Below are 54,187 nucleotides of genomic sequence, written 5' to 3'. Positions count from 1 at the left end.
GTCCGCTCCTCCCCGGCGACCACCAGTCCACGCTCCACGGCGAACGGTCCGACGCCCGCCAGGATGTTCCCGCAGTTCTGACGGCCCATCACCTCCGGCTTGTCGAGCGCGACTTGGAGGAAGAGGTAGTCGACGTCGGCCCGTGGGTCGCGGGAGGGGGACACCACGGCGACCTTGCTGGTGAGCGGATGGGCGCCTCCCAGGCCGTCGATCTGCCGCTCGTCGGGGCTGCCCATGACCCGCAGCAGCAGGTCGTCCCGGGCGGCCGGGTCGGCGGGCAGATCGTCGGCCAGGAAGTAGGCGCCCTTGGAGGTGCCGCCGCGCATCAGCAGGCAGGGCACCTCCTCGGGTCCGGCGGTCACGGCCGGTCCCCCTCGCGTGCGTACTCCTCGTACGACCGGTAGGTGACCCCCAGCTTCTTCAGGGTCTCCCGCAACCCGTAGCGGTCCAGGCCGAGTTCACCGTCCAGGAAGGCGGCGCGCGAGCGGGCCTCCTTGGCCTCGCGGGCCTCGGACGCCTCGGCCGTGGCGCGGGCGCGCTCGCGCGGGACGACCACGACACCGTCGTCGTCGGCCAGGATCACGTCACCCGCGTGGATCACCTGGCCGTCGATCGCGACCGGCACATTGACCGAGCCGCCGGTGGCCTTGACGGTGCCCTGCGCGGAGACGGCCCGCGACCAGGCCGGGAAGCCCATCTCGCGCAGCTCCTGGGTGTCGCGGATGCCGGCGTTGATGATCAGACCGCGCACCCCGCGCCGCTGGAGCGCGGTGGCGAACAGCTCGCCGAACATGCCGTCGGTGGACGGGGAGGTGGTGGTGACGACCAGGACGTCGCCCTCGCCGCACTGTTCGACGGCGGCATGGATCATGAGGTTGTCGCCGGGCCAGCTCAGCACGGTGACGGCGGTACCGGCGATCCGTACGCCCTGCTGGATGGGCCGAACTCCCGGCCCGAGCAGACCGGTTCGGCCCATCGCCTCGCTCACCGTGGCCACGCCGAAAACGGCCAGCGCGTCGACGTCCTTCAGGTCCGCCTTCGGGGGGTCGGTGACGATGACGCCGCTCACGCCAGCTCCTTCGCGATCTGCGGGTAGGGACGCATGTACGCCTCCGCCATGGTGCGGTGGGCCAGGCCGAGGTTGGGGCCCGCGTTGCGCTTGAGCTGGACGCCGCGGCGGACGGCGAGATCGGTGTAGTAGTCCCACAGGTGCTGTTGGGCGGCGAGGCACTCCATGGCCTTGCGCTTGGTCTCCCACACCTCGGTGATGTCGAGCAGGACCTCGGGCCGGAAGCCGCTCATCTCCGGCTGGTGCGGCTCGAAGTAGAAGACGGGCGGGGCGCCGATGATCTCCCCCTCGCCCGGGTAGCCGATGGCCTGGGCGAGGACACGGGCCTCGAGAGCCATGCGGTTGGCGGCCGGGTGGTCGCCGTTGTACGGGTCCTCGACCGGGTGGGTCAGCACGATGTCGGGCTGGGTCTCCCGGTGGACGGCGACGAGCCGGTCGGTCAACTCGGCTGTGGCCACCAGGGGATAGTCGCCGGCGTCGAAGAAGCGGACCTCGGCACCGAGGGTGGCGGCGGCGCGCTCGGCCTCGTCCCGGCGTATCGCCTTGATCTCCTCCAGCTTCTTGCCCTCGCGCCACGCCTTGGCCGACTCACCCCGCTCGCCGAAGGTCAGGCACGCGACGGTGACCTTCTCGCCGCGCGAGGCGGCCAGGGCGATGGCACCGCCGGCGCGCCACACGAAGTCCCCGGCGTGCGCGGTGATGACGAGAGTGGAACGTGGGGTGGCGGCGGGCGCGTTGGCCTGGGTCATGGCTCGGGTCTCCTTGGTGAGAGGTGAGCGCCCGCCTCACTGAGCCTCAGTCGCGCAGCGCCTCGATCACGCTGGTGAGGTGGGCACGGACGGCCGTCTCGGCCGCCTGCGGGTCCCTGGCCCGGATCGCCTCGATCATGGCCAGGTGCTCGTTCAGGGACTGCTGCGGACGCCCCGGGCGCAGCGCCAGCTGGAAGCGGTGGCGGACCAGTTGGGCGTTGAGCCGTTCCAGCAGTTCCAGGGCCGTCTGCTGGCCCGAGACCTCCCGGATCCGGGTGTGCAGGGCGTGGTTCAGGTCGGAGTAGGTCACCGGCTCGCCGTCGGCCACGGCCTTGGTCATGGCCGTGCCCAGTTCCGTCAGTTCGGCCAGTTGCTCGTCACTGGCCGCGACAGCCGCCTTCGCCGCACACAGTCCTTCCAGGACCATGCGGCACTCGGTGATGGCGACCGCCTCCTCGACGGTCACCACCCGCACCCGCGAGCCGCGGTTGCGGATCCGCTCGACCAGGCCCTGGGACTCCAGGTCGATGAGTGCCGCTCGGATGCTGGCCCGTGTCACACCGAACTGCTCGGCGAGCTCGTTCTCCACCAGCCGCTGCGCCGGTGCCATCTCGCCGTGCAGGATCGCCTGCCGCAGCTGCGCGAGCGCATGCTGCCTGGCCTGCTCCCCGGTGCTCGGACGGGCTTCGTTCGGCATCGCTGCCCTCCCTGAGTGAGTGCCTCACGAACCTAAATCCAGCCAAACGAAATTGTCAACAATTTTGTTGGCCAGCGCTCGGTGCGCACCCGGCCCCAGCTCGGGCCGCCCTAGTGGATGATCGCGTTCGCCACCACCACGACCACCCCGAGCAGCGCGTCCGCCATCCCGACGAGAACGGCCCTGAACCAGGACCGTCGCGACCACCGCGCCGTCACCACGCCCAGCGTGAACAGCATCGCGATGTTGATCAGGAACGCCGGACCCTCCACCCCGCCCGCCGGCCACCACCCCCATGCGGCGCCCGCCAGTACCAAGGCCGTCGGCATCATGGCCGCGACCAGCGGCCACTCGTGGACGAGGGTGCGCAGGGCCTCCCAGCGGCGGTGCGGTCCGCGCTCGGCGATGACATGGGCGTAGCCGTGCGCGAGGGCGGAGGCGAACGCGGTCACCAGCACCCACAGCGCGTCCTCGCCGCGGTCGGCGCGGGAGGTGTGGCCGTACTCGCCGAGCGCGGCGACCAGGGAACTGGCCAGGACGGCGCCGTAGACCCCGCCGAACAGCAGGTCCTCGCGGGTGTCGCGGCGACGCGGCTCGGCAACGGCCGCCGTGGTGTCGGACATGAGCGGCTCTCCTCGCGGGCACCCGGGACGGTCCCTCAACGATCACCCGGGCCCGGCGGCGCCGCCAGTTCACGCCGGTGGCGCGGTGGTCCCCCGGATCTCCAGCGTGGGCGTGGTCAGGTGGACGCGGCCCTCGCCGCCGGGTGCCCGCAGGCGGTCGAGGAGACAGCGGGCGGCACGGCGGCCGACCTCGTGGCCGGCGTTGTCGACGGTGGTCAGCCACAGGTGGCGCAGCCGCGAGACGCTCGTGTTGTCGTAGCCGACCACGGACAGGTCGCGCGGGACGCGCAGGCCGAGTTCCTCGGCCGCGGACAGGGCGCCCACGCAGGCGATGTCGTTGACGGCGAACACGGCGGTGGGTCGGTCGGGGCGGCCGAGCAGCCGTACGGTGCTGCGGTAGCCGCCCTCCTCGGTCATGTCGCCGGACTCGACCGACGCCAGGTCCGCCAGGCCGTGCGCCCGCATCGTCGCCTCGAAGCTGCGCCGGCGCAGTTCCCCGACGGCTCCGTAGCCGGCGAGGTACGCGATGCGGCGGTGACCGAGCCCGATGAGGTGCTCGGTGACCAGGCGCGCGCCCCGCTCGTCGTCGCCCGCGACGACGTCCACACCGGGCGGCACCGGCTCGCGGGCCCCCGCGACGACCACCGGGATGCGGGCGGCCACGGCGCCGAGCGCGGCCGGGTCGGGCAGGGTGCCGACCACGACCAGGCCGTCGGCCTGGAGGTCGAGGAACGGGCCGGTGAGGTCGTGGCCGGTACGGCGGTTGAGGCGGGCGTCGGCGAGCAGCATGTGCAGTCCTGCCGCGTGCAGCAGCGAGTTCAGGCCGTCGAGCAGATCGACGAACCAGGGGTTGCGCAGGTCGTGCAGGAGCACACCGACGGTCCGGGTGCGCTGCTCGCTGAGACTGCGGGCGGCCGCGTTGGGCCGGTAACCCAGCTCACGCGCGGCCCGCAGGACGGCCTCGCGCTTCTCGGCGCGCACCTGGTCGGAGCCGCGCAGCACCAGGGAGACCAGTGACTTGGACACTCCGGCCCGTTCTGCCACGTCACGGATCGTCGGCGGTCTCATGCCTTGGACCGTTCCATGAGCCTGGGCGCGTTGTCAAAGGGTTGACACCTCGTGGAACACGCCTTCAGGGTGGCCTGGACAGAAGATGGACCGGTCCAAAGAGGGGCTGTCATGGTGGATGTGCTGGGTGTCGCCGTCGTCGGGTTCGGCTGGATGGGCCGGGTGCACACCCAGGCGTACGCGCGCGTGCCGCACCATTTCCCGCAGCTGACCCTGCGGCCGGAGCTGGTGGCGGTCGCCGAGGAGGTGCCCGGCCGGGCGGAGGAGGCCGCCGGGCACTACGGGTTCGCCTCGGCGACCCGCGACTGGCGCGAGGTCGCCGCCGACCCGCGCGTGCGGGCCGTCAGCATCACCGCCCCGAACTTCCTGCACCGGGAGATCGGCGTCGCGATGGCAGAGGCGGGCAAGCACATCTGGATCGAGAAGCCGGTCGGTCTCGGCGTCGGCGACGCCTGCGCGGTGGCCGACGCCGTCGCCGCGGCGGGCGTGCAGGGGGCGGTCGGCTTCAACTACCGCAACGCCCCGGCCGTCGAGGTGGCCCGCGAGCTGATCGCCTCCGGTGAGATCGGCACGGTCACGCACGCGCGCGTGCGCCTCTTCAGTGACTACGCGGCCCACCCCGACGGCGCCCTGACCTGGCGGTACGAGCGGGAGCGCGGCGGCAGCGGGGTCCTTGGCGACCTGGCCTCGCACGGCGCCGACCTGGCCCGCTTCCTGCTCGGCGACATCACCTCCCTCATCGCCGACACCGCGATCTTCGTACCCGAGCGGGCCCGTCCCACCGGCGCCACCGCCGGGCACACTCTCGCCACCGGCGGCGACCTCGGGCCCGTGGAGAACGAGGACTACGTCAACTGTCTGCTGCGGTTCGCCTCCGGCGCCCGGGGTGTCCTGGAGGCCTGCCGGGTCTCCGTCGGCGAGCAGAACAACTACGGCTTCGAGGTCCACGGCACCAGGGGCGCCGTCTTCTGGGACTTCCGCCGCATGAACGAGCTGGGTGTCAGCCGCGGCACGACCTACCAGGACCAGCCCGTCAGCACGGTGTACGTCGGCCCGGGCGCGGGCGAGTACGGCGCCTTCCAGCCGGGCGCGGCCAACAGCATGGGCTATGACGACCTGAAGGTGGTCGAGGCCTACCGCTTCCTGCGCTCGATCGCCGAGGACACCCCGCACGGGGCGACGCTCGCGGACGCGGTGCACAGCGCGACCGTGCTGGAGGCGATGTCGCGCTCCGCGGAGGACGGATCCTGGGTGGAGGTGCACCCGTAGGGGTGGTGGCAGGACCACCCCCGATCCGGCTCCCAGGCCCCGCGACGGGGCGCGCCGGGGACGGCAGGCTTCAAGGGCCGGCGAAAGCGAGCCAAGCCGCCGGCGCCCCATCCGCCTCGTCGAGAACTCGGGGGAACACCCATGTCCGAAGCCGCCGCCCGGCGCCTGACCGGCCTCGCCGCCGTCGTCGCCGCCGTCGCCCTCGTCGTCCAGGTACCGCTGTACTTCATCTATTCGGGCCCGCCGCCGGACGGCAACGTCCTGTCCCGGCTGCTGATCGGGATCGTGGCGCTGGCGTCCCTCGTCGTGTTCGTGACGGCGTTCCGGGAACTGGTCAGGCGCGTGGCCCCCGCCCACGAATGGATCGGCTCGATCGCCTTCGCCACGGGGCTCGTCTACGCCACGGTCACGCTGGTCTCGATGGGGCTGGAGGCGGGTGCGGTGATCGCCGTCGACCACCCGATCGACCCGACGATCGACGTCAGCGGCACCTACATCCTCTACGGGTCGATCTCGCGCCTCATGCTGGCGCTCTTCCTGACCGCGCTCGGCCAGGCCGTCGCCCGGACCGGGCTGCTGCCGCGCTGGACCGGCCGCTCGGCCCACGTCCTGGCGGTCGTCAACCTCGCGTTCGTGCCGTCCCTGTTCTTCGGCAACGACCCCGCGTTCTTCTACGCGGCGAACGGCTGGGGCACGACCGCGCTGATGGGCGCCGTCCTCAGCTACTGGCTGCTGGCCCTGGGCGTCTCGGCGTACCGCAGCGCGACCCGTGTCGCCCCGGCGGTCGCCGCCCCGGCACCGCGGCGCTGAGCGACCGAAGAGCGCCCGGGAGCACCCGTGCCCTGGGCGGCGGCCCGCGTCAGCCGGCCGCCGCCCGGGGCGGCATGTTGTACGGCGTCACCACCTGGATCGCCGACGGCAGGGTCGGCCCGGCGGGCGGCAGGGCGCCGTGTTCCCGCATCAGGAGGTGGCAGGCCTCGCGCAGGTCGTGCCGGAGGTCGTGGTGGAGCACGGCGGACAGCCGGTGCTCGCGCAGCAGGCTCGTGTTGTCCTGGTCGAGGTCGTGCGCGACGAACACGTCGCACGCGCGGCCGAGGTCGGCGAAGGCGCGCAGGGTGGCGATGTTGCCGCCGCCGATCGAGTACACGGCGCGGATGTCCGGGTCGCGTTCGAGGGCGGCGCGGACGAGGTCGTACTGGGTGGCGTCCAGGCCCTGCCCCTCGGCGATCTCGACCAGCGAGCGCTCCGGGTGACGAGCGCGCATGACGCTGCGGAAGCCCATCTCCCGCTCCTCCTCGTTGCGGAAGAAACCGCTGCTGAGGCTGGTGAGCACATGGCCGGGCCGGTCCCCCAGCCACTGGCCCATGAGGTACGCGGCAGTCGCGCCCGCCGCCCGGTCGTCGATGCCCACGTAGGCGAGCCGCGCGCTCGCGGGCAGGTCCGTCACCAGGGTGACGACGGGGATGCCGGCGGCGACCAGCCGGCCGACGGCGGCGGTGACCTCGGGGACGTCCGGTGCCTTGAGGATCACGCCCTGGGAGCCGCGCCGCGCCACCCGGTCCAGGGTGGCGATCAGCTCCCGCACCGGCCCGGTCTCACGGAAGTGGAAGCGGGAGCGCAGCACGGCCGGGTGCAGGGCGGGCAGTTCGGCCTCCAGGGCGGCGCGCACGGCCGAGGTGAACCGCTGCGGGGCGTGCATCACGATGTCGACCATGAAGGTGCGGCCGACGAGCCGGACCTGGGTGCGCTGCCGGTCCAGGTCGGCGATGGCCCGGTGCACCTCCTGCGCGGTGCTGTCGCGCACCCCGCCCCGCCCGTTGAGGACCCGGTCGACGGTCGCCTCGCTGAGCCCCGCCTGACGTGCGATCTCGCGGATCGGGAAGGGGTGACCCACGGCAGGCTCCTTGAGGGGTTTTTGACGGCTCACTGCTGGTTGTTCGAGGGGTTTGTACTGACAAGAATGGCAGAGCGACGTCGCTCCGCGGACTGGCCTGCGCCTGATCTGTGCCTGATCCGCGACTGACCTGCGACTGAAAGGACCACACGCACGATGGGACTTCTCGACGACAAGGTCGTCCTCGTCAACGGCGGCAGTCAGGGTGTCGGCGCGGCCGTCGCGCGGGCCGCGGTCCGTGAGGGGGCACTGGTGGCCGTCACCGGGCGCCGCCCCGAGCCCGGGGAGGCCCTCGTGGCCGAGCTCGCCGGGCTGGCTGAGATGTCAGGGGCCGGCGGCAAGGCGCTCTTCGTACGGGCCGACCTCGCGGACGCCGAGCAGGCGAAGTCCTCCGTGGCCCGGGTGGTGGAGACCTTCGGCCGGATCGACTGCCTGGTGAACTCCGCGGGGCTCACCTCCCGGGGCACCCTGCTGGACACCACGCCCGAGCTGTTCGACGCGCATGTGGCGATCAACCTCAAGGGCCCGTTCTTCGCCATGCAGGCGGCGGTCGCGGACATGGTGGCGCGGGGCGCGCCCGGCACGATCGTCAACATCATCACGTCCTCGGCGCACGGTGGGCAGCCGTTCCTCGCGCCGTACGTCGCCGCGAAGGCCGGACTGATCGGCCTGACCCGCAACGCCGCGCACGCCCACCGCTGGGACCGCGTCCGCATCAACGGCCTGAACATCGGCTGGACGGCGACCGAGGGTGAGGACGCGACGCAGAAGACCTTCCACGCGGCCGACGACGACTGGCGCGAGCAGGCGGCGGCCCAGCTGCCGATGGGCAAGCTCGGCCAGCCGGACGAGATCGCCGACTTCGTGGTCTTCCTGCTGTCCGACCGGTCCGGAGTGGTCACCGGCTCGGTGATCGACTGGGACCAGAACGTCCTCGGCGGCCTCGACTAGTCCCCTCCGCACCTGCACGACAAGCACGACCCGCACGACCCGCACCCAAGGAGCGACAGCCCCCATGCGTATCGGAATCCTCGGCCTCGGCCGCATCGGCGCCTTCCACGCCGAGACCCTCTCCGGACTCGACGCCGTCGAGTCGCTCGTCGTCGCCGACCCCTTCGCGCAGGCCGCCAAGGCCGCCGCCGAGCGGTTCGGCGCCGAGGTCGCCGACTCCCCCGAGGCGGTCCTGGCCGCCGGGGTGGACGGCGTGGTGATCGCCGCCGCGACCGACGCCCACCCGGGGCTGATCCTCGCCGCCGTCGAGGCCGGCGTCCCCGTCTTCTGCGAGAAGCCCGTCGCCAAGGCCATGAGCGAGGGCGTCGAGGTGCTGAAGGCCGTCGAGGGCAAGGACGTGCCGATCCAGATCGGCTACAACCGCCGCTTCGACACCGGCTTCGTCGCCGCCCGCGCGGCCGTGCGGAACGGCGAGCTGGGTACGCTGCACACCGTACGGTCGACCACGCTGGACCCGGCGCCGCCGCCCGCCGCCTACGTCGCCGCCTCCGGGGGCATCTTCCGGGACTGTTCGGTGCACGACTTCGACATCATCCGCTGGGTGACGGGCCGCGAGGTGACCGAGGTGTACGCCGTCGGCGGCAACCGGGGCGCCGACTACATCAAGGAGGCGGGTGACGCCGACACCACCGGCGCGATCCTCACCCTCGACGACGGCACGATCGCGGTAGTCTCCAACTCCCGGCACAACGCCCGGGGTTACGACGTCCGCATGGAGATCCACGGCTTCCAGGACTCGATCGCGGTCGGGCTGGAGGACAAGCTGCCGCTCCGGTCGGTGGAGCCCGGTGTGACCTTCCCGGCCGGCACCCCGCACGACTTCTTCATGGACCGCTTCACCGCCGCCTACCGCGCCGAACTCGCCGCGTTCACCGAGGTCGTGGCCGGCACCCGGCCCTCGCCCTGCACGATCGCGGACGCCCTGGAGGCGGGCTGGATCGCGGAGGCGTGCACCCTGTCGCTGCACGAGCACCGCCCGGTGACGATCGCCGAGGTGCGCGCCGCCTGACCAGGAACGCCTGAGGGCGGGCCCCGTCGGGGCCCGCCCTCAGGCGTTGAACGGCTGCGAGGAGCCCGTACCGTCAGGCCCCGCAGGACCGCAGGAACTTGCGGGTGCGCACCGCGATGGGCAGCGGCCTGTCCGGCTCGCACGGGTACATGTCCTGCTCGACGATCGCGAACAGCTCCACACCGAGCTTCTGCGCCGCGACCAGAACCGGCTCCAACTCCGGTACACCGGACGGGGGTTCGCACATCACCCCGCGCTGGACCGCCGGCCCGAACGGCACCCCGTCCGCCACCACGTCGGCGAGGATCTCCGGGTCGACCTGCTTGAGGTGGAGGTAACCGATGCGTTCGCCGTACGTCTCGATCAGCTTGACGCTGTCGCCGCCGCAGTAGGCGTAGTGGCCGGTGTCGAGGCAGAGGTTGACCAGTTCGGAGTCGGTCGAGTCGAGGAACCGTTCGACGTGGTCCTCGGTGTCGAGGTGCGTGTCGGCGTGCGGGTGGACGACGATGTCCAGGCCGTACGCCTCCTTCACCTCGTGCCCGAGCCGCTCCATGCCCTTGGTGAGATGCGTCCACTGCTCGAGCGTCAGCTCCGCGGGCTCGAGGATCTCGGCGGTCTTGTCGTCGCGCCAGAAGGACGGGATGACCACCAGGTGCTGCGCGCCCATCGCCTGCGTGAGCGCGGCGACCTGGCCGACGTGCTCCCAGGTGGCGTCCCAGACCGACGGGCCGCGGTGCAGGCCGGTGAAGACCGTGCCCGCCGAGACCTTCAGGTTCCGCTTGTTCACCTCGTCGGTGAGGCGGGCCGGGTCGGTCGGGAGGTAGCCGTAGGGGCCCAGCTCGATCCAGGAGTAGCCCGCTTCGGCGACCTCGTCCAGGAAGCGTTCCCAGGGCACCTGCCGGGGGTCGTCGGGGAACCAGACGCCCCAGGAGTCGGGGGCGGAGCCGACCCGGATCCGGTCGAGGGGGTTCACCATGTCGACGTTCGCCATGTCAGGGCGCCCCTTCCCCGCTCTTCGTCACGGGTGCGGTGAGGTCCTGCTCCTCGGGGAGCTCCTCGACGTCGACTCCGCGGACCTGGCTCAGCTCGTGTTTGAGTGCGGCGAGTTCGGTGCCCCCGGCCATGTGGTTGGTGAGTTCTTCGAGGCTGACCTGGTCGCGGGAGGCGGAGAGTTCCATGGTGCCCAGGCGCAGCACGCTGAAGTGGTCGCCGACCATGTAGGCGTGGTGGGGGTTGTGGGTGATGAAGATGACGCCGAGGCCGCGTTCGCGGGCGGCGGCGATGTACTTCAGCACCACGCCGGACTGCTTGACGCCGAGAGCGGCGGTGGGCTCGTCCAGGATGAGGACGCGGGCGCCGAAGTAGACGGCGCGGGCGATGGCGACGCACTGGCGCTGGCCGCCGGAGAGGGTGCCGATGGGCTGTTCGAGGTCGTCGAGGACGATGCCCATCTCGCGCAGTTCGTGGTCGGCCGTCTTCTTCATCTTCTCGATGTCCAGGCGGCGTACGGGCCAGGGGCCCTTGGTCATCTCCGAGCCGAGGAAGAAGTTGCGCCACACCGGCATCAGGGGGACGGTCGCCAGGTCCTGGTAGACGGTGGCGATGCCCTTGTCGAGGGCTTCGCGCGGGGTGGAGAAGCGTACGGGTTCGCCGTCGACGAGGAACTCGCCCTCGGTGTGCTGGTGCAGCCCCGAGATGATCTTGATGAGGGTGGACTTGCCGGCGCCGTTGTCACCCAGCACACAGGTGACCCGGTTGGGGTGGACCCTCAGGTCCACGCCGTGCAGGGCACGGATGTTGCCGTAGGACTTGCCGGCGTTGCGCAGTTCGACGATCGCCCCGTCCGCCCTGCCGGGGACGGCGTCCGCGATGATGGCCCCGTGCGTGCCGGTTCCGTTGGTGGATGTCATGGGGTCACCTCCGGGTCGCCGTACGGCTGACCCACAGATTGATCAGGACGGCGCCGAGCAGCATCACGCCGAGGAAGGCCTTGAACCAGTCCGGGTTCCAGCCGGCGTAGACGATGCCCTGCTGCACCATGCCGAACATGAAGGCACCGAAGACCGGGCCGATCGCGCTGCCGGCGCCGCCGGTCAGCAGACAGCCGCCGATGACGGCCGCGGAGATGTAGATGAGCTCCTGGCCGACACCCTCGCCGGACTGCACCGTGTTGAAGGTGAAGAGCTGGTGCATGCCGACGAACCAGGCGCCGAAGCCGACCAGCATGAACAGCGAGATCTTGGTGAAGGTCACCGGGACACCGACGGCCCGCGCGCTCTCCTTGTTGCCGCCGACGGCGAAGATCCAGTTGCCGTACTTGGTGCGCAGCAGGACCCAGGTGGCGATCGCGGCGAAGACCAGCCAGTACACGATGGTGATCTTGACGTTGACGCCGCCGATGTGGAAGGACGAGGCGAAGATCTTCTTGGCCTGGCCGAAGCCGTCCATGTCGCTGATGTCGTCGGTGGCCACGTTCTCGGTGACCAGCTTGGTCACGGCGAGGTTCACGCCCTGGAGGATCAGGAAGGTGCCCAGGGTGATCAGGAAGCTGGGCAGGCCGGTCTTGACCACCATCCAGCCGTTGAAGAAGCCGATCGCCAGCGACACGAGGAGTGCGACGATCACGCCCACCCAGACGTTCAGGGTCAGCTGGTAGCTCAGCATGCTCGCGGTGAGCGCCGAGCTGATGACCGCGACGCCGGCCGAGAGGTCGAACTCGCCGCCGATCATCAGCAGCGCGACCGGCAGGGCCATGATCCCGATGGTCGACGACTGGTAGAGGATGTTCGCCATCGAGTCGCCGTCGCGCACCGGCGGTGCCGCGACGAGGAAGAACACGTACACCGCGACGGCACCGAGGAAGACGCCCACCTCGGGCCGGGCGAGCACCCGCAGCGCCAGGGGCCGCCGCGTGGTCCGTCCGTCCGACTCCTTGGGGCCGGAGGCCGGCGGTGGGGTCACCGCCGGCGCAGCCTGCTGGGTCATACCGATCACCGAGTGCCCTTCGCGGCGAACGAGGCGACGGCGTCGACGTTGGACTTGTCGACGAAGGCCGGACCGGTCAGCACCGGAGCCTCACCGCCGCCCATGTAGTTGCCGTTGTTCTTGTACAGCCAGAGGGAGTCGATCGCCAGGTAGCCCTGGAGGTAGGGCTGCTGGTCGACGGCGAACTGGATGGAGCCCTTGTCGATGGCGCTCGTCAGTTCCTTGTTCAGGTCGAAGGTCGCGACCTTGGCCTTGCTGCCCGACTCGTCGACCGACTGCGTGGCGGTCAGCGCGAACGGGGCACCGAGGGTCACGACGTAGTCGATGGCGGAGTCCTGCTTGAGCTTGGCGGTGATCGTCGACTTCACCGACGGCATGTCGGTGCCGTTGACGTAGAGGGTCTCCGTGGTGCCGGAGAAGGTCTTCTTCACACCGTCGCAGCGCTGGGTGAGGCCGATGTTGCCCTGCTCCTGGATGACACAGACGGCCTTCTTGGCGCCGGCCTCGTTGAGCCGCTTGCCGAGCGCCTCGCCCGCGACGGTCTCGTCCTGGCCGAAGAACTCCATCAGACCGAGCTTCTTCCAGTCGCTCACACCGGAGTTGAGACCGACGACGGGTATGTTCGCCGACTTCGCCTTGCTCACGACGTCCTTGAGGGCGTCGGGCTTGGCGAGGGTGACGGCTATGCCGTCGACCTTCTGGTCGATCGCGTTCTGGACCAGGTTGGCCTGGTTGCCGGCGTTCGGGTCGGCGGAGTAGATCAGCTTGACGTTGTCCTTGGCCGCGGCGGCCTCGGCGCCCTTGCGGACGATGTCCCAGAACGTGTCTCCGGGCGACTGGTGGGTGACCAGGGCGACCGTCATCCGGGGCGTGGTGGCCTTGCCCGCGGAAGCGTTGCCGCCTCCCTCCTCGGACTTCTTGCCGCCAGAGCTGCTGGAGCAGCCTGCGAGGGTCAGTGCTGCCACAGCGGCCACGGCCACCACGGGGGCCAGTCTGCGGGATCGGGAGTGCGAAGAGCGGTCCATCTTTCCTGCACCTCACTGTGCGACGGGGGAAAGGGAAGGGAGGGTGATGATCACTGGGATCGATGCGGTGTCCGGATGTCCCGAACAAGGCAGTTGCGCTGGGACGGGATCCAACTCCCCCGGCGTGCCAGTGTCAATACTTTGTTAAGACATCCTTGCACATTCAGGTCCGAATGTAAGTACAAAGTATTGACAGTGACACCCTTCGCGACCTACACCTGGGAGACCCAAAAGCCCCGGACCCAGCTCGACGAGGAGCGTCGCCCATGGCCGAGTCAGCCCGTTCCCTCGATCTGATCACGATGGGGCGCACCGGAGTCGATCTCTGCCCCCACCAGTCTGTCCTACCACCGACCCGGGTGGCGAGCCCCGAGAAGATCTTCGACGGTTCCGCCACAAACGTGGCGGCCGCCGCCGCTCGCCTGGGCCGCAGCACCGCCGTGCTCACCTGCGCCGGCGACACCGGCGAGCTGGACTACTTCGCGATCCGCGCGGCCCGCGTCCTGTGGATCACCGGCACCGCGCTGAGCGAGGAGCCGGGCCGCTCCGCCACCCTCGCCGCCCTCAAGGCACGCGACCGGGCGGGCACCACCGTGTTCGACCTGGACTGGCGGCCCGAACTCTGGCCGGACCCCGAGGAGGCCCGCCCCTACTACGCGGAGGCACTGCGGCACGCCACCGTCGCGGTCGGCACCCTCGACGAGTGCGAGGTCGCCACCGGTCTGCGCGAACCACGCGCCTGCGCCGAGCAGTTGCTGGCCACGGGCGCCGAGCTGGCCGTCGTCAAGCGGGGAGCCGAGGGCGTGCTCGCGGTCCACCGCGACGGCACGTTCGTCGAAGCCCCGGCGGTGGGCGTCGAGGCGGTCGACGGCCGTGGCGCGGGCGAGGCGTTCGGCGGCTTTCTCGTGCACGGGCTGCTGTCCGGCTGGGAGCTGAAGAAGACGCTGCGGCACGCGGGCGCGGCCGCCGCCCTCGTCGCCTCCCGGCCCGCCGCCTCCCGCGCGATGCCCACCGAGTCCGAGGTCGAGGCCCTCCTCGCCCGCGGCTGACCGGCCCCCGCCCCCCGCACCCACACTCCGAGAGGCATCCCATGAGCCGGCCGACCATCCGCCTGACCGTCGCCCAGGCGCTGGTGCGCTTCCTGTCCGTCCAGTACACCGAGCGGGACGGCGAGCGGCACCGGCTGATCGCCGGGACCTGGGGCATCTTCGGCCACGGCAACGTCGCCGGGATCGGCCAGGCACTCGTCGAGTACGCGGACGTCATGCCGTACCACCAGGGCCGCAACGAGCAGGCGATGGTGCACGCGGCCGTCGGCCACGCCCGGCACCTGGACCGCCTGTCCGCGCAGGCGGTCACCACGTCCATCGGGCCCGGCGCCACCAACCTCGTCACCGGCGCCGCCCTCGCGACGGTCAACCGCCTCCCGGTGCTGCTCCTGCCCGGCGACTACTTCGCCACGCGCCCCGCCGACCCGCTGCTCCAGCAGCTGGAGCACCCGACGGAGGCCGACGTGTCGGTCAACGACACCCTGCGCCCGGTGTCGAGGTACTTCGACCGGATCAACCGCCCCGAGGCGCTGATCCCGGCCGCCCTCCAGGCCATGCGGGTCCTCGCCGACCCCGCCGAGACCGGCGCCGTCACCCTCGCGCTGCCGCAGGACGTGCAGGCCGAGGCGTACGACTGGCCGGAGGAGTTCTTCGCCGAGCGCGTGTGGCGCGTACGGCGGCCCGTCCCGGACCCGGTCGAGCTCGCCGAGGCCGTCCGGGCGATCCGCGCCGCCCGGCGCCCGTTGCTCGTCGCGGGCGGCGGGGTCCACCACAGCCGCGCCGAGGAGGCGCTGCGGGCGTTCGTCGACGCCACCGGCGTCCCCGTGGCCGTCACCCAGGCCGGCAAGGGCGCCCTGCGCCACGACCACCCGGCCGACCTGGGCGGCATCGGCCACACCGGCACGGCCGTCGCCGACGACCTCGCCCGCACCGCCGACCTGGTCGTCGGCGTCGGCACCCGCTACTCGGACTTCACCACCGCCTCCGGCACGCTCTTCCAGCATCCGGACGTGCGCTTCCTCAACCTGAACATCACCGGGTTCGACGCGCACAAGCTGGCCGCGCGCACGCTGGTCTGCGACGCGAGGGCAGGGCTCGAAAAGCTGCTGGAAGCGCTGGACGGCCACCGTGTCGACCCCGCCTACGAGGCCGAGTACCGGGCCGGCAAGGAGCGCTGGGAGCAGATCGTGGGGGCCGCGTACCGCGCCGACGACGAGCACGCCGTGCCCACCCAGACCCAGCTGCTCGGCGCCCTCGACGCCGTCGTGGGCGAGGACGACGTGATCATCAACGCGGCCGGCTCGCTCCCCGGCGACCTGCACAAACTGTGGCGGGCCCGCTCGCCGCGCCAGTACCACCTGGAGTACGGCTACTCCTGCATGGGCTACGAGATCCCCGCCGCGATCGGCGTCCAGCAGGCCGCGCCCGGCACGCCGGTGTGGGCGCTGGTCGGTGACGGCACGTACCTGATGATGCCGACCGAGATCGTCACCGCCGTCCAGGAGGGCCTGCCGATCAACCTGGTCCTGGTCCAGAACCACGGCTACGCGTCCATCGGCGGTCTGTCGGAGTCGGTGGGCGGCGAGCGTTTCGGCACCGCCTACCGCCACCGCGCCGCTGACGGCACCTTCACCGGCGCCCCGCTCCCCGTCGACCTCGCCGCCAACGCGGCCAGCCTCGGCATGGAGGTGCTGCGCGCCAAGACCGTGGGCGAGCTGCGCGCGGCACTGACGGCGGCCCGCGCCTCCGACCGGCCGACCTGCGTGTACGTCGAGACGGATGTCGATGGCCCCACGCCCACCGCTCCTCCCGCCGAGGCCTGGTGGGACGTACCGGTCGCGGAGACCGCCTCCCGCGCGGCCGCCGTCGAGGCCCGCGAGAGATACGACCACGAGGTCGCCGGCCGCCGCAGGCACCTGTGACCGCAGTGCCCCGACGACCCCGAGGAGGTGTCCCCGTGGCGGCAGGCGACCGTTCCCGTGCCGTGACAGGTTCCGCGCTGGACTCCGTGCCCTTCGCCCTGGACCGGGGCAGTCCGGTGCCGCTGTACTACCAGCTCGCCCAGCAGCTGGAGTCGGCGATCGAACACGGCGCCCTCGCCCCGGGCAACCTCCTGGGCAACGAGATCGACCTCTCGGTACGGCTCGGCCTGTCCAGGCCCACGGTCCGCCAGGCGATCCAGAACCTGGTCGACAAGGGCCTGCTGGTCCGCCGCCGCGGGGTGGGCACGCAGGTGGTGCACAGCCAGGTCAAACGCCCCCTGGAGCTCAGCAGCCTCTTCGACGACCTGGCGGCGGCCGGGCAAGGGCCCACCACGCACGTGCTGCGCAACGAGACCGGGTCGGCCACCGCCGAGGTGGCCGCCGCCCTCGGTATCGCGGAGGGCGCCGAGGTCGTCGTCCTGGAGCGGTTGCGGCGCACGCACGGCCAGCCGGTGGCGTTCCTGAGCAACCACCTGCCGGCCGCCCTCCTCGACCTGCCAACCGACCGGCTGGAGTCGACCGGGCTCTACGCGATGCTGCGTTCCGCCGGCATCAGCCTGCACAGCGCCCGCCAGACCATCGGAGCCCGCAGCGCGAACGCCGAGGAGGCGGCCCTCCTCGACGAGACGGAGGGCTCGGCACTGCTCACCATGCAGCGCACGGCGTACGACGACACCGGGCGGGCGGTGGAGTACGGGCAGCACGTCTACCGGGCCTCGCGGTACGCGTTCGACTTCCAGCTGCTGGTGCGGACCTGATGTCGGCCGGCCACCCTCAGGACGCCGGGCGCACCCTGAGCATCGCGCTGAACGGAGTGTCCGGGCGTTCCTGGCGTTCGCCGTCCACGACGATGTCGACGACCTCGTTGTAGAAGGCGAGCCGCCCCTGGATGGCGGTGGTCGCGGGCAGCGGGTCCGGGTAGCTCCACACGACGTTGGGCGGGACGTCCACCCCGCCGCGCCAGGACCAGTACTGGGCGGTGCCCTTGTACGGGCAGCCGGTGCTGTGGTCGGTGGGTTCGAACAGGTCGAGGCGGACGTCCTCGCGGGGAATGTAGTAGCGGGTGGGCAGGGACGTCTCGAACAGCAGCACGGGGCGGTGCGTGTCGGCGACGACCGTGCCGTCTATCTCCACCCGCACGTGCCGGGTGCTCGGCAGCGCGTCGACCCGCTTGTACGGGTCCCGGGGGTGGATGAAGATCTCCTCCTCTTCCTCGTACCAGTGGTCGAGGGACCTGCGCCGGAACCACTCGAAGGCGATGTGACCGGCCAGGTCGTCGGCGGGGAACGTCCAGGCCGCGTTCCGCACGGTCTCGCCGTCGGCCTCGAGGTCGTAGAAGACGGTGGAGCCGGTGTGGGTGCCGGGCCTGGGCTGCCTCGCCGGGCGCAGCAGGTCCGTGCGGACGTCCTCGCGGGGGAAGGCGTACTGCGGTACGGGCAGGGCCGGCTCCCACACGAGGAGCGGGTGCCTGCTGTCGACGACGGTGACGTCGCCCTTGCGTCCTCGCACCCAGCGGTCGCTGGGTTCCCACAGGAGGCCCTCCGGGGTGGTGCGCAGGGATCGGGCGGCGGGGTGTGCGGTCATGGCCGGTGCTCCTTCCGGGGCGACGGGAGAACCGTGCGGACACGCCCCAGGGCACGGGCGCTCCTCGTTACTCCTCCACCCTGCCACTCCCCCGCCTCCCGTGCCCCGGCACCGGCCTCGTCAGGCCCGTCGGCTCAGTGCGCCGCGTCCAGCCGGGTGCGCTGATCCTCCGTCAGTTCCACATCGACGGCGGCCAGGTTCTCCTCCAGCTGCGCCACCGACGACGCCCCGACCAGCGGGACGAGGGGCAGGTCGCCGCCCAGCTGCCAGGCGAGGACCACCTGATTGACCGTCGCGCCGGTCTCGCGGGCCACCTGACGCAGCGCGGCGAGCCGGACCGGGGTGCCAGGGTGGTCGTAGTCGGACGGCAGCGGCTTGCCGGCGTACGCGCCCTTGAGCAGCGGCGAGTAGGCGACCAGGGTCAGCCCCGGTTCGGCGCGCAGATAGCTCAGCAGTTCCGCGCCCGCCTCGCCGAGGCTGCCGTCCGGGAAGAGATCGCTGGGCACGTCGGTACGGGGGCGCAGGTGGCTGTGCTGGTACTGGAGCACCTCGTAGCCGGGCAGGCCGGCCGCCGCCGCGAGGGCGCGGGCCCGCTCCACGCGCCAGACGGCGTGGTTGCTGACGCCGAGCAGACCGACCGTGCCCTCCTCCACCAGGGCGGCGAAGCCCTCGACGGTCTCCTGGAGGGAGACGGTGCGGTCCTCGATGTGCGCGTACAGCACGTCCAGCTTCTCCACGCCGAGGCGCTCGCGACTGCGCTCGGCCGCCTCGCGGATCACCTTCGCCGACAGTCCCTCGGGGTTGTCGGCGAAGCTGGTGCCGGGGGCCAGGGGCCGGGCGCCGAGCTTGGTGGCGATGACGATCTCGTCGCCGATCCCGCGGCTGCGCCGCCACCGGCCGAGCAGTTCCTCGCTCTGCCCGCCCTGCCCGCCGTCCACCCAGAACGCGTAGTTGTCGGACGTGTCGATGAAGGTGCCGCCCGCCTCCACGTAGCGGTCGAGGACGGCGAACGAGGTCTTCTCGTCGGTCTGCGAGCCGAACAGCATCGCGCCGAGCGCGAGCACGCTCACCTCGCGGCGGGTCGCCGGATCGGTGCCGATGGTGCGGTACTTCATGGTGGGTCCTCCCCTTCGGGCCGGTCTTCCCGGCTCGATGGGGAGTCTTCAGCTTGAAGTGCGCACGAAGTCAAGAACCCACGCGGGCACGGTCGCCGCGCGGCGGGCCGACACGGGGCCCGCCTTCAGAACCGCCGCCCGTACAGCACCGGCCGTCCCGTGCAGGCGTCGAGGAGGACACGGTCGCCGAGCGGCCGCTTCAGTGTCACCGTCACCTCCTCGCCGATCGCCTCAGCGGTGCAGAGGCCGTCATCGGTGCCGACGATCGAGGCGGACAGCACCACACTGCCGGCCGTCTCCAGCAGGTGCACGGCGGGGCCGTCGTCGCAGGCCCCGTGCTCGGCCATGACCGTGACCGACCGGCCGCCCTTCCCGGCCACCCGGACCAGCCCGTGCAGCGGCCACAGTTCGAGGTCGTGGGTCTCCGCGACCGGCCGGATCGGCGACCGGGGCGCCTTCGACGGGCTCAGGGCGACCCGCTTGAGCGGGGTGTCGTAGCCCTCCAGGGTGAACAGCCACGCCGGGACGGTGGCCGGGCCCCGGTTGGTCGCCACGGTCGTCTCGCCGAGTTTCGCGCCGGTCACGGTGAGGTGCGGCCCGTCGTTGCGGCCGCGGGCCACGCTCTCGTACGCCTTCCGCGCCCCCATCAGCGGCAGCGTCAGCGACCCTCCTGTCTCCCACCGCACCTGCCCGTTCTTGCGCGGGGTGGCGGGCAGGGAGCCGCGCAGGACGAAGTTCTGTGTCGCGTACGCCGTCTTGTCGGCCTTGCTGCGGAAGGCGTTCTCGGGCAGTTGGACCGCGTCCCCCATCGGGAAGTAGCCCTTGCGCCACGCCTCGGCGGCCTCGGAGCCGTCCCAGGCGTCGGCGACCTGGCGGGCGCGTGCCGCCGCTTTCGGGTCCTGCTCGACGGCCCGATCCCGGGCGTTGTGGCCGTCGGCGGTCTTCTTCTCACTGCCGCAACCGGTGCCCGCGGCGAACAGGGCGACGGCGACGATCAACTGGACGGTGCGGGCGAGGTACGTGCGCATGGGTCCCCCAGGGACGGGCGTGACACGGGCTCGGTGCCGTGCCGCTCCTGTGACGCACGAACCCCGCCCGGCGTTCGAACGAACACGGCGTCCGCCGCGTCGTAGGTCAGCACGCCCGTGACCACGACGAGAGGGAGGCAGCAGCCGATGATGGGGAACAAGTGCGCGACCGGGCGCCGACGAGCGGTGCGGATGGTGCTCGCCGGGGCCGTCGTGGCGTCCGCCGCCGCCTGCGCCGTCCTGGACGGCGGTGGTGAGAGCGCGGGGTCCTGCGCCTATCGCATGATCTACGAGGGCCGCACCTACGGCGACGTGGCCAACGTCGACTACGAGATCGGGGAGAAGCTCGGCACCGTCACGTCGCCGCCCTGCGACGACACCCCGAACGACGACGACGGCGCCTCCGTCCAGTCCTCGACCGCCTACGCCGTGCGGGGCCTCGACCCGTCCGTCGCCATAGCCGTGGGGAACACACCCGACGACACGCTCTTCCTCGTCGCCGACTCCGGCCGGACGCTGCCTCCCGAGGTCCGGGAACTGATCGACGGCTCCTGACATTCGGAAAGGCCGACGAGGCATGATCTCGTCACGCACGCCCACGCGAGAGAAAGGCACACCATGCCCGAGCCGCAGCCCTCCCGGCCGCTCGTCCACCGGGAGACCCGGGACACCGTGGCGGTGCTCCGCCTGGACGACCCCGACCGCCGCAACGTGCTGTCGCCGCGCATGGTGCGGGACCTGGTCGACGCCGTCGAGGCGTGCGAGCGGGACGACACGGTGAGCGCGATCGTGCTCACGGGCGCGGGCCCGGCCTTCTGCGCGGGCGCGGAGCTGGACAACCTGCTGGCCGCCGCGGAGGGCGAGGAACACCGGCTGCGGGAGGTGTACGCCGGTTTCCTGGCGGTCGCCTCGTGCCGGCTGCCGACGATCGCCGCGGTCAACGGCCCGGCGGTCGGGGCCGGTTTCAATCTCGCGCTCGCCTGCGACATCCGGCTCGCCGCCGAAGAGGCCCTGTTCGACTGCCGGTTCGCCCGGCTCGGGCTGCACCCGGGCGGCGGCCACACCTGGATGCTCACCCGCGCGGTGGGCCACCAGCGGGCCACCGCCATGCTGCTGCTCTCCCAGCCCGTCAGGGGACCGGAGGCCGCCGACACCGGGCTGGCCCTGCGCTGTGTGCCCGGCACCGACCTGGTCGAGGAGGCGGTCGCCCTCGCCGCACGAGCCGCCAGCACCGACCCGGCCCTGCTGCGCACGATCAAGCAGACCCTGCTGGAGAGCGGCGCCGAACCCGACGTCACCCGGGTGATCGACACGGAGTTCGAACGCCAGGTGCGCTCGCTGCACCAGCCGGCGTTCAGGGAGGCGATCGAAAGGGCCCGCGGCCGACGCTGACGCCGTACGTCTCTACTCCGGCGGCGTCGGCGTGTCGTGCGTGCGGTACATCGCCTGGACGTCCAGCTCCAGTTGCACCGTCGGGCCGACCACCGCGATGCCGCGCGCCAGCATCGTGCGCCAGTTGAGGGTGTAGTCCTCGCGGTGCAGCTCCGCCTTGGCCAGGGCCGCACAGCGCAGCTCCTCGCCGTAACCGCCGTTGACCGTGCCCAGGTACGTCGTGTCCAGCGACACCGACCGGCTCACCCCGTGCATGGTCAGACTGCCCAGCAGCGTCCACTTGCTGCCGCCCCGGTAGGCGAACCGGTTGCCAACGAAGTCGATATACGGGAAGCGGTCGACGTCGAGGAAGTCGGCGGAACGCAGGTGTGTGTCCCGGGTGTTGTTGCCCGTGTTGATGCTCGACGCGTCGATGCGCACGTGGACGCGGGACTGGGACATGTCCTGGGCGACCTGGAGGCCGCCCTCGAAGCGTTCGAAGCGGCCGTGCACATGGGCCATGCCGACGTGCTTGGCGATGAAGCGGATGGCCGTGTGGGGCGGGTCGAAGAGCCAGGTGCCGGGGACCGGGAGTTCGAGCGCCCGGGCCGACTGGAGCCACACGCGTTCCTGGGCCGGCCCGGTGTCAGCGTGGACCTCCACGCTCTCGCGGTGCGGTTCGAGCCCCTCGGCCGCGATCAGCACGCTGTAGTTCCCCGGCGGCAGCACGGCCGTGAAGAAGCCGTACGGGTCCGTGGCGCCACGTGCCGCGACCTGGTGGCTGCGCAGCTCCGTCACCGTCACGTCGGCCCCGCCCATGGGCTGGTTCACGGGGTCCAGGACCTCGCGGACGATCACGCCCGCTCCGGCCGGGACCGGGAACGTGGGGCCCGCGGCGCCTCCGGTGGCACGCTGGAGTCGCCGCCGGAGCAGTCCGAGGGGCATGGGGTTCACCTTTCCTTGGTACTTCTGGTGGTTCTGGTGGTTCCAGCGCGTCGCCGGAGGGGTTCATTACGTCACCGGAGGCCGACCGCCCTCGTACGCCGCGCGCAGCACGGCCCGTACGCCCTCCGCGGTGACCTCCCGCGGGTTGGGGTACGCCTGCCCGGTCGCCGCGTCCGCAGCCACGGCCAGGTCAGCTTCCTTCAGGCCCAGTTCCGCCAGCGAGCGGGGCGCACCCAGGCGGCCGGACAGCTCCCACAGGGCGTACGGGGCGTCGTCGGTGTCCAGGGCCCGGCCGAGCGCGGTGAGGGCCGCGGGCGCGGCGGGCGCGTTGTGGGCGAGGACGTACGGCAGGACGACCGTGTGGGTCTCGGCGTGCGGCAGGCCGAAGGTGCCGCCGAGGACGTGGCACAGCTTGTGGTGCAGGCCCATGGTGGTCGCGCCGAGCGCGGCACCGCAGAGCCAGGCCCCGTAGAGCGCGCCGCTGCGGGCGTCCACGTCCCGGGGATCGGCCGCGAGACCGGGCAGGGCACCCGCCATGGCGCGTACGCCCTCCTCGGCCGTCAGTGCCAGCAGCGGCGAGGCGTCCGGCGCGTACAGGGCCTCGGCCGCGTGCGCGACGGCGTTGATGCCGCTGGTCACGGACAGGGCGACCGGCAGCGACAGGGTGAGCTCGGGGTCGTAGACGACGCTGCGCGGCAGGACCGAGGGGTCGCGGCCGGTGCGCTTGGCCCCGTGCTCGGTGAGGCCCCAGACGGGGGTCATCTCCGAACCGGCGTACGTCGTCGGCACGGCGACCAGCGGAAGACCGGTGCGCAGCGCGATCGCCTTGCCGAGGCCGATCGCGGAGCCGCCGCCGACGGCCACACAGCCGTCGGCGCCCGCGGCCCGCGCCACCTCGACGGCCCGGTCGGCGACCTCGACCGGCACATGCATACGAGCCTCGGCGTGCAGGCCGGCGCAGGCGTCGCCCAGCGCCGTCGCGACGGCCCGGGCCGTCTCCGCGCCCCGCGGCCCGCAGACCACCAACAGCCGTCGCAGGCCGAGCCGTTCGGCCTCGCCCGGCACGGCGGTGACGGATGCCCCGGGCCGCAGGACGACCCGCATGGGCGGGGACTCGTGCACGAACTCCCTCACGGCCGCTCCGGGTTCAGTACGAGGTCGAAGCGCCCGTGCCGGAACGGGGTCGGGACGCCGAACTCCCGTGCCAGGGCCGGATCGTCGGTCTCGGCGAAGTCCTGCACGAGGCTCTCCTTGACCGCGAACACCGCGTCGGAGTCGAGGTGGTCGCTGCCCGCCACGAAGATGTGCGTGGTGACCGGCACATGCCCTTCGGCCGAGGCGATGAAGTGGATGTGGGCGGGCCGGTAGGGGTGTCGGCCGGTCGCCCGGAGGAGGTCCCCGACGGGGCCGTCCGTGGGGATCGGGTACGGGCTCGGCACACAGGTGCGGAACCAGAAGCGGCCCTCGGCGTCGGCCGTGAACAGGCCCCGCCCGTTGCCCGGCGGCTGGACCTGCGGCTGCTGCACGTCGTAGTACCCCTCGGCGTTCGCCTGCCAGACGTCCAGGACGGCGCCGGGCAGCGGGGTGCCGTCCCGGGACAGCACGCGCCCGCTGATCACGCACGGCTCGCCGCCGCCGACCAGGTCGATGTTCGCGCCGAGCGCGCGGACCGGGGACTCGGTCATGTGGAAGGGGCCGAGCACCGTCGACTCCGTCACACCACCCTTGCCGTCGCTGTTGATGGTCTCCACGAGCATCGAGACACCGAGCACGTCGGACAGCAGGACGAACTCCTGCCGGGTGTCCGTGCAGGTCTGCCCGGTCGCCGTCAGGAAGTCGACGGCTCTCTCCCACTCCGCCATGGTCGGCTCGGTCTCCCGGACGAAGGCGTGGAGGTGGCGGGTGAGGGCGGTGAGCAGCTCGCGCAGCCGGGGGTCGGCCGTGCCGTCGAGGCTGTCGACGACCGCGTCGGTGACGCGGGTGGTGAATTCGGTGCTCATGTCCGGGGGTCCTTCCCGTCAGCCATGTCCGAGGATCCGTCGCAGCGCGCCGGTCAGCAAGCGCTCCGCGTCCTCGCCGGAGGCGGCCGCCGTGGCGTGCCGGAAGGCGACGTACCCGTCCGGCCTGACCAGCAGGGCGCCCCCGTCGGCCACCTCGCTGAGCCGCGCCCAGTCGCCGTAGGGGTCCTCGTACTCCTGGCCGGGTCCGATGACGACGGCGGCGATCTCCACGTCCTGGGCGGCGGCCGCCCGCAGCCAGTCCGCCCCGCCGATGCCGGTCACCAGGGTGAAGCGGCCCCGTCCGACGGTGTCGAGCGTGGACAGGGTGCGCGTGCCCGAGGTGATCCAGGCGTGCGGGAGCTTGGCGCCGGGGCGGGAGGTGGGCTGGTGGTACAGCTCGGGGTCGCGGTCGAAACCGGGGTCGGGGGTGCCGTCGGGGACGATGGCGGCAGAGCTTTCGGCGGAATAACGCTGGTTGAGGTCGACGCCGTGCGCGTTGAACTCGTACACCTTGAACGCGATCGCCTCGCGCAGCCTCGCCCGCTGCTTCTGTGCCGCCTCGGTGTCCTCCTTGCGGGCGGCGATGTTGGCCCACAGCTGCTCGGGGGTCTGCGGGGAGAGCCCGTCGAGCGCCTCGAAGATCGGGGCGGTCTCGCCGATGGACTTGTTGGCGCGGGTGACGATCTGCCTGCCGATCGGGGCGCGCTCGGCGGTGTAGGAGTCCAGCAGTTTCGGGGAGGCCGTGCCGTCGAGGACGAGCTTGAGCTTCCAGGCCAGGTTGTGGGCGTCCTGGATGGATGTGTTGGAGCCGAGTCCGTTGGACGGCGGGTGGCGGTGGGTGGCGTCCCCGGCGCAGAACACGCGGCCGCTCGCGTACGTCTCGGCGTACATCTCGTTGACGGTCCAGGCCGAGGACGACTTGATGGTCACCGGGATCTCGTCGTCGCCGACCAGTTGGCGGACGATCGACTCGGCGTACTCGGTGGTCAGGTCGGGGGCGCCCGCGGTGACGTCGTATCCCCAGACGATCAGCCACTCGTTCCAGGGCCGGACGCAGCGGACCAGTCCGGCGCCGATGCCGCCCACCGTCGCGCCGGGCGCCAGCACCCAGTACAGGGTGGAGGGGCGATGGGCGGTGTACCTGCTCAGATCCGCGTCGAAGACGATGTTGATGCTGCCGGCCACGCCCATCTGGCCGCCCATCGGCAGCCCCGCGTCCTCGGCGACCTGCGAGCGGCCGCCGTCGGCGCCGATGAGGTACTTGGCGCGGATGGTGTACGTGTCGCCGCGCAGCCGGTCCTCGACGGTGACGGTCACACCGTCGGTGTCCTGGACGAAGGACTTGTAGACCGTGCTGAAGCGCAGGTTGGTGCCGCGCGCGACCGCCGCGTCGACGAGCACGGGCTCCATGAGGTGCTGGGGCATGTCGCACATGCGGGTGGGGCTGGCGAGTTCGTGCGCGGCCTGCACGAGCGGGTCGTTGCCCCAGGAGCGGACCCGCCCCAGTTCCTCACCCGCGAGGCTGGTGCAGAACGTCGTGTTGCCCATCAGGTGCTGCGGGGTGGCCTTCGCGACGACCTCGTCCTCGACGCCGAGGTCGCGCAGCACCTCCATGGTGCGCTGGTTGGTGATGTGCGCCCGGGGCGTGTCGGCGAGGCTCGCGTAGCGGGTGACGACGATGTTCGGTACGCCGTACGTGCTCAGGGCGAGCGCGGCGGAGGCGCCCGCGGGGCCGCTGCCCACGATCAGTACGTCGGTCACGACATCGGGCTCGACGGTGTGCACGGGAGACGCTCCAGGGAATGAGGACAGGGCACCGGCCGTCCAAGATCATGGAGGGCGGTGCGGGAGCGTGGGTGTCTCAATTCGAGACAGTGGGCGGGGCGCCCATGGGGCCCATTGGTTACTTGTTCAACCTCGCACGGTACGGTAAGCGAGCCGTGACCACCACAGAGCAACCGACAGCGGAGCATCCTTCCGCCCGCCCCGCGCTCGCCTCCCTGCGCAGGGCCCGGGAGCTGTTCCTGCTGGGGCGCCAACTGCCGGACGACGTACCGGAGGACGTCGTCGCGGCATGGAAGCGTGCCCGCTTCTTCGGCGTACGGCACGACGAGACCGATCCACCGGAGCCCTGTGCGCGGCCGGCCGAGTCCGCCCTGCTGACCGCGGCCCGCCCCGTACTCGAACGCATCGCCCCCTCCCTCGGCACCGAGCGGACGGCGCTCGTCCTCACCGACGAACGGCTGCGGGTGTTGTGGGCGACCGGGTACGCGCCGGACGCCCCCTACCGCCGCGACCTCTCCGAGCAGTTGGTGGGCCACAACAGCGCGGCCCTCGCGCTGCACACCCACCGCCGCGCCGAGGTGCACGGCCCCGAGCACTTCCTCGACCTGTGGCAGGACGTCTCCGCCGTGAGCGTGCCGGTGCGGGCGCCGGAGACCGGCCGGACGCTGGGCACGGTGACGGTGGTCTCCGGGCTGTGCCCCGAGTACCGGCCGCATCCGGGTGCCTCGCTCGCCGAGGCCGCGGCGAGCGCCGTCGAGGCGGAACTCCTCGCGCGGTCGCAGGCGCCGGAACGGGTGCTGCTGGACGCCTACTTGCGCGCTGTGCGGGACCAGGGGCACGCGGTCGTCGCCGTCGACGGCCGCAACCGGCTGGTCAGCGAGTCCGCGGGCCGCTTGCTGTCACCGGAGGGGCTGGAGGCGCTGGAGCGGAGCGCGGTCGCACTCCTGCGGGACACGGCGCCTCCGGCCTCGTACGGCATCCGACTCCCCGACGGCGCGGGGTGCTCGGCGACGGTCACACCCGTCGCGCACCTCGGCTCTGTCATCGCGGTGGTCGCCGTACTGGAGCCGCTGGGCCCCGCGGCCGCCGCGTCCCCAGCCGCGGACGCCGTACGACTGGCCGGACGATCGGTGCCCTGGCGGCACGCGGTGGGCCGCGCGACGGACTTGGCCCGGTCCCCCGAGCCGCTGCTCCTCATCGGCGAACGCGGGACCGGGAAGACGACGCTCGCACGGGAACTGCTCACGGATCCGCTGACGGTGGACGCGGCGGAAGGCGAACTCGGCCCCGTACTGGATGTACTGTCGGCCGGTCGCCCCCTCCTCATCCGCCACGCCGAACGCCTCTCCCAGCCCGACGTGGCCACCCTCAACGCGCTGCTCGACACCCCTCCGGGCGCACCCCTGCTGCTCACCTTCACTCCCGAAGCACCCGCGGGCCCCTGCCTCCAACGCCTCCTGGACACCCTGGCCGCCCGCTCGGTCACCCTCCCCGCGCTGCGCGAACGCCCCGAGGACATCAGGGAGTTGCTCACCGCCCTGGCCCCCGCGCCCACCCCGGGGTGCCCCCCGCTCACCTGGACCCTGGACGCGCTGCGCGCGCTGGAGCAGCACCCGTGGCCCGGCAATGTCACCGAACTCGCCCACCTGGTACGCGCGTTGTCCGAGCACCGACGCGCGACGGGGCCCGTCCGGCGCGCCGAACTCCCCGACCCGGTACGCGAGGGACCCGCGAGCCGGCATCTCAGCCCCATGGAGCACGCCGAACGCACCGCCATCCTGGAGGCCCTCAGCCGCCACGGCGGCAACAAGACCCACGCGGCAGCGGCCCTGGGCATCGCCCGCGCCACGCTCTACCGCAAGCTGCGGGGATACCGGGCCGGAACCTAGTGCCGCGACACCAGCCGCCTGCCGGTCGGCGTCGTCCTGAGGACACCCCAGCGAGCCGGGGCCGCCTGCCTGACGTAGGCTTGAAAGTGGCTGTCGAGGGCCGTCGAGCGCACAGCCCGGTCACGCGAACTCCCCTGCGGGAAGGCTGTTGCGCCCCCTCCTCTCCCCTCCGGTGTCCCCACCGCTGCGCACGCGTCCGGACGGAGATACACCATGACCACCCTTGTCGACTACGAGAGCAACCGGATCGTCGAACTGATGGACCAGCCCGCCGAGCTCCGCGGAGCCGACTGGCTGAAGGACGCGCTCCAGCAGGCGATCCTGCTGGAACTGGCCACCCTCCCGCCGTACTTGTGCGGGATGTGGTCGATCGACGACGCCGGCCCGGACGAACGCGTCCGCGAGGCACTGCGGACGATCGTCTTCGACGAGATGTCGCACCTGGGCATCGCGTGCAACCTGCTCACCACGATCGGCGGAGTCCCCCGGCTCGCCGACGTCAGGACCGTGCCGAAGTATCCGGGCCCCCTGCCGGGCGGCGTGCGCCCCGGACTCACCGTCTTCCTCAGCGGACTGACCAAGGAGTCGCTGGACCTGTACGCGCGCATCGAGGAACCAGAGGACCCGCTCGTGCGGAACAGGGAGGCGCACACGTCGATCGGAGCCTTCTACTCCGCGATCCTGGCGGCCTTCCGGAGCCATCCGGAACTGATCACCGGTGCCCGGCAGGTGATCAGGAACATGTCGTCCCAGGGCGCGGGGAACAGCCTCACGGCACTCGACACGCTCAGCGCCGTCGAGTCCGCGATCGCCGTCGTCATGGAACAGGGCGAGGGCACCTCGGCGTCGCCCGAGAACCCCCACCCGAACGAGAGCGGTGAGCTCGCCCACTACTACGCCTTCCGTGAGATCCACCGCGGCCGGGAATTCGTGAAGGTCTCCGAGAACCCGGACCAGTGGGACTTCGCCGGACCCGAGATACCGATGCCGCACACCCTGCCCATGGGGGTCGTGCCGAGCGGTGGCTGGCCGCGCGAAGGCCCCTCGGCACCCGGGCAGGACACGCTGGACCGTCTCGACGAAGTCAACGGGGCCTACAGCGCCCTGCTGCGCTTCATCGAACAGGCCTGGCAGCAGGACGTGCCGGCCCAGGCGACGTCACTGCTGAACAAGGCCGTGGGCAGAATGCGGGCCCTGGAGGAGCCGGCGGTGGCCCTGATGGGCACGGCGCAGCCGGACGGCGGAAAGAACTACGGACCGGAGTTCCGCTACGTGGACGCGTAGGGCGGCGTACCCGTCAGTGATCGCGAGTTCTACCGGAAGAGGCTGCTTCGGATTCCTCCGAAACAGCCTCCGCCCTGCGTCTCCGCAAGTCGGGACGACAGGATTTGAACCTGCGACCCCTTGACCCCCAGTCAAGTGCGCTACCAAGCTGCGCCACGTCCCGTCGCGCGCACCCGGGGTGACCCGTGTGATCGCGCGGACAGCACTTTACCTCACGTCGGGCGCCGCGCCGAAGCGGGCAGGGGACGCGGGACAATCGAGGGATGAGCGACACAGGGCGGACGGGCGGCGCCTCCCCGGCGCGGCGGGTCGGTGCGCGGGACCGGGACAGCGAGGGGCGGGCACGCAACGCGCGGCCGCGGGACGGTCTTGGGCGCCCGCTGCCGTACGGGGCGGCGGGTGTGGACCGGCAGCCCGAGGGGGTCGTACGGACCCCGGACGCGAGTGTCACCGAGGCGCAGGCGCTGTTGGACGAGGGGAAGCCGTTCCACGCGCACGAGGTATTCGAGGACGCCTGGAAGTCGGGGCCCGAGGAGGAGCGGGCGCTGTGGCGGGGGCTCGCCCAGCTCGCGGTGGGGCTCACGCACACGGCCCGCGGCAACGTCACGGGCGGGGTCCGGCTGCTGCGGCGCGGGGCGGGGGCCGTGGAGGAGTGGGCGTCGGCCCGCGCGCGGTGGCAGCCGTACGGCATGGATCTCGCGGGCCTGGTCGCCTGGGCGCGGGAACTGGCGGAGACGGTCGAGCACGACGGCCGGCCGGTCGACGCGCGGGAGCGGGCACCCCGGCTGCGCGAGCCGTAGGAGCAGGTACCTCGGCTGCGCGGACGGACGCGGTGCACGGGTTGTCAGTGGCGTACGGCAGACTCGTGGCGTGCGAAAGATTCATGTCATCGGGATCGGGGCGGGCGACCCCGAGCAGCTGACCCTGCAGGCGGTCCGGGCGCTGCGCGGCACGGACGTGTTCTTCGTCCTGGACAAGGGCGAGGTGAAGAGCGACCTCACCCAGCTCCGCCGGGACATGCTCGACGCGCACATACCGCAGGGGACGTACCGCCTGGTGCAGGCGCGCGACCCGGAGCGGGACCGGAAGGCGGGCGGCGCCGCGTACTCGCCGGCCGTCGGGGACTGGCGCAGTGCCCGCGCCGACATCTACGAGCGGCTGATCACCGAGGAGCTGGGCGAGGACGAGAGCGGGGCGTTCCTGGTGTGGGGCGATCCCGCGCTGTACGACAGCACCCTCGGCATCCTCCAGGAGGTGCTGGAGCGCGGCGCGGTGGCCTTCGAGTACGACGTCGTGCCCGGGATCAGCAGTGTCTCGGCGCTCGTCGCCCGGCACCGCACGGGGCTGAACCGGGTGGCCCGCCCGGTGCAGATCACCACGGGGCGGCGGCTGGCCGAGGGGTTCCCGCAGGGGGTGGACGACGTCGTCGTGATGCTGGACGCGCACCAGACCTTCCGGCAGTACGCCGACCAGGACATCGACATCTACTGGGGCGCCTACATAGGCACCCCGGACGAGATCCTCGACTCCGGTCCGATCGCCGAGGCGGCGCCCCGCATCGAGCGGCTGCGTGCGGAGGCGCGTGAGCGCAAGGGGTGGATCATGGATACGTATCTGCTGCGGCGGAACCCGAAGGACGCGTAGGTCGCGCGGCGGGACCGGGCACATGCTCGGCACCGTCACGAACCGGCCCCGCTGCGGGCCGCGCCACCGGTGTGATCGTGACCTGGTGACCCGAACCCGGCCCGCGCCGACCTCATCCCGGGCTGAACCCCAGCCGGGCCAGCGCCGCGGGCACGTCCGGGGTCACGGGCACGTCAGGCGGGAGCGGGGGGCGGCGTACGACCACGACCGGTAGGCCCTGGTGCCGGGCCGCCGTGAGTTTTGCCGCGGTCGCCTCTCCCCCGCTGTCCTTCGTCACGACCACGTCCACGCGGTGCTCCCGCAGCAGCGCCGACTCGTCGGCCACGGTGAACGGGCCGCGGGCCAGGAGTACGTCGAGGTGCGGGGGCATGGGTGGTTCGGGGGGTTCCACGGAGCGGGCGACGAAGTGCAGGTCGGTGAGACCGGCGAAGGCGGCGAGGCCCAGGCGTCCCGTGGTGAGGAAGACGCGGCGGCCGACGCTCGGCAGCAGCTCCGCGGCCGCGGTGAGGGAGTCGACGAAGTGCCAGCGGTCGCCGGGGCCCGGCTGCCAGCCCGGTCGGCGCAGCACCAGCAGCGGCAGTCCTGTCACCGCCGCGGCCCGTGCCGCGTTCGCCGTGATGCCGGCGGCGAAAGGGTGCGTGGCGTCGACCAGCGCGTCCACGCGGTGCTCGCGCAACCACTCGGCCAGCCCCTCCGCCCCGCCGAAACCGCCGACGCGCACGTCCCCTTCCAGCGCGCCCGGCCGTGACACCCGCCCGGCCAGCGACGTCGTCACCCGTACGCCGGGACGCGCGGCCAGCTCGGCGGCGAGCCGGCGGGCCTCGGTGGTGCCGCCGAGGACGAGGACGTGCGGGGACATGGCGTCGAGCGTACGAGGGGTCACGGCGGCCGGGGGATCCGGGGCGGGTTCCCGGCGGTCCGCGCGGGCGCCCTGCGGACTGCCCGGCGCCGCGTTATCGTCCCGGCATGGACGCGGTGCGGGCCGTACTGATCGACATCGACGGCGTGCTGACGGTCTCGTGGCAGCCGTTGCCGGGCGCGGTCGACGCGCTGCGCGAGATCCGGGACGCCGGGCTCGCCGTCGTACTGGTCACCAACACCACGTCCCGCACGCGCGCGTGGATCGCCGACACGCTGGAGGAGGCAGGGTTCCCGGTCACCGCCGACGACATCCTCACCGCGCCCGCCGTGACCGCCGCACACCTCGCCGACCGGGCCCCGGGAGCACGCTGCGTGCTGCTGAACAGTGGCGGTGACATCGGGGAGGATCTGGCCGGGGTCACGGTGGTCGACGACAGCGACGGCAACAGTGCTGGTGACGTGGACGTCGTCATCCTCGGCGGTGCCGGGCCCGAGTTCGGCTACGAGGCGCTGAACCGGGCCTTCGGGCACCTCCAGCGGGGTGCGCGGTTGGTGGCCATGCACCGGAACCTGTACTGGCGTACCGACGCCGGACTCCAGCTCGACTCGGGCGCGTTCCTGGCGGGTCTGGAGGCGGCCGCGCGGGTCGAGGCCGAGGTCACCGGGAAGCCGTCGCCGGCGTTCTTCGCCGCCGCGCTGGGGCATCTCGGGGTCGGCGCGGACGAGGCGCTGATGGTGGGCGACGACATCGAGTCCGACGTACTGGCGGCGCAGCGGGCGGGGATCACGGGGGTGCTGGTCAAGACGGGCAAGTACCTGCCGGAAACCCACCGGGCGGCGAGCGGCACGCCTGATCACGTCATCGACTCGTTCGCCGATCTGCCGGGGTTGCTCGGGCTAGCGAAGTAGCAGTTGTACGCCGCCCACCACCGTCGCCGCGATCACCAACTGCTCGAACAGGCGCTGGTTGATCCGGTTCACGGCCCACTTGCCGAACAGCGCCCCGGGGACGACGAACGCGACGAGCGCGGCGTCCAGGAGCAGCGAGGGGCCGTCGATCAGGCCGAGGCCGACGCTGAAGGGCACCTTGGAGATGTTCACGATCAGGAAGAAGAACGCCGACGTGCCCAGGAAGCCGAGCTTCCGGAAGCCCGCCGACAGCAGGTACAACGACATCACCGGGCCGCCCGCGTTGGCGACCATCGTGGTGAAGCCGCCGAGGACGCCGTAGGAGCGGGCCTTGACGCGGCCCGTGCGGGTGCTGACCGAGTCAGGCTCGTCCTCGGTGTCGGCCGTCCGTCGCCGCCACACCGTGACCGCCGCCATCAGCAGCAGGATCGCACCGATCGATGTCCGTACGATCTCGTCGTCGGCCCACATCAGGAACACCGCCCCGACGACCACACCGGCCGCGACCGCCGGGAACAGGCGCCACAGCGTGGGCCAGTGGGCGTGCCGACGGTAGGTGAGGACGGCCAGGACGTCACCGGCGATCAGGATCGGCAGCAGGACGCCGGTGGAGGCACGGGCGGGGAGGACCGCCGCGAAGATCGCCAGGCTGACGGTGTTGGCGCCGCTCACGGCGGTCTTGGCGAAGCCGACGAGGAGTGCTGCGCAGGCGAGGGCGGCGAAGTTCCAGGGGGTGAGGTGCGTGATCGTGTCCATGCGGGTTCTGATGCTAAGCGCTGGTGAGCGGGGGTTGTAAGCGCCGTCTCGCCTGGTGGTTGCCCGGCTGTGGTGCGGGCCCCGCTGGGGGCTGCCGCCCCCAGACCCCCGCTTCGGCCCTGAACGGGCCTCGTCCTCAAGCGCCGGACAGGCTGACTGATCGCGACCGGCGCTCAGAAGCGCCCCTCAGTGCCTCTCCACCAGCACCGCGCTCCCCTGACCCACCCCCACGCACATCGTCGCCAGCCCCCGCTCCGATCCCGTGCGCCGCATCCGGTGCAGCAGTGTCGTCAGGATGCGGGCTCCCGAGCAGCCCAGCGGGTGCCCCAGGGCGATCGCGCCGCCGCTGGGGTTGACGAGGTCGGGGTCGATGCCGAGCTGGTCGACGCAGGCGAGGGCCTGGGCGGCGAAGGCCTCGTTGAACTCGGTCTCCTGGAGGTCGGCGACGTTCCAGTGGGCGCGGGCGAGCGCCTTGTGGGTGGCGGGGACCGGGCCGATGCCCATGATGTCGGGGTGGACGCCGGCGGAGGCGCCGGCGACGTAGCGGCCGAGGGACTCGAGGCCCAGGTCGTTGAGTGCCTCCTCACTGACGAGGAGGAGTCCGGCGGCGCCGTCGTTCATGGGGGAGGCGTTGCCGGCGGTGACCGTGCCGCCCTCCCGGAAGACGGGCTTCAGACGGGCCAGCTTCTCGTAGGAGGTGTCTTCGCGGACGCACTCGTCGGCGTCGACGACCACGCCGTCCGGGCGCTCCACGGCCAGGATCTCGTCGTCGAAGTGGCCGTTCTTGCGGGCGAGGGCGGCGCGCTGGTGGCTGCGCAGGGCGAACTCGTCCTGGCGTTCCCGGGGGACGCCGTACCGGGCGGCGACCTCCTCCGCCGTCTCCCCCATGGACAGCAGACCGTGGAGTTCCCGCATCGCCGGGTTGACCAGGCGCCAGCCGAGCCGGGTGTCGACGGTCTCGACGCGGTGCGGGAGGGCCTCGTCGGGGCGTGCCAGGACGAAGGGGGCGCGGCTCATCGACTCGGAGCCGCCCGCGATCACGATGTCGGCCTCGCCGGCGGCGATCGTACGGGCCGCGGTGGTGACGGCCTCCAGGCCGGAGGCGCACAGCCGGTTCACCGTGGCGCCCGGCACGGATTCGGGGAGGCCGGCGAGGAGCGCGGCCATGCGGGCTACGTTCCGGTTGTCCTCACCGGCCTGGTTGGCGGCACCCCAGTAGACGTCGTCGACGCGGGCCGGGTCGAGGGCGGGCACGTCGGCGACCAGGCCGCGGATCACGGCGGCGGCGAGATCGTCCGGCCGCATGCCGGAGAGGGCGCCGCGGAGCTTGCCGATGGGGGTGCGGCGGGCGGCCGCGAAGTGGACGGGGCGCACGACAGGACTCCTGATCCAGGGGACGACCACGTTAATTAGCGCTGCTAGTTTTTGACTATAGACCGCCGTGCGGACCCTGGGAAGATCCGGACCCCGCACTCGCCTGTTTGCACCGGTTCGCCAGGGGCACCCGCGCCTGCATGGAGTGGTTGCGCAGTGCCGCCTGCGTGGGAGAGGACCCCGAGTTGTTCTTCCCCGTGGGCTCGACAGGACCGAGTCTGCGGGACATCGCGGCCGCAAAGCGCGTCTGCGCCCGCTGCCCGGTGATCACGGAATGTCTCGCCTACGCCCTGAGCAGCGGACAGGCCTCGGGCGTGTGGGGCGGGACCTGCGAGGAGGAGCGCGCGGAACTGCTCCGTACCACGAGGCAACGGAAAAGGAGAAGCACCGTATGACCGTCGTCAAGAGCCCGCTTCCTGAAGAGGCCCGCAAGGTCACCGGGGATGCGCTGCAGAGCACTCTCGTGGATCTCCTCGGGCTCTCCTTGATCGGGAAGCAGGCGCACTGGAACATCGTGGGTCCGCGGTTCCGCTCGATCCACCTCCAGCTCGACGAGGTGGTCTCGACGGCCCGGTCGTACGCCGACACGGTCGCCGAACGTTCCTCGGCGCTCGGCCTGCCGCCGGACGGCCGCCCGGAGACGATCGCCTCGGCGTTCACCCTGCCGAGCCCGAAGGACGGCTGGCTGCGTGACTCGGACGTCGTCCAGGTGATCGCCGAGACGCTGAACGCGGCCATCGGACGGCTGCGCGAGCGGATCGACGCGACCGAGAAGGCCGATCCGGTCACCCAGGACCTGCTCATCGGCATCACCGCCGATCTGGAGAAGCAGCGGTGGATGTTCGAGGCCGAGAACGCGTCGCCGGACAGCTGACCGCGCGGGGCCGGAAAGAGACCCACGCAGAGAAGGCCCACACAGAGAAACAGAGAAGGGGCACCCATGACCGACGCCCTCGAACTCGACGCGCTGTGGGAGGACTTCCACCGCGCGGTGAACATGACCTCGCAGGAACTCGCCGCCTGGTTGCGGGTCCGCGACGCCGACGAGAACGCGGAGCCGCTGCCCGAGGAGGCGGGCTCGCCCACGGGGCAGCACGTCCTGGCGATCCTGCAGAAGCGGCGCACCGACCTCACCGACGACGACATCCGGGTGATGTACCGGGTCGTCGACACGGTCACCGCCCAGGCGGACGTGGAGAACGAGCCCGAGCGCGAGGAGCCGGAGGAGACCCGGCGCCGCCACCGGCTGATGACCATCGGGCACGACCCGCTCAGGCCCTGAGCGAAACGCCCTGGGCGAAATGCCATGAGCGAGAAGCCATGAGCGAGAAGCCATGAGCGACCAGGAGCGCGTCGTACGGGAACTCGTCGGCGCGCACGGACGGACGTACGCGGAGGACGCGGGCATCCGACTGCGGGACACCCCACAGCCGCTGTACCGGCGGCTGGTGCTGGCCGTCCTGCTCAGCGCCCGCATCCGCGCGTCCGTCGCGGTCGCCGCCGCGCGCGCCCTGCACGAGGCGGGCCTGCGCGATCCGCGCCGGATGGCCGAGGTCGGCTGGCAGCGGCGGGTGGACGCGCAGGGCCTGTCCGGCGGATCAGGTCGGAGGACAGCTACGGCGCACTGTCAGCGCAGGTGAGCGGGGCTTGGTGCGTCCAGCTGCAAGGCGGAGGAGGGCGTCGACGCGATGGGGCCCCTCCCGCGCGAGCGAAGCCGAGCGTGGGCGAGTCGGCAACCGACGACAACGCGGCAGATGGGCGTGCCAAGCCCCGCGTCTGCGGCATGATCCGCCGGACAGGCCCGAGGTCGGGGCGGCTACCGGCCCTACGACGAGCGGACGGCCACCCAACTCGGTGATGGCGCGGTGCTCTTGACCGAGCGGTGGCGCGGCGATCTGCGGCGGTTGCGCGCGGAGGCGGACGGCGACGTCGCCGCGCTGCCTCGGCTGCTCCAGGAGATCCCCGGGATGGGCCCGGCCGGTGCCGACATCTTCCTGCGCGAGGTGCAGCGGGTGTGGCCGGAGGTCGCGCCCCGCCTGGACCCCGAGGCGCTGTCGGGCGCGGAGCGGCTCGGGCTGCCGAAGGACCCCGACCGCCTGGTCACGCTCGCCGGCGACACCGAACCGGCCGTGCTCGCGGCCGCGTTGGTGCGTGCGGCCCTGGACAAGGAGGTGGCCGAAGACAGTCTCCGCCGGACCGCGTGATCATGTAAGACTGCTCGAACGCATCGCACGCCCGTACTAGTTGTACGGCTCGTACGGCGTGTCCAGCCATCGAGCAGAGGAGCAGCGTGTGACCGGGACCGAGTCGGCCGGCCGACGGATCGACACGAGTCGGCCGCATCCGGCCCGGGTGTACGACTGGTTCCTCGGTGGCAAGGACAACTACCCGGTCGACGAGGAGCTCGGGCGGCAGATGGAGGCGGGAGCGCCCCGGGCCGCCCGCGCCAACCGCTGGTTCATGCACCGCACCACGCGCCTGCTCGCCCGGGAGGCGGGAATCCGCCAGTTCCTCGACATCGGCTCGGGCATCCCGACCGAGCCCAACCTCCACCAGATCGCCCAGTCCACCGCCCCGGACGCGCGGGTCGTCTACGTCGACAGCGACCCGATCGTCCTCGCCCACGCGGCCGCCCTGCTGCACGGCACGCCGGAAGGCGCCACCGAGTACATTCAGGCCGACGCGCGCGATCCCCGCGCCATCCTCGAACAGGCCGCCCAGATCCTGGACTTCGACCGCCCCGTCGCCCTGTCGCTCATCGCCCTGCTGCACTTCATCGCCGACGAGGACGGCGCGTACGACGTGGTGGAGACACTGGTCGACGCGCTCGCCCCGGGGAGTTGTCTGGTGCTGTCCGCGATGACCGCCGACTTCGAGCCGGAGGAGGTACGGCAGGGCATCGCCGCGTACGCGGCCGGGGGCGTCACCCTGGTGGCCCGCTCACAGGCCGAAGTGGGCCGCTTCTTCAAGGGACTCGACCTCGTCGAGCCGGGGATCGTCTCCGTGGCGGACTGGCGCCCCGAGCTCGCGGAGGGCGAGTCGGCCCTCGGCCCGGGGCCGGTGTCCCTGTACGGGGCGGTCGGCCGCAAGCCCTGACCGACCTGCGGGAGGGCATGTTCAGGTGAGGCGGCTCAACGCGGCCGACACCAGCGTCCGTACCCCCGGGACGAGCACCGACAGGTCGGGCGCGAACAGCGGGCTGTGGTTGCTCGGCACGTTGTCGAGCTTCCCCGGCAGGTCCTCGCCCGGCGCCGCCTCCCACACGTCGGCCGGGGTCGAGGTCACGAACCAGTAGTCGTACGGCACGCCTTGGGGCGCGAGGAGGGAGAAGTCCTCGCTGCCCATCACCGGGCCGAAGTCCAACACCGTTTCCGCGCCGAGGACTTCGCGGTGCACGGCGGCGATCTCCCGGTCTAGGGCGGTGTCGTTGACGGTGTTCGGGTAGCCGGGCAGGACGGTGACCTCCGGCGGCACCGGGCAGCCCGCGGCCAGGCACTCCCCCTCGACGACCCGCCGGACCGCGGCGAGAAGACGTTCGCGTGTCTGGGTCGACTGAGTGCGCAGGTTCAGCGCGAGCCTGGCCTCGGCGGGAATGACGTTGTTCTTGGTCCCGGCATGGAACTGACCGACCGTCAGCACCGCCGCCTCCTTGGCCGCGACCTCGCGCGAGATGACGGACTGCAGCCGGGTGACGACGTACGCGGCCGTCACGACCGGGTCCACGGTCGACTCGGGGCGCGATCCGTGGCCGCCGACGCCGTGCACGACGACGTCGATGTCGTCGGACGCCGACATGACCAGGCCCGAGGTGTGGGACGTGAAACCGGCGAGCCCGGGCGCGACGTGCTGCCCGAACACCACGTCGGGGCGCGGGAAGCGCTCGTGGACGCCGGCCGCGACCATCGCCCCCGCTCCGCCGCCGTCCTCCTCCGCGGGCTGCCCGACCACGACCAGCGTGCCCGACCAGGTCTCACGGGCGCCGGCGAGCGCTTCGGCTGCCCCGACCAGCCAGGTGACGTGCAGGTCGTGGCCGCAGGCGTGCATGACACCGTCGACGGTGGAGGCGTGGTCGAGGCCGGTGGCCTCCCGCACCGGCAGCGCGTCCATGTCGGCGCGCAGCCACACCACCGGCCCGTCCCCGTTCGCGAGCACCCCGACGACCCCGGTACGGGCCGCGCCCTCCGTCACCTCGTACCCGGCCGCGCGCAGCCGTCCGGCGAGCCTGGCCGCGGTGCGGTGTTCCTGGAAGGAGAGCTCGGGGTGGCGGTGCAGGTCGCGGTAGAAGTCCTCCAGGTCGCCGGTCTTCATCCCGGCGGTCAGGTCCTCGGTGAGACGGGCGACGACTGCCGGTTCACTCATGCTGCTTCCCTCTCCTCGCCCCCGCTGGGGTCTCTCTGCTCGACACGGCCGCACGGTACGCCGCTTCCATCAGCGCGTGCCCGCCCGGCTGCCGGGGATGCCCACCCGCGCCCGATCCCGGTTCTAGTGCTTCCCCACCGGAAACACCGCGCGTACCTCCCACCCGTGTCCGGCCCTCGGCCCCGCGTGCAGTTCGCCGCCGATCGCGGTCACTCGTTCCTTCAGGCCGACGAGGCCGAAGCCGCCGCCATGGGCGGCGTCGGGGAGCTGGGTGCCGCCGCGGCCGTCGTCGGTCACCGCCGCCTCCAGCCGGTCCCCGTCGCACCCCAGCCGCACGGCGACCTCGCCGGCGTCTGCCGCGTGCCGTCGTACGTTCGTCAACGCCTCCTGGACCACCCGGAAGGCCGCCGCCTGCACCTCGTGCGGGAGGTCGTCGGAGGCGGCGGGATCGCGGTGAAGGGTGACGCGCTGGCCCGGGGTCGCGAAGCCCTCGGTCAGTTCGGCGATGCCCGCCAGGTCGCCGACCGGGCGGCGGTCGGCCGCGTCCGGGCCGGTGTCCCGCAGCACGCCGACGGTACGGCGCATGGAGGCCAGCGCCTCCGTGGCGGCCCGTTCGATGCCGGCCAGGACCGGGTCCAGGTCCTGCGGCTGTGTGGTCGCCATCATGCGGGCCATCTGCGTCTGCACGAGGATGCCGGTGACGTGGTGGGCGACGAAGTCGTGCAGGTCGGCGGCGATGGCGAGGCGCTCCTCCCGGCGCGTCTCACCGACGGCGACCTCGCGGCGGTAGTCCAGGGAGCGCAGATAACCGGCCAGCCCGCCGATCAGGCCGATGAACGCGAGGCCGATGACCATCATGCCCTGTGCCTCGCCGATGTCGACCGACTGGTAGTACCGCACCGGCAGGACGAGGAGAGCCGCGCCGTCCAGGACACCGCACACCATGGCCCACGGCTGCGGGCAGTGCCGAATGGCGATGAACAGCAGGCACAGCAGGACGACGACCTCGGCCGGCCCGAACAACGCCGGCCCGTCGGTGAGGAGCGCCACCGCCGTGAACGCCAGGGACAGCACGGCGGGCACGGCGGTGCGCAGCTGCGGGGTGAGCCATCGCGGCCGTCGTGGGGCGGGCCAGAGCACGGCGGCGAGGCCGGCGAGCAGTATCAGAACGGGCGGCCACAGCGCCTGGGGGCTGGCGCCGGCGATGACCACGTCGTAGACGAAGGCACCGAGCAGGGCGCCCACGGCGACTCCTCGGACGCAGCCCCGGCCGGTAACGGTTCTCATGCCGGTCACCGTATGCGAGCCCCGGGGTGGCCGGATCGGCCGAACGGTCGAGGGGCCGGTCCGTGAACCCTGGCCGTATGGCCGAGGCGCGCGGGCGGCCGCGCGGGCGAGGGTGGAGCCACTTCCCAGCCCTTCCGCCTTTCAGCCGTTCAGGAGCACGTGATGCAGCCCAGCAGGTTCGTCGTGGGGGTGGTCGGGGGTGCCACCGTCGTGGTCGCCCTCGGCGCCCTCGCCACCCACCTCATCGCCGGTACCGAGTCGACCACCGAGCTGGACGAACACAGCACGGTGCTGGTCGGCGGACACGAGGCGCTGGCCCCCGCCATCGTCGCGAACCGTACGCAGGGCAAGTACCACCCGCTGCCCTGGGTCGGCCAAAAGGTCCACGACGTGGCCTGCCCGAGCGGGCTGAAGGCGGTGGCGGGCGCCACCCTCACGTGCACCGGCAGGACGAGCGACGGGAAGAGCATCGACATCCTCGTGGCCGTGACCAGGGCGACGGACTCCTCCGTCACATGGAAGTTCGACCGCTGAGAGCGCTGAGACCGCTGAGAGCGCTGAGAGCACCGAAGAAGGAGTCACGGCAGATCATGAGCACCGTCCTGGCCGGTCACGGCCTCGTCAAGAAGTACGGCCCCACCACCGCGCTGGCCGGGGTGGACGTCGAGGTCGGCGAGCGCGACTCGCTGGCGATCATGGGACCCTCGGGTTCCGGCAAGTCCACCCTGCTGCACACCCTCGCCGGGATCGTCCGGCCCGACGGCGGGCAGGTCCTGCTGCGCGGCGAGCGTATCGACGCGCTGGGCGAGAACCGGCTCAGCGCGCTGCGTCGCAAGCGGTTCGGGTTCGTCTTCCAGTTCGGTCAGCTGCTGCCCGAGCTGCCCGCCGAGGAGAACGTCGCCCTGCCGCTGATGCTGGAGGGCACCCCGCGCCGGACAGCCGTCGAGCGTGCCCGCCGCTGGTTCGCGCCGCTGGGCCTCGACGGCCTGGAGGGGCGCCGCCCGGGCCAGCTCTCCGGCGGCCAGGCCCAGCGGGTGGCGATCGCCCGTGCCCTGGCCGTGGAGCCGGACGTGGTCTTCGCCGACGAGCCCACCGGCGCGCTGGACCAGGCCACCAGCGAGGAGGTCGTCCGGCTGCTGACCTCCGTCACCCGCGCACAGGGCGCCGCCCTGGTCATGGTCACCCACGACGCCGACGTCGCCGCCCACTGCGACCGGGTTCTCCAGGTCCGCGACGGTCGGATCAGCGGCCACACTCAGTACACGGTCAGCTGAGCGCCCGGCCGACACCCACGCCGACACGTCGTTCGCGCGCCCGGCCCCGCCCCCGGGTGAGCCAGGGAGCATCCGTGGCCCCGCCCACCGGGGTGGGCGACGGCGCATCAGTCACCGCGTGCCGCGCCCGGTCCACGCCCACGCCCACGCCGACGCCCACCGAGGCCCGTCACCGCTGCCCCGGCCCGCACCGCACGCCGCCCTCCGGACCGGCGGAACCCACACCGCGCCCCCCCCACCTGCACCACCCCCACCGCCCCCCACCCCGGCCCCGCCCCCTGAGCCCCGGAGACCCCATGCGTTCCCCTGTCCTGCCCCTGACCTGGCACCTCGCCCGGTCCTCCGGTCGCCGCGGCCTGCAGAGTCAGCTGCTGGCGGCCGGGGCCGCCGCTGTGGGCGCGTTCGTGATGCTGGTGATGATCGCCGCGTGCCTCGGCTCGGGCGCCCGCGCCGAGCGCACCGCCTGGCGCACCCCCGACGCCGTGAAGCACGGCACCGCGGTCCAGGCGCTCGCCACGACGTACGTCCGCCACGAACCCGTCACCGTCGTCTCACTGGCCCAGCTGCCCGGCCGCGCGCGGACTCCCGCGCCGCCCGGCCTCGACGCCTTCCCGAAGAAGGGCGAGGTCTACCTCTCCCCCGCCCTCGCCGAGCTGGTCCACGAGCTGCCCGCGGGCCAACTGGCCGACCGCTTCCCCACCTCCGCCAAGGGCACGTCGTACGGCACGATCGGCGCCGCCGGGCTCGCCTCACCGGACGAGCTGGTGGCCGTGGTGGGCCGGACGCCGAGCGACCCGCAGCTGTCCAAGGCGGTGGAGGACGGCGCCAACTGGTTCGCCCTCGGCCAGGCCGCGCGGGCGGAGATCTCCGGGTTCTCCGGGACGAAGGCGAGCATGTTCACGGCCACGGACCAGGCGACGGCACTGCTGGGGGTGGTGCTCCTGGCGATGCCCGTGGTCGTGCTGTCCTCGGCGGCCGGGCGGCTCGGCGCGGCCCGCCGCGAGCAGCGACTCGCCGCGCTCCGGCTGGCCGGAGCGACGCCGAAGCAGATCATCGCCATGACCGCCGCCGAGGCCACGGCCGTCGGCGCGGCCGGCGCCCTCGCGGGCGCGTTCGCCTACGTGGCGCTGCTGCCGCTGCTGGCACGGGTGCCGTACGGCGTGGGCAGCTGGTACACCCACCAGTTGTGGGTGGGCCTGCCCTGGTTCGCGGCCGTGGTCGCGGCGGTCACCGCGCTCATCGCCGTCAGCGCGGTGTCGATGCTGCGCCAGGTGGCGTCCTCGCCACTGGGGGTCGCCCAGCAGGCGAACCCGCGCCGCACCCGGATGATCCGGCTGGTGCTCTTCGTGGTGGCCCTCCTGTGCGTCTTCCAGTTCAGCGCCGGCGGACTGTCGAGCCGTCAGGCCCTCGCCCTCCTGCTGCTGTTCTACGGGGCGTTCTGGCTGTTCGGCCCGTGGGTCGTGGACCGGCTGGGCCGGCTCGTGGGCCGCTTCGCGCGCCGCCCGGCGACCCTGCTGGCGGCGCGCAGGCTCAGCGACGACCCGCGGGGCGCCTGGCGTACCGTCAGTGGGCTGGTGCTCGCCGGGTTCGCGGCCGGTTTCTTCTCCGTCAGCCAGCTGGGTACCGAGGGCGCGCAACACCGGGACCAGGTCGCCGTGGTGACCGCCGACGCGGCCGGCGCCCGGCACACCGCCACCGAGGCCCGTTCGCTGCTGGACCGGGCGGGTGTCACCGCGACCGTCACCGTCGGACGTGAGGACGACTACGACGGTCTGCTGGGCGGCAGCCCCGGCGTGGTCGCCCGTGTCTCCGGCGGACCGGAACAGATAGACACCGCCGTCACCGCCCTCACATCCCTGTCCGAGATGGGCCCGCCGTACACCGAGGACTACGAGACGGCCGGCGACCGCACCGCCATCGGCCGCATCGCCGAGGTCAGCACCGCAACGCTGGCCCTGAGCTTCCTCGTCGCGACCGCCTCGGCCGGTCTGACCGCGGCGGCGAACGTCCTCGACCGGCGCCGCGTCTACGGCCTGCTGCGGCTGGCCGGCACCCCGCTGAAGGTGTTGGACCGGGCCAGGCTCCGCGAGACGGTCCTCCCCCTCGTCGTGCTGGCCGGCGGAACCACCGCCATGGGCGTCTACGGCTCCTTCAAGGTCAACAAGGCGCTGGGCTCCACGATCAACACCACCGGCGCCCTGCAACTGCTCGCCTGCGTACTCCTCGGCGCCCTGGCCATGTTCGCGGCGATCAGCGCGAGCAGGCCCCTGCTGCGCAGGGTGACCGCGGACCCGGCGCAGTCGGCTGACTGACGCACGGGAGAGACACCCTCAAGAGGAGCGGCCCCACGGGGCCGTTCCTCCACTGACCCGTCGTCCTCCCCACCTCTCACTCCTGAGGCATGATCGAGCCATGACCACCCCCGCGCCCACCCCCGCCTCCGGCGCCGCTCCCATCCGTGTCCTCATCGCCGACGACCAGGACATGGTCCGCACCGGCTTCCGCTTCTTCCTGGACGCGCAGCCGGACATCACCGTGGTCGCCGAGGCCGCCGACGGCGAGGAGGCCGTGGCGCTGGCCCGCCGGGTGCGGCCGGACGTGTGCCTGCTGGACATCCGGATGCCGAAGCTGGACGGCCTGGAGGCGACCCGGCTGCTGGCCGGACCCGAGGAGGCCGACCCGATGCGGGTGGTGGTGGTGACGACCTTCGACCTCGACGAGTACGTCTACGGCGCGCTGCGCGGCGGCGCGTGCGGGTTCCTGCTCAAGGACTCCGGCCCGGCGCTGCTCGCGGAGGCGGTCCGGGCCGCGGCGGCCGGCGACTCCCTGGTGTCGCCGTCGATCACCGTCCGCCTGCTCAAGCACCTCACGGCACCGCAGGCGGCCGCCGCGGCACCCCGCCCGGCACCGCTGACCGAGCCCCTCACCGACCGTGAGCTCGACGTGGTCCGCCTGGTCGCCCTGGGCCGTACCAACGCGGAGATCGCCGCCGAACTGTACGTCTCCCTCTCCACGGTGAAGACGCACCTGTCCAGCGTTCAGCTCAAGCTGGCCGCCCGCAACCGCGTCGAGATCGCGGCCTGGGCCTGGCAGCACGGGCACGCGCGGCCCCGCCCGTGAGGTGACGGGTCCGACGGGTCAGAGGCCCTTCACCGGCAGGTCGAGAAGGCGTGCGACGGTGCGCAGGACGCCGTTGTCGTTGTTGGACGGGGCGAGGTGGCGGGCCCGGCGGACGACCTCGGGGTGGGCGTTGGCCATGGCGAACGACCACTCGGCGGCATCCAGCATCTCCAGGTCGTTGAGGTAGTCGCCGAAGACCAGCGTCTGCGCGGGCGTGATGCCGAGCTCCCGCTGGAGCCGGCGCAGGGCGGCGCCCTTGTTGGCGGTCCGGTTCATCACGTCGACCCAGTGCTCGCCGGAGACGACCACCTGGTGGGTCTCGGCGAAGTCCGCCAGAGCGGGCGCGGTGGTCCGCTCCGCCGACCCGAAGTCGAAGAGGGCCACCTTGATGACCTCGTCATCGACGGCGGCGACGTCCTCGACGATCCGGTGCTCCACGTAGTACCTGCGCACCTCGGCAAGGAACGCCTCGTCGGTCCGCTCCACGTACGCCGACCGCTTCCCGCACACCACGGCGCCGACGTCGACGCCGTCCGCCGCCAACTGCCGTACGGCCGCCACGACCCGGGCGGCGACCCCGGGTGCCAGCGGATCGGAGCTCAGCTCCACCCCGTCACGCACCACATACGTGCCGTTCTCCGCGATGAACACCATGCCCTCGGCGACATCCGCGAACTCCCGCGCCAGCGTGGCGTACTGCCGCCCACTCGCCGGACTGAACAACACCCCCCGCTCCCGCAGCCGGCCCAGCACCTCCCGCAGCGCCTCCGGGGCCCGCTTGTCGTCGTCCAACAACGTGCCGTCCATGTCGGTGACGACCAGCCGGATGCCGGCGGAGGCGACGGCGGTGGAATCGGGCGAGGCGAGGGGCGAGGGCGAGTAGGGCATGTCCTGCTTTCGGTGGGGGATGCGGGCCGATTGTCACCCTAACCCGGGACATGCTGATCATCTGACGGCACAATGACGACGACGTCGGCCCGGACCTGGAGGAGACCGAACGTGACCGACAAAGCGCGGCTCAACACCGCTGTGGCGCACAACGCGCGGGTCTGGAACTACTGGATCGGCGGCAAGGACAACTACGAGGTCGACCGTCAGGTCGGTGCGCACGTGGCCGGGATGTTCCCGTTGATCCGGGACATCGCTCGCGCCGACCGCTGGTTCCTGGGCCGGGCGGTGCGGTTCCTGACGGAGGAACGCGGGGTGCGGCAGTTCCTGGACATCGGGACGGGGCTGCCGACCGGGGACAACACGCATGAGATCGCGCAGCGGATCGCGCCGGAGTCACGGATCGTGTACGTCGACAACGACCCGATCGTGCTGGCGCACGCGCGCACCCTGCTGACCGGGACGTCCGAGGGTGTCACCGACTACGTCGACGCGGACGTGCACGACCCGGACGCCATCCTCGAACGCGCCGCGGGCACGCTCGACTTCGAGCGGCCCGTCGCGGTCATGTTCCTCGGCATCCTCAACTTCGTGCTCGACACCGACAAGGCGCGCGAGATCGTACGGCGGGTCATGGCAGCGGTCCCCTCCGGCAGCTTCCTCGTCCTCACCCACCCCACGTTCGAGCCCGAGCTCGGCGGCGAGGGCCAGATCCCGGCCATGGAGTTCTGGAACGAGAACGCCACCCCGCCGATCACCGCCCGCGGCAGGGCGGACGTCGCCGCGTTCTTCGAGGGACTGGAGCTGCTCGAACCCGGGCTCGTGTCGTGCTCGCGGTGGCGTGCCGAGTCCGACTCCCCCTCCGTGGTACCGCAGTTCGGCGCGGTGGCCGTGAAACCCTGACGGACGACGTGCCGAACCTGCCGACCCGGCGGACGCCGACCGTGGAGGACGTATGACCACCCTTGCCGATCCCGTCCCCGGCGGGCGCCCCGGTGATGTCGACCGGGCCACCTCGCTCGGCGAGAGACTCGCCGGGGAGGGCGTGCACGGGATCGTGCTGGCGTACGTCGACACCGCGGGGATCGGGCGGGTGAAGGCGGTCCCGACCGCCAAGCTGGCCTCGGCGGTGGCCTGGGGTGTCGGTATGTCCCCGGTGTTCGACACGTTCCTGGCCAACGACCACATCGTCACCACCGACGTGCTCGGCTCCCCGGACGGCGACCTGCGTCTCTACCCCGACCTCGACCAGCTGGTGGTGCTGGCCGGACAGCCCGGCTGGGCCTGGGCGCCCGTCGACCGGATCACCCAGGACGGCGACCGTCACCCGGGGTGCTCCCGTACCTTCCTGCGCCGGATCGTCGCGGACGCGGCCCATGAGCACGGGCTCACCTTCCGCGCGGGCATCGAGATCGAGTGGGCGGTGGGGCTGGACTCGGCCCCCGAGGGGGAGTTCGTGCCCGCGACGTCCGGTCCGGCGTACGGCGCCACCCGGCAGGTGGAGCTGAGCGACTACCTGGCCGAAGTGCTGGCCGCCCTCGCCGCGCAGGGCGTGGACGTCGACCAGATCCATCCCGAGTACGCGGCGGGGCAGTTCGAGGTGTCGGTGGGCGCGCTCGATCCGGTGGCGGCGGCCGACCGCAGTGTGCTGGTGCGGCAGACCGTCCGGGCGGTGGCGCGGCGGCACGGGCTGCGGGTGTCCTTCTCCCCCGCCGTCCTCGCGCGGGGCGTCGGCAACGGCGGACACGTGCATCTCTCCGCCTGGCGCGACGGGCGCAACCTGCACTCCGGTGGCGAGGGCCGTCACGGCATGACGGCCGACGCCGAGTCCTTCGTGGCCGGGGTGCTCGCCCGTCTCCCGGCCCTGACGGCCGTGACCGCGCCCAGTCCGGCCAGCCATCTGCGCCTCAAGCCCTCCCAGTGGGCGGGGGTGTTCACCTGCTGGGGTCTGGAGACCCGCGAGACCGCGATCCGGGTCGTCACCGGCACGGCCGGGCTGCGCGACCAGCAGGCCAACCTGGAGGTGAAGCCCGTGGACCTGGCCGCCAACCCGTATCTCGCCCTCGGCTGCCTGATCGCCGCGGGCCTGGACGGCCTGGCGTCGGGTGCCTCCCTGCCCGAGGAGGTCTCCGGCGATCCGGCCGGCCTCCCCGCCGAGGATGCGGCCGCCCGGGGAGTGCGCCGGCTGCCCACCTCCCTGGCGGAGTCCGTCGAGCGGTTCCGCGCGGACGCAACGCTGCGCGCCGCGTTGGGGCCGGTCCTCGCCGACGCCGTCGTCGCCGTACGCGAGGGGGAGATCGCCGCGGTGCACGGCCTGGACGACGACCGGGTGGCGGCGGCGTACCGCTGGAAGTACTGACGTGGGCGCGGTCCACGACACCCTCGACGCGTTGCCGCTGGTCGACCACCACTGCCACGGCGTGGTCGCCGAAGACCTGGACCGGGCCGGCTTCGAGTCCCTGATCACCGAGGGCGAGCGGTGGCCCGGCAGCGGCATCTCGCCGTTCGACAGCCCGGTCGGCGTGGCCGTGCGCCGTCACTGCGCGCCCCTGCTCGACCTGCCCCGCCACGCCCCCGCCGAGGCCTACCTGGCCCGGCGGGCCGAACTGGGCCGACGGGAGGTCGACCGGCGCTTCCTGGCCGCCGCGGGGGTGGAGGTGTTCTGCGTCGACACGGGCTTCGGCCCCACGGAGCTCCCCCGTCACACGCCCCCGACGTACGAGAGGTACGAGATCGTCCGGCTGGAGCGCGTCGCCGAGGCGGTCACGGCCGACGGTGTCGAACCGGACGCGTACGCCGAGATGTTCACGCGGGCCGCCCGGGACGCCGTGGCGCGGCCGGGGGTGGTGGGGGTGAAGTCCGTGGCCGCGTACCGCACGGGCTTCGAACTGGACCCGGCCCGCCCCTCACCGGCCGACGTCACGGAGGCGGCCCGTCGATGGCTGGCCCGGGGCGGCCGCCTCGACGACCCGGTGCTCGTACGGCATCTGCTGTGGACCGCCGTCGACCTGGGCCTGCCCCTCCAGCTCCACACCGGTTTCGGCGACAACGACATCCGGCTGCACCGGACCGACCCCACCCACCTCACGGACTGGCTGCACCTGACCGCGGGCACGATCCCGGTGCTGCTGCTGCACTGCTGGCCCTACCAGCGCCAGGCCGCCTACCTGGCCGCGGTGTTCGAGCAGGTGTATCTCGACGTCGGTCTCACCCTGCACTACGTCGGCCCCGCGCGGGCCCGGGCGGTGGTGGAGGAGGCGTTGGAGATCACACCGTTCCGCAAACTGCTGTACAGCTCCGACGCCTACGGTGTCTCCGAGTTCCACTGGCTCGGCGCGCTGGCCTTCCGTCGGGGACTGGGCGATCTGCTCCAGGACCGGGTGGACGCCGACGAACTGAGCCTGCCCGACGCGCTGCGGATCGCCCGGTGGGCGGGGGCGGACAACGCCCGTCAGGTCTACCGTTTCTCCTCCGCCGACTGAAAGTATGATCAAGCAATGTCTGACATGACCGAAACCACGGCCGGTTGGCTGACGTCCGACGAGCTCGAATCGGCGCGCGCCCGTATGCCCATCCTGTACGTCGAGGCGGTGCCCGTGCGCGTCGACGACAGCGGCGAAGTCACCAGCATCGGACTGTTGCTGCGCATCGGACCGGACGGCAATGTCAGCCGGACGCTGGTCTCCGGCCGGGTGATGCACCACGAGCGTGTCCGGGACGCCCTCCTGCGCCACCTGGAGAAGGACCTGGGCCCCGTGGCCCTCCCCCGCGTCCCGACCTCCCTCCAGCCCTTCACGGTCGCGGAGTACTTCCCGACGCAGGGCGTCTCGCCGTACCACGACCCCCGTCAGCACGCGGTGTCCCTCGCCTACATCGTGCCGGTGACCGGCGACTGCCGGCCCCGGCAGGACGCCCTCGACCTGGTCTGGTTCAGCCCGCAGGAGGCGCTGTCGCCGGGCGTGCAGAGCGAGATGCCGGGCGGTCACGGCTTCCTGCTGCGGCAGGCGCTGGCCCACGTCGGCCTGGCGTCCTGACCTGTGCCGGTGATACGGGCCGGGCAGCGGCCGTGCACCCTCGTGGTGTGCCGCGGCTGCTGCTGCGGCGACCCCCGCAAGTACCCGGACTCCGACCACGCCTGGCAGCTGGACCGGCTGCGCGCCGGCGCGGCCGCCTCCGGCGGGCGGTTCGCCGTCCGTACGACGGACTGTCTGGGCCCGTGCGACCAGGCCAACGTCGTCGTCGTGCAGCCCTCCACCGCCGGACGGCTGGCCGGCGGCCGTGCCGTCTGGGTCGGCTTCGCGATGGGCGACGACTGCACGGACGACCTGATCGCCTGGGCCGACGCCGGCGGCCCCGGCCTCGCCGAGCCCCCGATCACCCTGGAGCTCCAGTTCGTCCGCCCGCCGCGCGAGGCGCGGTCCCGGGCGCGCCGCTGAACCCGTGTCTCACCCGGGCGTGGGAGACACGAACCGCACCCCCGTCAGGTCCTCCGACACCTCCCACAGGCGGCGGCCGGTGCCGGCGTCCTCAGCCGCCGGGGACAGCCGCACCCGTGTCGGCGCTCCGCGCAGCTCCCCCGGGCCGTCCGGCCCGATGAAGTCGCCGCCCGCCACGTCCGGGGACGTGGCCGCGTAGAGCTGCGGCAACGCACCCCGGTCCGGGGACTGCGCGAGCAGCGGGCCGCCGATGCGACCGAAGAGCACGCTCCACAGGGCGACCGGCCCGTCGAACTGGAGGTTCGTGGCGCTGTAGCCGGGGTGCGCGAGCAGGCTGCGCACCGGGCTGCCGGCCTCGGTGAGCCGACGGTCCAGCTCCCGGCCGAAGACGGCGTTGGCCAGCTTCGACTGGTTGTAGAAGCCCATCGGTGAGTAGCGGCGCTCTCCGGTGAGGTCGTCGAAGTTCAGGCGCCCCTGCCGGTGGTTGATCGAGCTCACCGTGACCACCCGGGGATCACGCCCGGCGGCCAGCGGTTCCATGAGCAGGCCGGTGAGGGCGAAGTGCCCGAGGTGGTTGGCGGCGAACTGCACCTCGTGGCCCTGCGCGCTGAGCGTGCGCGGCGGTGCCATCACTCCGGCGTTGTTGACGAGCACGTCCAGGCGCTCGTGGTCGGCGCGCAGCCCGTCGGCGAAGGCGCGGACGGAGTCCAGGTCGGCCAGGTCGATCCGGCGCACGTCGAGGTGGGCGTCCGGCTGCTCGGCGGTGATCCGGGCGGCCGCCCGCCGCCCCTTGTCCTCGTCGCGCACGGCGAGGATCACGTGCCCGCCCCTGCGGGCGAGGGCCCGGGTGGTCGCCAGGCCCAGGCCGCTGTTGGCCCCGGTGACGACGAACACCCGATCGCTCTGGTCCGGAATGTGGTCGGCACTCCACCGCTGTCGTTCGGTCATACGCCACACAGTGCCCTCGATGGCATTAAGTGTCAAGATGGCACCTGGCGCCACCGATGGCACCGCGCTACGATGAGACGGTGAACCCCCGACCCCACACCACCCTCGCCCAGCGCAAACGCCAACTCGTCTCGGACGAGCTGACCGAGGCCGCCCTGCAACTGCTCGCGCTGAAGGGGTTCGATGGGGTCACCGTCGACGAGATCGTGGCGGCGGCCGGGGTGTCCAAGCGGACCTTCTTCCGGTACTTCGCCTCGAAGGAGGACGTGGTCGTCCAGTTCCTGGCCGGGATGGGCGCCGACATGCGCGCCGAGCTGGCGGCGCGTCCCGCGGCGGAACGCCCGTCCGTGGCGCTGCGGCACACCGTCCAGGTGCCCGTCGCCGCCTGCGCCGACCACTCCGACCACGCCGAGAGGGCCCTGCGGGTGGTCCGGCTGATCCTGCGCACGCCCGCCCTGCACGCCCGTTTCCTGGAGCGGCAGGCGCAGTGGCGGGACGACCTGTCGGCGGAACTGGCCGACCGGCTCGGGCTCGATCCCGACGCCGACCTCTACCCGCGGCTGGCCGCCGGGATGGCGCTCACCGCGTTCGACACCGTCCTGCACCGGTGGAGCGGCAGCGAGGGCGCCGAGGATCCCGTCGCCCTGACCGACCGGGCCTTCACGGTCATCGCTCCGGCGCTGGACGAGGTCCCCCCGCCCGGCCGGGCGCGCTGAGCACATCGGCGCGCCCGGCCGGGCGGGGGCGGGATCGGCCGGCTCAGGGTCGGCCGGCGGTCTCCGGATGGGTGAGGTTCACGCCGGTCCTCGGGTCGAACACGTGCGCCTTGGTCATGTCGACCTGCAGCTGCACCTGGTGTCCCTCGCGGGCGCGGGTCGCGGCGTCAAGGCGGGCCACGATCTGCTGGCCGCCCCCCTCCCCGGCGCCGGTGTCCCGCGCGCCCGAGTCGGTGGCGAGTTCCTCCAGTTCGGCTGTCTTCACGGGGCCGCCCTCGGCGGCGAAGTAGACGTACACGTCGGAGCCCAGCGACTCCAGCACGTCCACGGTGGCGGTGAAGACGGGTCCGCCGATGCCCCGCTCGCGGGACAGGGCCGCGTCCTCGAAGGCCTCGGGACGGAGTCCGATGATGACCTCGCGGGGCGCGTTCTGCCGGTCCAGCTCCTGGCGCATGCGGTTGTCGAGGGGCATCTCGCCCAAGGGGGAACGCAGGGCGCCGTGCTCCAGGGTCGCGTTCAGGAAGTTCATCGCGGGGGAGCCGATGAAGCCCGCGACGAAGAGGTTGCGTGGGAGGTCGTACAGCTGCGCGGGGGTGCCGATCTGCTGGACCAGTCCCTGCCGCATGACCACGACACGGTCGCCGAGGGTCATCGCCTCGGTCTGGTCGTGGGTGACGTACACCGTGGTGGTGCCCAGGCGCCGTTGCAGTCGCGAGATCTGGGTGCGCATCTGCACGCGGAGTTTGGCGTCCAGGTTGGACAGCGGTTCGTCCATCAGGAACGCCTTGGGGTCACGGACGATCGCGCGTCCCATGGCCACCCGCTGGCGCTGCCCGCCGGAGAGGTTGGCGGGTTTGCGGTCGAGGAACTCGCTCAGGTCGAGAACGCGCGCGGCCTCCTCCACCTTGGTGTTGATGGTGTCCTTGTCCACCCTGGCCAGGCGCAGCGGGAACCCCATGTTCTCCCGGACGCTCATGTGCGGGTACAGGGCGTAGCTCTGGAACACCATGGCGACGTCGCGCTCCTTGGGCGCGAGGTCGTTGACGACCCGCTCCCCGATGCGCAGCGTGCCGTCGGTGATGTCCTCGAGCCCGGCGATCATGTTCAGGGTGGTGGACTTGCCGCATCCTGACGGCCCGACGAGGATCACGAACTCGCCGTCGGCGATGTCGAGGTCCACGTCCTTGACGGCGAGGGATCCGTCGGGGAAACGCTTGGTGACTCCCTCAAGGACGATCTCGGCCATGGGTGGTGCCTCCTTGCCTATGCCTCGCGGGTCATCCCTTGACGGCCCCGGAAGTCAGTCCGGCGACGATCCGCCGCTGGAAGAACAGAACGAACAGGATGATCGGGATGGTGATCACCACGGCGGCGGCGGCGATCGACCCGGTCGGCTGCTGGAACTGCGAACTGCCCGTGAAGAACGCGATCGCGGCCGGTACCGTCCGCGCGGCCTCCGTGGAGGTCAGCGAGATCGCGAACAGGAAGTCGTTCCAGCAGAAGATGAAGACGAGGATGGCCGTGGTGAACACGCCGGGCGCGGCGAGCGGCACGATGACCATCCGGAACGCCTGCGCGGGCGTGGCCCCGTCCACCTTGGCGGCCTTCTCCAGGTCCCAGGGGATCTCCCGGAAGAACGCCGACAGGGTGTAGATCGCCAGCGGCAGCGAGAAGGTCATGTACGGGATGATCAACCCGATCCAGGTGTCGAAGATCCCGATGTTGCGCTCGATGTTGAACAGCGGCGACACGAGGGAGATCGGCGGGAACATGGCGATCAGCAGCGACATGCCGATGAGCACCTGCTTGCCCGGGAACCGCAGCCGGGCCACCGCGTAGGCGGCCATGGTGCCGAGCACCACCGCGATGACCGTGGCGATCACGGCGATGCCGATCGAGTTGATCAGCGCCCTGGTGAATTCGGAGGTCGCGAAGATGCCCCGGTAGTTCTCCCAGGTCCAGTCCCGCGGGATGTAGTCGCCGTCGGTGAGGGTGCTGGGGTCCTTGAACGACAGGGCGGCGATCCACCACACCGGGAACAGGGCGTAGAGCACCACCACGATGTTGATGACGGCCCATCGGGTCGCGTGCGTCTTTCCTACTGCGGCCATCAGCGCTTCACCTCCGCGCCCGGTGCTGCGGCGCCGAACAGCTTGACGAACGTGAAGGCGATGATGCCGACAC

General features: G+C 72.2%; 56 protein-coding genes, 1 tRNA gene and 2 pseudogenes (2 of these 59 cut by a window edge). 30 read left to right on the top strand and 29 right to left on the bottom strand.

Features of this window, described 5'->3' with window-relative positions:
- The 6 genes from ACGFNV_RS03325 to ACGFNV_RS03300 all read right to left on the bottom strand — a co-directional run.
- Nucleotides 1–362, bottom strand: partial view of a 4-oxalomesaconate tautomerase gene (locus ACGFNV_RS03325; protein WP_393618966.1) — the start only. It extends 751 nt beyond the left edge of the window; the window shows 362 of its 1,113 coding nt (coding positions 1–362); the start codon lies at nt 360–362; its stop codon lies beyond the left edge, outside the window.
- Nucleotides 359–1,069, bottom strand: coding sequence for a 4-carboxy-4-hydroxy-2-oxoadipate aldolase/oxaloacetate decarboxylase (locus ACGFNV_RS03320; RefSeq protein ID WP_393618965.1), 711 nt, complete (start codon nt 1,067–1,069; stop codon nt 359–361). Before ACGFNV_RS03320 ends, ACGFNV_RS03325 begins: the two co-directional genes overlap by 4 nt.
- A complete protein-coding gene (locus ACGFNV_RS03315; RefSeq protein ID WP_393618964.1) occupies nt 1,066–1,818 on the bottom strand; it encodes a PIG-L deacetylase family protein in 753 nt (250 codons plus the stop codon). Before ACGFNV_RS03315 ends, ACGFNV_RS03320 begins: the two co-directional genes overlap by 4 nt.
- A gap of 46 nt (nt 1,819–1,864) precedes the next feature.
- The gene (locus tag ACGFNV_RS03310; protein ID WP_393618963.1) at nt 1,865–2,515 is read right to left on the bottom strand and encodes a GntR family transcriptional regulator; all 651 of its coding nucleotides are present in this window, start codon (nt 2,513–2,515) and stop codon (nt 1,865–1,867) included.
- Between the two features lie 110 nt (nt 2,516–2,625).
- A complete protein-coding gene (locus ACGFNV_RS03305; protein WP_393618962.1) occupies nt 2,626–3,138 on the bottom strand; it encodes a hypothetical protein in 513 nt (170 codons plus the stop codon).
- 69 nt (nt 3,139–3,207) lie between these two features.
- The gene (locus tag ACGFNV_RS03300; protein WP_393618961.1) at nt 3,208–4,206 is read right to left on the bottom strand and encodes a LacI family DNA-binding transcriptional regulator; all 999 of its coding nucleotides are present in this window, start codon (nt 4,204–4,206) and stop codon (nt 3,208–3,210) included.
- A gap of 111 nt (nt 4,207–4,317) precedes the next feature.
- Between ACGFNV_RS03300 and ACGFNV_RS03295 the strand changes: the two genes are divergently transcribed.
- Entirely contained in the window at nt 4,318–5,475 is a 1,158-nt protein-coding gene (locus tag ACGFNV_RS03295; protein WP_393618960.1) for a Gfo/Idh/MocA family protein, read from the top strand.
- A gap of 141 nt (nt 5,476–5,616) precedes the next feature.
- The gene (locus ACGFNV_RS03290) at nt 5,617–6,285 is read left to right on the top strand and encodes a hypothetical protein (protein ID WP_393618959.1); all 669 of its coding nucleotides are present in this window, start codon (nt 5,617–5,619) and stop codon (nt 6,283–6,285) included.
- Between the two features lie 49 nt (nt 6,286–6,334).
- Here the strand turns inward: ACGFNV_RS03290 and ACGFNV_RS03285 are convergent, their stop codons facing one another.
- Nucleotides 6,335–7,369, bottom strand: a complete 1,035-nt coding sequence (locus ACGFNV_RS03285; RefSeq protein ID WP_393618958.1) for a LacI family DNA-binding transcriptional regulator — start codon at nt 7,367–7,369, stop codon at nt 6,335–6,337.
- A 156-nt stretch (nt 7,370–7,525) separates the two neighbouring features.
- Between ACGFNV_RS03285 and ACGFNV_RS03280 the strand changes: the two genes are divergently transcribed.
- The gene (locus ACGFNV_RS03280) at nt 7,526–8,320 is read left to right on the top strand and encodes an SDR family oxidoreductase (protein ID WP_393618956.1); all 795 of its coding nucleotides are present in this window, start codon (nt 7,526–7,528) and stop codon (nt 8,318–8,320) included.
- 64 nt (nt 8,321–8,384) lie between these two features.
- A complete protein-coding gene (locus tag ACGFNV_RS03275; protein WP_393618955.1) occupies nt 8,385–9,389 on the top strand; it encodes a Gfo/Idh/MocA family oxidoreductase in 1,005 nt (334 codons plus the stop codon).
- Between the two features lie 73 nt (nt 9,390–9,462).
- Here ACGFNV_RS03275 and ACGFNV_RS03270 read toward each other — a convergent pair whose 3' ends face one another.
- Genes ACGFNV_RS03270 through ACGFNV_RS03255 form a run of 4 tightly spaced genes read right to left on the bottom strand, consistent with a single transcriptional unit; the run spans nt 9,463 to nt 13,399 of the window.
- Nucleotides 9,463–10,365 carry a sugar phosphate isomerase/epimerase family protein gene (locus ACGFNV_RS03270; RefSeq protein ID WP_393619995.1) on the bottom strand — a complete coding sequence of 301 codons (903 nt, stop codon included), beginning with the start codon at nt 10,363–10,365 and terminating at the stop codon, nt 9,463–9,465.
- A gap of 16 nt (nt 10,366–10,381) precedes the next feature.
- Entirely contained in the window at nt 10,382–11,299 is a 918-nt protein-coding gene (locus ACGFNV_RS03265; RefSeq protein ID WP_393618953.1) for an ATP-binding cassette domain-containing protein, read from the bottom strand.
- Nucleotides 11,300–11,303: 4 nt separating this feature from the next.
- Nucleotides 11,304–12,380, bottom strand: a complete 1,077-nt coding sequence (locus tag ACGFNV_RS03260) for an ABC transporter permease (protein WP_393619993.1) — start codon at nt 12,378–12,380, stop codon at nt 11,304–11,306.
- The gene (locus ACGFNV_RS03255; RefSeq protein ID WP_393618952.1) at nt 12,380–13,399 is read right to left on the bottom strand and encodes a sugar ABC transporter substrate-binding protein; all 1,020 of its coding nucleotides are present in this window, start codon (nt 13,397–13,399) and stop codon (nt 12,380–12,382) included. The genes ACGFNV_RS03260 and ACGFNV_RS03255 overlap by 1 nt, the downstream gene beginning before the upstream one ends.
- Nucleotides 13,400–13,665: 266 nt before the next feature.
- Here ACGFNV_RS03255 and ACGFNV_RS03250 point away from each other — a divergent pair, with 266 nt between their 5' ends.
- The 3 genes from ACGFNV_RS03250 to ACGFNV_RS03240 are packed head-to-tail and all read left to right on the top strand — an operon-like array spanning nt 13,666 to nt 17,188.
- Entirely contained in the window at nt 13,666–14,448 is a 783-nt protein-coding gene (locus tag ACGFNV_RS03250; RefSeq protein ID WP_393618951.1) for a PfkB family carbohydrate kinase, read from the top strand.
- A 41-nt stretch (nt 14,449–14,489) separates the two neighbouring features.
- On the top strand, nt 14,490–16,370 hold the full coding sequence (iolD, locus tag ACGFNV_RS03245) for a 3D-(3,5/4)-trihydroxycyclohexane-1,2-dione acylhydrolase (decyclizing) (protein WP_393618950.1): 1,881 nt from the start codon (nt 14,490–14,492) through the stop codon (nt 16,368–16,370).
- Between the two features lie 35 nt (nt 16,371–16,405).
- The gene (locus ACGFNV_RS03240; RefSeq protein WP_393618949.1) at nt 16,406–17,188 is read left to right on the top strand and encodes a GntR family transcriptional regulator; all 783 of its coding nucleotides are present in this window, start codon (nt 16,406–16,408) and stop codon (nt 17,186–17,188) included.
- Nucleotides 17,189–17,204: 16 nt separating this feature from the next.
- Here ACGFNV_RS03240 and ACGFNV_RS03235 read toward each other — a convergent pair whose 3' ends face one another.
- The 3 genes from ACGFNV_RS03235 to ACGFNV_RS03225 all read right to left on the bottom strand — a co-directional run bounded on the left by ACGFNV_RS03235 (nt 17,205) and on the right by ACGFNV_RS03225 (nt 20,157).
- Nucleotides 17,205–18,014 carry a DUF427 domain-containing protein gene (locus ACGFNV_RS03235; RefSeq protein ID WP_393618947.1) on the bottom strand — a complete coding sequence of 270 codons (810 nt, stop codon included), beginning with the start codon at nt 18,012–18,014 and terminating at the stop codon, nt 17,205–17,207.
- 134 nt (nt 18,015–18,148) lie between these two features.
- Nucleotides 18,149–19,129 carry an aldo/keto reductase gene (locus ACGFNV_RS03230; protein ID WP_393618945.1) on the bottom strand — a complete coding sequence of 327 codons (981 nt, stop codon included), beginning with the start codon at nt 19,127–19,129 and terminating at the stop codon, nt 18,149–18,151.
- Nucleotides 19,130–19,254: 125 nt separating this feature from the next.
- Entirely contained in the window at nt 19,255–20,157 is a 903-nt protein-coding gene (locus ACGFNV_RS03225) for a hypothetical protein (protein ID WP_393618944.1), read from the bottom strand.
- Nucleotides 20,158–20,304: 147 nt separating this feature from the next.
- Here ACGFNV_RS03225 and ACGFNV_RS03220 point away from each other — a divergent pair, with 147 nt between their 5' ends.
- Nucleotides 20,305–20,712: a DUF6281 family protein gene (locus tag ACGFNV_RS03220; protein WP_393618942.1), complete on the top strand. Its 408-nt coding sequence runs from the start codon at nt 20,305–20,307 to the stop codon at nt 20,710–20,712.
- Nucleotides 20,713–20,775: 63 nt separating this feature from the next.
- Complete coding sequence (locus ACGFNV_RS03215; RefSeq protein ID WP_393618940.1) at nt 20,776–21,549, top strand: enoyl-CoA hydratase; 774 nt, start codon at nt 20,776–20,778, stop codon at nt 21,547–21,549.
- A gap of 12 nt (nt 21,550–21,561) precedes the next feature.
- Here the strand turns inward: ACGFNV_RS03215 and ACGFNV_RS03210 are convergent, their stop codons facing one another.
- The 4 genes from ACGFNV_RS03210 to ACGFNV_RS03195 form a co-directional block, all read right to left on the bottom strand.
- A complete protein-coding gene (locus ACGFNV_RS03210) occupies nt 21,562–22,473 on the bottom strand; it encodes a YceI family protein (protein ID WP_393618939.1) in 912 nt (303 codons plus the stop codon).
- A gap of 66 nt (nt 22,474–22,539) precedes the next feature.
- Nucleotides 22,540–23,577: a maleylacetate reductase gene (locus ACGFNV_RS03205; protein WP_393619992.1), complete on the bottom strand. Its 1,038-nt coding sequence runs from the start codon at nt 23,575–23,577 to the stop codon at nt 22,540–22,542.
- A gap of 26 nt (nt 23,578–23,603) precedes the next feature.
- Nucleotides 23,604–24,473 (bottom strand): intradiol ring-cleavage dioxygenase, encoded by an 870-nt coding sequence (locus tag ACGFNV_RS03200; RefSeq protein ID WP_393618937.1) that lies wholly within the window; start codon nt 24,471–24,473, stop codon nt 23,604–23,606.
- 18 nt (nt 24,474–24,491) lie between these two features.
- Nucleotides 24,492–26,258 carry an FAD-dependent oxidoreductase gene (locus ACGFNV_RS03195; protein WP_393618935.1) on the bottom strand — a complete coding sequence of 589 codons (1,767 nt, stop codon included), beginning with the start codon at nt 26,256–26,258 and terminating at the stop codon, nt 24,492–24,494.
- 155 nt (nt 26,259–26,413) lie between these two features.
- Between ACGFNV_RS03195 and ACGFNV_RS03190 the strand changes: the two genes are divergently transcribed.
- Both ACGFNV_RS03190 and ACGFNV_RS03185 read left to right on the top strand, forming a co-directional pair.
- The gene (locus tag ACGFNV_RS03190; protein ID WP_393618933.1) at nt 26,414–28,147 is read left to right on the top strand and encodes a helix-turn-helix domain-containing protein; all 1,734 of its coding nucleotides are present in this window, start codon (nt 26,414–26,416) and stop codon (nt 28,145–28,147) included.
- Between the two features lie 213 nt (nt 28,148–28,360).
- Entirely contained in the window at nt 28,361–29,431 is a 1,071-nt protein-coding gene (locus ACGFNV_RS03185; protein ID WP_393618931.1) for a ferritin-like protein, read from the top strand.
- Nucleotides 29,432–29,520: 89 nt separating this feature from the next.
- Here the strand turns inward: ACGFNV_RS03185 and ACGFNV_RS03180 are convergent.
- Nucleotides 29,521–29,594, bottom strand: a tRNA-Pro gene (locus ACGFNV_RS03180).
- 100 nt (nt 29,595–29,694) lie between these two features.
- Between ACGFNV_RS03180 and ACGFNV_RS03175 the strand changes: the two genes are divergently transcribed.
- Together ACGFNV_RS03175 and cobF are read left to right on the top strand one after the other, a co-directional pair.
- Nucleotides 29,695–30,231, top strand: a complete 537-nt coding sequence (locus ACGFNV_RS03175) for a DUF309 domain-containing protein (protein ID WP_393618930.1) — start codon at nt 29,695–29,697, stop codon at nt 30,229–30,231.
- 70 nt (nt 30,232–30,301) lie between these two features.
- Nucleotides 30,302–31,075 carry a precorrin-6A synthase (deacetylating) gene (gene cobF / locus ACGFNV_RS03170; protein WP_393618928.1) on the top strand — a complete coding sequence of 258 codons (774 nt, stop codon included), beginning with the start codon at nt 30,302–30,304 and terminating at the stop codon, nt 31,073–31,075.
- Nucleotides 31,076–31,187: 112 nt separating this feature from the next.
- On the opposite strand, the gene ACGFNV_RS03165 is transcribed toward cobF, so the two are convergent.
- Complete coding sequence (locus tag ACGFNV_RS03165; protein ID WP_393618926.1) at nt 31,188–31,934, bottom strand: cobalt-precorrin-6A reductase; 747 nt, start codon at nt 31,932–31,934, stop codon at nt 31,188–31,190.
- 107 nt (nt 31,935–32,041) lie between these two features.
- Here ACGFNV_RS03165 and ACGFNV_RS03160 point away from each other — a divergent pair, with 107 nt between their 5' ends.
- Nucleotides 32,042–32,845: an HAD-IIA family hydrolase gene (locus ACGFNV_RS03160; RefSeq protein WP_393618925.1), complete on the top strand. Its 804-nt coding sequence runs from the start codon at nt 32,042–32,044 to the stop codon at nt 32,843–32,845.
- Here the strand turns inward: ACGFNV_RS03160 and ACGFNV_RS03155 are convergent.
- A complete protein-coding gene (locus ACGFNV_RS03155; RefSeq protein WP_393618923.1) occupies nt 32,834–33,601 on the bottom strand; it encodes a sulfite exporter TauE/SafE family protein in 768 nt (255 codons plus the stop codon). The genes ACGFNV_RS03160 and ACGFNV_RS03155 overlap by 12 nt on opposite strands.
- Before the next feature lie 186 nt (nt 33,602–33,787).
- Complete coding sequence (locus ACGFNV_RS03150) at nt 33,788–34,975, bottom strand: thiolase family protein (RefSeq protein WP_393618921.1); 1,188 nt, start codon at nt 34,973–34,975, stop codon at nt 33,788–33,790.
- 140 nt (nt 34,976–35,115) lie between these two features.
- On the opposite strand from ACGFNV_RS03150, the gene ACGFNV_RS03145 reads away from it, so the two are divergent.
- The 6 genes and pseudogenes from ACGFNV_RS03145 to ACGFNV_RS03120 all read left to right on the top strand — a co-directional run bounded on the left by ACGFNV_RS03145 (nt 35,116) and on the right by ACGFNV_RS03120 (nt 38,071).
- Complete coding sequence (locus tag ACGFNV_RS03145) at nt 35,116–35,370, top strand: WhiB family transcriptional regulator (RefSeq protein ID WP_133925525.1); 255 nt, start codon at nt 35,116–35,118, stop codon at nt 35,368–35,370.
- On the top strand, nt 35,367–35,849 hold the full coding sequence (locus ACGFNV_RS03140; RefSeq protein WP_133925526.1) for a DNA starvation/stationary phase protection protein: 483 nt from the start codon (nt 35,367–35,369) through the stop codon (nt 35,847–35,849). Before ACGFNV_RS03145 ends, ACGFNV_RS03140 begins: the two co-directional genes overlap by 4 nt.
- 66 nt (nt 35,850–35,915) lie before the next feature.
- On the top strand, nt 35,916–36,257 hold the full coding sequence (locus ACGFNV_RS03135) for a DUF3140 domain-containing protein (RefSeq protein WP_393618918.1): 342 nt from the start codon (nt 35,916–35,918) through the stop codon (nt 36,255–36,257).
- Between the two features lie 52 nt (nt 36,258–36,309).
- Nucleotides 36,310–36,552: pseudogene (locus ACGFNV_RS03130) on the top strand (endonuclease); the annotation flags it as partial.
- Between the two features lie 222 nt (nt 36,553–36,774).
- Nucleotides 36,775–37,179, top strand: a pseudogene (locus tag ACGFNV_RS03125) (endonuclease); the annotation flags it as partial.
- 88 nt (nt 37,180–37,267) lie between these two features.
- Entirely contained in the window at nt 37,268–38,071 is an 804-nt protein-coding gene (locus ACGFNV_RS03120; RefSeq protein WP_393618917.1) for an SAM-dependent methyltransferase, read from the top strand.
- Between the two features lie 21 nt (nt 38,072–38,092).
- Here the strand turns inward: ACGFNV_RS03120 and ACGFNV_RS03115 are convergent, their stop codons facing one another.
- Both ACGFNV_RS03115 and ACGFNV_RS03110 read right to left on the bottom strand, forming a co-directional pair.
- Nucleotides 38,093–39,334: an amidohydrolase gene (locus ACGFNV_RS03115; RefSeq protein WP_393618915.1), complete on the bottom strand. Its 1,242-nt coding sequence runs from the start codon at nt 39,332–39,334 to the stop codon at nt 38,093–38,095.
- A 123-nt stretch (nt 39,335–39,457) separates the two neighbouring features.
- Nucleotides 39,458–40,621 carry a sensor histidine kinase gene (locus ACGFNV_RS03110; protein WP_393618914.1) on the bottom strand — a complete coding sequence of 388 codons (1,164 nt, stop codon included), beginning with the start codon at nt 40,619–40,621 and terminating at the stop codon, nt 39,458–39,460.
- 162 nt (nt 40,622–40,783) lie between these two features.
- On the opposite strand from ACGFNV_RS03110, the gene ACGFNV_RS03105 reads away from it, so the two are divergent.
- The 4 genes from ACGFNV_RS03105 to ACGFNV_RS03090 all read left to right on the top strand — a co-directional run bounded on the left by ACGFNV_RS03105 (nt 40,784) and on the right by ACGFNV_RS03090 (nt 45,015).
- A complete protein-coding gene (locus tag ACGFNV_RS03105; RefSeq protein WP_393618913.1) occupies nt 40,784–41,155 on the top strand; it encodes a DUF4333 domain-containing protein in 372 nt (123 codons plus the stop codon).
- Between the two features lie 56 nt (nt 41,156–41,211).
- On the top strand, nt 41,212–41,895 hold the full coding sequence (locus ACGFNV_RS03100; RefSeq protein ID WP_393618912.1) for an ABC transporter ATP-binding protein: 684 nt from the start codon (nt 41,212–41,214) through the stop codon (nt 41,893–41,895).
- Between the two features lie 296 nt (nt 41,896–42,191).
- The gene (locus tag ACGFNV_RS03095) at nt 42,192–44,207 is read left to right on the top strand and encodes an FtsX-like permease family protein (protein ID WP_393618911.1); all 2,016 of its coding nucleotides are present in this window, start codon (nt 42,192–42,194) and stop codon (nt 44,205–44,207) included.
- A 100-nt stretch (nt 44,208–44,307) separates the two neighbouring features.
- Entirely contained in the window at nt 44,308–45,015 is a 708-nt protein-coding gene (locus tag ACGFNV_RS03090) for a response regulator (RefSeq protein WP_393618909.1), read from the top strand.
- A gap of 18 nt (nt 45,016–45,033) precedes the next feature.
- Here ACGFNV_RS03090 and ACGFNV_RS03085 read toward each other — a convergent pair whose 3' ends face one another.
- Nucleotides 45,034–45,903 carry a Cof-type HAD-IIB family hydrolase gene (locus tag ACGFNV_RS03085; RefSeq protein WP_393618908.1) on the bottom strand — a complete coding sequence of 290 codons (870 nt, stop codon included), beginning with the start codon at nt 45,901–45,903 and terminating at the stop codon, nt 45,034–45,036.
- A gap of 111 nt (nt 45,904–46,014) precedes the next feature.
- Between ACGFNV_RS03085 and ACGFNV_RS03080 the strand changes: the two genes are divergently transcribed.
- Genes ACGFNV_RS03080 through ACGFNV_RS03060 form a run of 5 tightly spaced genes read left to right on the top strand, consistent with a single transcriptional unit; the run spans nt 46,015 to nt 50,339 of the window.
- Complete coding sequence (locus ACGFNV_RS03080; RefSeq protein ID WP_393618906.1) at nt 46,015–46,806, top strand: SAM-dependent methyltransferase; 792 nt, start codon at nt 46,015–46,017, stop codon at nt 46,804–46,806.
- Between the two features lie 52 nt (nt 46,807–46,858).
- Complete coding sequence (locus ACGFNV_RS03075) at nt 46,859–48,262, top strand: glutamine synthetase (RefSeq protein WP_393618905.1); 1,404 nt, start codon at nt 46,859–46,861, stop codon at nt 48,260–48,262.
- Nucleotide 48,263: 1 nt separating this feature from the next.
- Nucleotides 48,264–49,385, top strand: coding sequence for an amidohydrolase family protein (locus ACGFNV_RS03070; RefSeq protein ID WP_393618904.1), 1,122 nt, complete (start codon nt 48,264–48,266; stop codon nt 49,383–49,385).
- Nucleotides 49,386–49,409: 24 nt separating this feature from the next.
- Nucleotides 49,410–49,937, top strand: a complete 528-nt coding sequence (locus tag ACGFNV_RS03065) for an NUDIX hydrolase family protein (protein WP_393619991.1) — start codon at nt 49,410–49,412, stop codon at nt 49,935–49,937.
- 3 nt (nt 49,938–49,940) lie between these two features.
- Nucleotides 49,941–50,339 carry a (2Fe-2S) ferredoxin domain-containing protein gene (locus tag ACGFNV_RS03060; RefSeq protein ID WP_393618903.1) on the top strand — a complete coding sequence of 133 codons (399 nt, stop codon included), beginning with the start codon at nt 49,941–49,943 and terminating at the stop codon, nt 50,337–50,339.
- 9 nt (nt 50,340–50,348) lie between these two features.
- On the opposite strand, the gene ACGFNV_RS03055 is transcribed toward ACGFNV_RS03060, so the two are convergent.
- On the bottom strand, nt 50,349–51,287 hold the full coding sequence (locus ACGFNV_RS03055) for an oxidoreductase (protein WP_393618901.1): 939 nt from the start codon (nt 51,285–51,287) through the stop codon (nt 50,349–50,351).
- Nucleotides 51,288–51,343: 56 nt separating this feature from the next.
- On the opposite strand from ACGFNV_RS03055, the gene ACGFNV_RS03050 reads away from it, so the two are divergent.
- A complete protein-coding gene (locus ACGFNV_RS03050; RefSeq protein ID WP_393618900.1) occupies nt 51,344–52,003 on the top strand; it encodes a TetR family transcriptional regulator in 660 nt (219 codons plus the stop codon).
- 43 nt (nt 52,004–52,046) lie between these two features.
- On the opposite strand, the gene ACGFNV_RS03045 is transcribed toward ACGFNV_RS03050, so the two are convergent.
- The 3 genes in view from ACGFNV_RS03045 to ACGFNV_RS03035 are tightly spaced (at most 31 nt apart) and all read right to left on the bottom strand, a layout consistent with a single transcriptional unit that may run on beyond the window.
- Entirely contained in the window at nt 52,047–53,249 is a 1,203-nt protein-coding gene (locus tag ACGFNV_RS03045; RefSeq protein WP_393618899.1) for an ABC transporter ATP-binding protein, read from the bottom strand.
- A gap of 31 nt (nt 53,250–53,280) precedes the next feature.
- Complete coding sequence (locus ACGFNV_RS03040; protein WP_393618897.1) at nt 53,281–54,114, bottom strand: carbohydrate ABC transporter permease; 834 nt, start codon at nt 54,112–54,114, stop codon at nt 53,281–53,283.
- On the bottom strand, nt 54,114–54,187 hold the 3' end of the coding sequence (locus ACGFNV_RS03035) for a carbohydrate ABC transporter permease (RefSeq protein ID WP_393618895.1). The gene runs 880 nt beyond the window's last position; the window shows 74 of its 954 coding nt (coding positions 881–954); the start codon falls outside the window, past its right edge — the gene reads right to left on this strand; the stop codon is at nt 54,114–54,116. Before ACGFNV_RS03035 ends, ACGFNV_RS03040 begins: the two co-directional genes overlap by 1 nt.

Origin of the sequence: Streptomyces sp. NPDC048751 (genome assembly GCF_043198595.1) — a bacterium.
Classification (GTDB): domain Bacteria; phylum Actinomycetota; class Actinomycetes; order Streptomycetales; family Streptomycetaceae; genus Streptomyces.
Note: the sequence above shows the minus strand (reverse complement) of the source record. Positions and strands in the feature narration are given on the sequence as shown.

Excerpts from the sequence above, each read along its gene's own strand:
- ACGFNV_RS03315 (WP_393618964.1), bottom strand. The coding sequence starts at position 1,818 with ATGACCCAGGCCAACGCGCCCGCCGCCACCCCACGTTCCACTCTCGTC.
- ACGFNV_RS03115 (WP_393618915.1), bottom strand. The coding sequence starts at position 39,334 with ATGAGTGAACCGGCAGTCGTCGCCCGTCTCACCGAGGACCTGACCGCC.
- ACGFNV_RS03295 (WP_393618960.1), top strand. The coding sequence starts at position 4,318 with ATGGTGGATGTGCTGGGTGTCGCCGTCGTCGGGTTCGGCTGGATGGGC.
- ACGFNV_RS03310 (WP_393618963.1), bottom strand. The coding sequence starts at position 2,515 with ATGCCGAACGAAGCCCGTCCGAGCACCGGGGAGCAGGCCAGGCAGCAT.
- ACGFNV_RS03045 (WP_393618899.1), bottom strand. The coding sequence starts at position 53,249 with ATGGCCGAGATCGTCCTTGAGGGAGTCACCAAGCGTTTCCCCGACGGA.
- ACGFNV_RS03160 (WP_393618925.1), top strand. The coding sequence starts at position 32,042 with ATGGACGCGGTGCGGGCCGTACTGATCGACATCGACGGCGTGCTGACG.
- ACGFNV_RS03210 (WP_393618939.1), bottom strand. The coding sequence starts at position 22,473 with ATGCCCCTCGGACTGCTCCGGCGGCGACTCCAGCGTGCCACCGGAGGC.
- ACGFNV_RS03225 (WP_393618944.1), bottom strand. The coding sequence starts at position 20,157 with ATGCGCACGTACCTCGCCCGCACCGTCCAGTTGATCGTCGCCGTCGCC.
- ACGFNV_RS03280 (WP_393618956.1), top strand. The coding sequence starts at position 7,526 with ATGGGACTTCTCGACGACAAGGTCGTCCTCGTCAACGGCGGCAGTCAG.
- ACGFNV_RS03105 (WP_393618913.1), top strand. The coding sequence starts at position 40,784 with ATGCAGCCCAGCAGGTTCGTCGTGGGGGTGGTCGGGGGTGCCACCGTC.
- ACGFNV_RS03040 (WP_393618897.1), bottom strand. The coding sequence starts at position 54,114 with ATGGCCGCAGTAGGAAAGACGCACGCGACCCGATGGGCCGTCATCAAC.
- ACGFNV_RS03065 (WP_393619991.1), top strand. The coding sequence starts at position 49,410 with ATGACCGAAACCACGGCCGGTTGGCTGACGTCCGACGAGCTCGAATCG.
- ACGFNV_RS03185 (WP_393618931.1), top strand. The coding sequence starts at position 28,361 with ATGACCACCCTTGTCGACTACGAGAGCAACCGGATCGTCGAACTGATG.
- ACGFNV_RS03275 (WP_393618955.1), top strand. The coding sequence starts at position 8,385 with ATGCGTATCGGAATCCTCGGCCTCGGCCGCATCGGCGCCTTCCACGCC.
- ACGFNV_RS03165 (WP_393618926.1), bottom strand. The coding sequence starts at position 31,934 with ATGTCCCCGCACGTCCTCGTCCTCGGCGGCACCACCGAGGCCCGCCGG.
- ACGFNV_RS03230 (WP_393618945.1), bottom strand. The coding sequence starts at position 19,129 with ATGAAGTACCGCACCATCGGCACCGATCCGGCGACCCGCCGCGAGGTG.
- ACGFNV_RS03220 (WP_393618942.1), top strand. The coding sequence starts at position 20,305 with ATGATGGGGAACAAGTGCGCGACCGGGCGCCGACGAGCGGTGCGGATG.
- ACGFNV_RS03175 (WP_393618930.1), top strand. The coding sequence starts at position 29,695 with ATGAGCGACACAGGGCGGACGGGCGGCGCCTCCCCGGCGCGGCGGGTC.
- ACGFNV_RS03100 (WP_393618912.1), top strand. The coding sequence starts at position 41,212 with ATGAGCACCGTCCTGGCCGGTCACGGCCTCGTCAAGAAGTACGGCCCC.
- ACGFNV_RS03255 (WP_393618952.1), bottom strand. The coding sequence starts at position 13,399 with ATGGACCGCTCTTCGCACTCCCGATCCCGCAGACTGGCCCCCGTGGTG.
- ACGFNV_RS03270 (WP_393619995.1), bottom strand. The coding sequence starts at position 10,365 with ATGGTGAACCCCCTCGACCGGATCCGGGTCGGCTCCGCCCCCGACTCC.
- ACGFNV_RS03110 (WP_393618914.1), bottom strand. The coding sequence starts at position 40,621 with ATGAGAACCGTTACCGGCCGGGGCTGCGTCCGAGGAGTCGCCGTGGGC.
- ACGFNV_RS03145 (WP_133925525.1), top strand. The coding sequence starts at position 35,116 with ATGGAGTGGTTGCGCAGTGCCGCCTGCGTGGGAGAGGACCCCGAGTTG.
- ACGFNV_RS03055 (WP_393618901.1), bottom strand. The coding sequence starts at position 51,287 with ATGACCGAACGACAGCGGTGGAGTGCCGACCACATTCCGGACCAGAGC.
- ACGFNV_RS03095 (WP_393618911.1), top strand. The coding sequence starts at position 42,192 with ATGCGTTCCCCTGTCCTGCCCCTGACCTGGCACCTCGCCCGGTCCTCC.
- ACGFNV_RS03155 (WP_393618923.1), bottom strand. The coding sequence starts at position 33,601 with ATGGACACGATCACGCACCTCACCCCCTGGAACTTCGCCGCCCTCGCC.
- ACGFNV_RS03205 (WP_393619992.1), bottom strand. The coding sequence starts at position 23,577 with ATGCGGGTCGTCCTGCGGCCCGGGGCATCCGTCACCGCCGTGCCGGGC.
- ACGFNV_RS03050 (WP_393618900.1), top strand. The coding sequence starts at position 51,344 with ATGGCACCGCGCTACGATGAGACGGTGAACCCCCGACCCCACACCACC.
- ACGFNV_RS03250 (WP_393618951.1), top strand. The coding sequence starts at position 13,666 with ATGGCCGAGTCAGCCCGTTCCCTCGATCTGATCACGATGGGGCGCACC.
- ACGFNV_RS03140 (WP_133925526.1), top strand. The coding sequence starts at position 35,367 with ATGACCGTCGTCAAGAGCCCGCTTCCTGAAGAGGCCCGCAAGGTCACC.
- ACGFNV_RS03265 (WP_393618953.1), bottom strand. The coding sequence starts at position 11,299 with ATGACATCCACCAACGGAACCGGCACGCACGGGGCCATCATCGCGGAC.
- ACGFNV_RS03300 (WP_393618961.1), bottom strand. The coding sequence starts at position 4,206 with ATGAGACCGCCGACGATCCGTGACGTGGCAGAACGGGCCGGAGTGTCC.
- ACGFNV_RS03200 (WP_393618937.1), bottom strand. The coding sequence starts at position 24,473 with ATGAGCACCGAATTCACCACCCGCGTCACCGACGCGGTCGTCGACAGC.
- ACGFNV_RS03290 (WP_393618959.1), top strand. The coding sequence starts at position 5,617 with ATGTCCGAAGCCGCCGCCCGGCGCCTGACCGGCCTCGCCGCCGTCGTC.
- ACGFNV_RS03215 (WP_393618940.1), top strand. The coding sequence starts at position 20,776 with ATGCCCGAGCCGCAGCCCTCCCGGCCGCTCGTCCACCGGGAGACCCGG.
- ACGFNV_RS03085 (WP_393618908.1), bottom strand. The coding sequence starts at position 45,903 with ATGCCCTACTCGCCCTCGCCCCTCGCCTCGCCCGATTCCACCGCCGTC.
- ACGFNV_RS03305 (WP_393618962.1), bottom strand. The coding sequence starts at position 3,138 with ATGTCCGACACCACGGCGGCCGTTGCCGAGCCGCGTCGCCGCGACACC.
- iolD (WP_393618950.1), top strand. The coding sequence starts at position 14,490 with ATGAGCCGGCCGACCATCCGCCTGACCGTCGCCCAGGCGCTGGTGCGC.
- ACGFNV_RS03235 (WP_393618947.1), bottom strand. The coding sequence starts at position 18,014 with ATGACCGCACACCCCGCCGCCCGATCCCTGCGCACCACCCCGGAGGGC.
- ACGFNV_RS03075 (WP_393618905.1), top strand. The coding sequence starts at position 46,859 with ATGACCACCCTTGCCGATCCCGTCCCCGGCGGGCGCCCCGGTGATGTC.
- ACGFNV_RS03090 (WP_393618909.1), top strand. The coding sequence starts at position 44,308 with ATGACCACCCCCGCGCCCACCCCCGCCTCCGGCGCCGCTCCCATCCGT.
- ACGFNV_RS03135 (WP_393618918.1), top strand. The coding sequence starts at position 35,916 with ATGACCGACGCCCTCGAACTCGACGCGCTGTGGGAGGACTTCCACCGC.